We start from the raw sequence: 57,671 nt of genomic DNA, 5'->3' as shown, positions 1-57,671 counted from the left end.
GGCGCAACCGCTGCCGCTGGGTTATTGCAACGTGGGTGTCGTCGCCGCCGCAGGTGCGGGCGTGAGTGGCTTCAAGGCCGGTGATCGGGTGGTTTCCAATGGCCCCCATGCCGACGTCGTGGTGGTACCGAAGAACCTCTGCGCGCTGATTCCAGACTCGGTCAGCGACGAAGCGGCCTCGTTCACGGTTCTGGCCAGTATCGGCCTGCAAGGTATTCGTCTGGCCCAGCCGACTCTGGGTGAAGCCTTCGTCGTCACGGGTGTTGGCCTGATCGGCCTGGTTACCGTGCAACTGCTACGTGCACAAGGCTGCCGAGTACTGGCGATCGATTTCGACGAGCAGAAGTTGGCCCTGGCGCGCAGCTATGGTGCCGAGACCTGCAACCCAGGCCGGGGCGAGGACCCTGTGGCTGCCGGCATGGCCTTCAGCCGAGGCCGTGGTGTCGACGGCGTGATCATCACGGCCTCTACCAAATCGTCCGACCCTGTGACCCAGGCCGCGAACATGTCCCGCAAGCGCGGTCGTATCGTGCTGGTCGGGGTGACTGGACTGGAGCTGAATCGGGCAGACTTTTACGAGAAAGAGCTGACTTTCCAGGTTTCGTGCTCCTACGGCCCAGGTCGCTACGACCCCGCTTATGAAGAGCAGGGCAACGACTTCCCTATCGGCTTCGTGCGTTGGACCGAGCAGCGCAACTTCGAGGCCGTGCTGGACATGCTGGCCAGCGGGCAGTTGGATGTGGAACGCCTGATTTCGCACCGTTTCGCCTTCGAAGACGCGGCTGACGCGTACCAGACGCTGACCACCGAGCATTCGGCGTTGGGGATCGTGCTGGAGTACCATTCGGCAACGCAGGAGCGCCACGTCAAGGACGTCGCCCTGGTGCCACAGACCAGCATCGCCTTCGACCCGGTCAAGCCCGTGGTCGGCTTCATCGGCGCGGGCAACTATGCCTCGCGGATGTTGATTCCGGCATTCAAGGCAGCCGGCGCGCAATTCCACACCATCGTCACGGCCGGTGGCCTCAATGGTGTCATCCATGGCAGCAAGGCAGGGTTCTCGCAGGCGTCCACCGACATCGGCGCGATGCTGGCCAACCAGACAATCAACACGGTGGCGATCGTCACCCGCCACGACAGCCATGCCCGTTTCGTCTCCCAGGCACTGGAAGCCGGCAAGCATGTGTTCGTCGAAAAGCCGCTGGCCATCGAGGAAGAGGACCTGGCCCAGGTTCAGTCCGCCTATAACCAGGCCGTCGACAAAGGCCTCAAGCCACACCTGATGGTCGGCTTCAACCGCCGCTTCTCGCCGCAGGTGCAGAAGATGAAAGCGCTGCTGGGCGCCGTCAAAGAGCCCAAGTCGCTGATCATGACCATGAACGCGGGTGCCATTCCTGCCGATCACTGGACTCAGGACGAGGCAGTGGGCGGTGGCCGGATCATCGGCGAGGCCTGTCACTTCATCGACCTGATGCGTTTCCTGGTCGGCAGCCCGATCGTTTCCATCCAGGCCCGCCGCATGGGCGATACGCCAGCGGTCGCGGTGACCGAAGACAAGGCCTCGATCATTCTGGGCTTCGAGGATGGCTCCTTTGGCACCATCCACTACCTGGCAAACGGTGCGGCGAGCTTCCCCAAGGAGCGCGTCGAGGTGTTCGCCGCGGGTCGCGTGCTGCAGCTGGACAACTTCCGCAAGCTCAAAGGCTTTGGCTGGCCGGGCTTCAAGAAACTCAACCTGTGGAAACAGAACAAGGGTCAGTCCGAGTGCGCCGCCGCGTTCCTCGAGTCGGTAGGCCAGGGCAAGGCGACGCCGATTCCCAGCGATGAAATCTTCGAGGTCGCGCGGGTCAGCATCGAAGTTGCGCGGATGCTGCGTGCGCAATGAGCCTGTTCATCGTCAAGGCCAGAACTGCGCTGGCGCTCGGCCCAGCCAACCTGTGCCGGGCATTGGGCTACCGCCTGGGTGTGAAGACCGGGCTCAACCCCGTGCGCCGGCTCACCGCGCCAGTGCCCAGCGGGCCCTTTTTCGCCCAGCCTTCGCGCCAGGTGCAAGGCTTGCCTGCCACCGGGCAATGGGCTGGCGAGGTCCGTTACTACGGTCTGTGGCCGGTGGCAGCGGGTGAGGCACCGCCGGACTGGCACCTGAACCCGTTGAGCGGCGTGCGCGTGCCTGAGCCAGAGCGCGAATGGTGGCGCATCGCCGATTTCGACCCTGCAGTGGGCGACATCAAGAGCATCTGGGAAGCCTCCCGGTTCGACTGGACCCTGGCCTTTGCCCAGCGCGCCTGCCTGGGCGACGATGGCGCCATTGCCCAGCTGAACCTGTGGCTGGCGCACTGGTGCCAGCACAATTCGCCCTACCATGGTCCGAACTGGAAGTGCGGACAGGAGGCGTCGATTCGCCTGATGCACCTGGCCATGAGCGCCGTGCTGCTCGATCAGCAGCAGTCCTTGCCAGGGCTGGTTGCGCTGATCGAGCTGCACCTCAAGCGCATCGAGCCGACCATCCGCTACGCGATGGCCCAGGACAACAACCACGGCACGTCCGAGGCCGCGGCACTGTTCATTGGCGGCAGCTGGTTGCTGAAGAACAATCATCCCGAGGGCGAACGTTACTATCGGGCCGGACGCAAGTGGCTGGAGAACCGGGCTGCACGGCTGATCGAGCGCGACGGCAGTTTCAGCCAGTACTCGGTCAACTATCATCGGGTGATGCTCGATACCTTCTCCATGGTCGAGGTCTGGCGGCAGAAGCTCGATTTGCCAGCGTTTTCCGCAGGTTTCCAGGCCAAGGCCCGGGCTGCGTCCAACTGGCTGTACTGCTTTGTCGACGGGGTGACCGGCGATGCACCGAACATCGGCGCAAACGACGGTGCGCGCTTGCTGCCGTTGACCGATACCGACTACCGCGACTACCGCCCCTCGGCGCAACTGGCCATGGCGCTGTTCCTGGGGCAGCGCGCCTACCCCGAGGCCGGCGCCTGGGACTTGCCGTTGCAATGGCTGGGCCTGCCTGCGCCAGAGGCGCTCGCCAGCCCTCCTGGCAGCCAGCAGTTCGACCAGGGCGGCTATGCCGTGCTGCGCCAAGGCGGCAGTGTCGCGGTGTTGCGCTATCCTCGCTTCCGTTTCCGTCCAGGGCAGGCTGACGCCTTGCATGTTGATCTGTGGCGCGACGGACGCAATCTGCTGCGCGATGCCGGAAGCTACAGCTACAACGTCGAGGCCCAGTGGCTCACGTACTTCCCCGGCACAGCCAGCCATAACACCGTGCAATTCGACAGCCGGGACCAGATGCCACGGCTCAGCCGCTTCCTGTTCGGTGACTGGTTGCGCACAACCAGCCTCGACCCGTTGGCCCGGGGCGATGGCTTCATCACTTGTACCGCAGGCTATCGGGATGGGAAGGGGGCGGCGCATGCCCGCCATGTCAGCCTCGGTGACAATGGCCTGCAGGTACGTGACCAGATCAGCGGCTTTGCCGGCAAGGCTGTCTTGCGCTGGCGCCTGGAGCCGGGTGACTGGGTGCTCGAAGGCCATGGTGTCAGCAACGGCACGCAACGGCTGTCGATCACGGGCAACATGCCGATCGTACGCTGCGAGCTGGTGGAAGGCTGGGAGTCTCGTTATTACCTTGAAAAAACCCGCGTACCCGTGCTTGAAGTGGAAGTAGCGGCAGCTGGAGTCTTGATTACGGAGTATCGCTGGTAACCATGAGAATTCTCTATTTTCATCAACACTTCTCCACTCCCAAGGGCGCTACGGGTATTCGCTCGTACGAAATGGCCCGGCGTCTGGTTGCCCAGGGCCATCAAGTGACCATGGTCTGCGGCAGTTATGGTGGCGGCAATACCGGGCTGACCGGGCCTTTCCTGTCCGGCAAGCGCGAAGGCAAGGTGGAAGGCATCGATGTCATCGAGTTCGACCTTGCCTACGCCAACAGCGATGGCTTCCTCAAGCGTGCGGTGAGCTTCCTCAAGTTCGCCCTGCGCAGCATCGGGGTGGCGCTGACGGCCAGGTATGACCTGGTCTTTGCTACCACTACGCCGCTGACCGCCGGTATCCCGGGCATCTTTGCCCGTTGGCTGCGCAACAAGCCTTTCGTGTTCGAGGTTCGTGATCTGTGGCCAGAACTGCCCAAGGCGATGGGCGTCATCCGCAACCCGGTGGTGCTGTGGGGCATGTCGCTGCTGGAGTGGGCCAGCTACCGCTCGGCCCACCGGCTTATCGGCCTGTCGCCAGGCATCGTCGAAGGCATCGTTTCCCGTGGGGTCGATCCCTCGAAAGTGGCGATGATTCCCAACGGTTGCGATCTCGACATCTTCGACGCCCCCGCCCAGCCATGGCGCCCTGACGGCGTGGACGCCAGCCACCTGATGGCGGTCTTTGCCGGCACCCATGGCATGGCCAACAAGCTCGATGCGGTGCTCGATGCCGCCGCTTGCCTGAAGGCACGTGGGCGTGACGATATTCGCCTGGTGCTGATCGGCCAGGGCAAGCTCAAGCCGGCCCTGGTCAGCCGAGCCAGGGCCGAAGGGCTGGACAACGTAATCTTCCATGACCCGGTGAACAAGGAACGCCTGGCCGGGCTGATGGCCTCGGCGGATCTGGGGCTGCAGGTGCTGGCCAACGTGCGGGCCTTCTACTTCGGGACCTCGCCCAACAAGTTCTTCGACTACATTGCGTCGGGCTTGCCGGTGTTGAACAACTATCCCGGCTGGCTCGCCGAAATGATCGTGCGCGAAGACTGCGGGTTTGCCGTTGCACCGGAAAACCCCGAGGCGTTTGCCGATGCCCTCGAGCAGGCCGCTTCCAATCGGGCTGAATTGAAGGCCAAGGGCGAGCGCGGGCGCCAATTGGCTGCGCGTGAATTCGATCGCAAGCTGCTTTCGGGTCAATTCGTGCAGTGGCTGGAGGGAGTCAAGCGATGATCAAGCGTGTGTTCGACATAGTGGCCTGCGCGGCTGCGCTGCTGTTGCTCTCGCCGGTCATCGCGCTGGTGGCCTGGAAGGTACGCAAGAACCTGGGATCGCCAGTGCTGTTCCGCCAGCAGCGCCCCGGGCGCGATGGCAAGCCGTTCGAGATGGTCAAGTTCCGCACCATGCGCGATGCCGTCGATGCCCAGGGCAACGTGTTGCCGGACGCTGAACGCATGACCCCGTTCGGCAGTTTCCTGCGTGCTTCCAGCCTCGATGAACTGCCAGAGTTGTGGAACGTGCTCAAGGGGGACATGAGCCTGGTCGGGCCACGCCCGCTGCTGATGGAGTACCTGCCGCTGTACTCTGCCGAGCAGTACCGCCGTCACGATGTGCGCCCCGGTGTCACCGGCTGGGCGCAGATCAACGGCAGGAATGCGCTGAGCTGGGAAGACAAGTTCCGCCTTGACGTGTGGTATGTGGACAACCGGAGCCTCTGGCTGGACGTGAAGATCCTCTTCCTTACAGTGAAGAAAGTGGTGAAGAAAGACGGTATCAGCGCCGACGGCGAGGTAACCATGAGCAAATTCACCGGTAACCGCCCATGAATCGCCTGGCAATTCTCGGTGCCAGTGGTCACGGCAAAGTGCTTGCCGATATCGCTGAGCTCTGTGGCTGGAATGAAGTGGTGTTCTTCGACGATGCCTGGCCCGCGCGGCAGATGAACGGCCCTTGGCCCATCGTCGGCGACAGCCCTGCACTGCTCGGGCAATTGACGCACGTGGACGGTGTGATCGTCGGTATCGGCAACAACCAGGTGCGCCACGACAAGCAGCATCAACTTGCAGCAGCCGGCGCACCCCTAGTTTCGCTCGTTCACCCGCAGGCCGTCATCAGCCGTCACAGCGTGATCGGTGTCGGCAGCGTGGTCATGGCGGGGGTGGTCGTCAACATCGATTCGCGTATTGGGCTGGGGGCCATTCTCAATACGGGCTGTAGCGTTGACCATGATAATATTCTTGGCGATTTCGTTCACTTGAGCCCGGGAGCGCGCCTGGCAGGCAGCGTGACCGTTGGCGATCTCAGTTGGGTAGGCATAGGCGCCTGTATTCGCCAGATGATCCAGGTCGGATCCCGTGTGGTGATCGGCGCTGGTGCCGTTGTCGTCAAACCTGTTGCCAATGGCATTACCGCCGCTGGCGTACCCGCTCGTTCCCTGGGCAGCAAGTGATCTTGTGCTGCCGCCGCTGACCGAATAATGGACATATTGCTATGCTCAATACTGCTTTTGCTCCTTGGCCGTCCTTCACAGAAGAAGAGGCCAATGCCGTTCGTGACGTGATTCTCTCCAACAAGGTCAACTACTGGACCGGTCAGCAATGTCGGGAGTTCGAGCGGGAGTTCGCCAAGTGGGCACAGTGCGAACATGCCGTCGCCGTAGCCAATGGCACGGTCGCTCTCGACCTGGCGCTCAAGGCGTTGGGCATTGGTGCAGGTGATGAAGTCATCGTCACCTCGCGCACTTTCCTGGCCTCGGTCTCGTCCATCGTCAACGCCGGCGCCGTGCCCGTGTTCGCCGATGTCGATGCCGATTCGCAGAACATTACCGCCGAGACCATCAGCGCCGTGCTCACCGAGCGCACCCGCGCGGTGATCTGTGTGCACCTGGCCGGCTGGCCATGTGACATGGACCCGATCATGGCGCTGGCTGCAGCGCATGACCTGAAGGTCATCGAGGACTGCGCCCAGGCCCATGGCGCCCTGTACAAAGGTCGTTCGGTCGGTTCCATCGGCCATGTGGGCGCCTGGTCGTTCTGCCAGGACAAGATCATGACGACGGGGGGCGAGGGTGGCATGGTCACCACCAACGACAAGTCGCTGTGGTCGGACATGTGGTCGTTCAAGGATCACGGCAAGAGCTGGGAGGCCGTCTACGAACGCCAGCATCCGCCAGGGTTCCGTTGGCTGCACGAGAGCTTCGGCACCAACTGGCGCATGCTCGAGGTCCAGGCGGTGATTGGCCGGCTGCAATTGCAATGGATGCCACAATGGCAGTCCAAGCGCCTCGAATACGCCGGACGCATCTGGACGACTGCAGCGCAACTGCCTGGCCTGCGAGTACCGAACGTGCCGGCTGACATCCGCCACGCCGCCTACAAGTGCTATGTGTTCGTCGAGCCGCAGGCGCTGGCCGAAGGCTGGGACCGTGATCGCATTGCTCGGGAAATCAACGAGGCTGGCGTACCCTGCTTTTCGGGATCCTGCTCCGAGGTCTATCTGGAGAAGGCTTTCGACGGAACTGGCTGGCGTCCCGAGGCGCCGCTGCCGGTTGCCCGGGAGTTGGGAGAGACCAGCTTGATGTTCCTGGTTCATCCGACCCTGACCGACAGCCAGGTCGATCAGACCTGTGAGGTCCTGGCTTCGGTGATGGCGCGCGCAACGGCTCGCTGAGCCCCGTGATGCCTGGGTGCGAAATGGTATTGAGGGATATATGGACAAGATTCGCTCAAGGTTGCTGAACCTTACGCGCGGCCAGAAACGCCTGATCCAGGTGGCCGCGGACGTGGTGCTGGTGTGGATAGCCCTTTGGCTGGCATTCGCCGTGCGCCTCGGGGTGAGTGAAATGGACAACCCGATCACGGAACATCCGTGGTTGTTTTTCAGTGCGCCATTGACCGCGATTCCCTTGTTCATCCGCTTCGGCATGTACCGGGCCGTGATGCGTTACCTGGGCAACGATGCGCTGATCGCCATCGTCAAGGCGGTGACGCTGTCGTCATTGATCCTCGGGCTGGTGATTTTCTGGTACAGCAATCACCGCCCCCTGGTGCCACGTTCGATCGTCTTCAATTACTGGTGGCTCAGCCTGATCATGGTCGGCGGCCTGCGCCTGGCCATGCGTCAGTACTTCCTCGGTGACTGGTTCGGGATGCCGCCGAACGTACCGTTCGGCAGCCGTGACAACGGCCTGCCCAAGGTAGCGATCTATGGCGCGGGGGCGGCGGGCAACCAGTTGGTTGCCGCGCTGCGCATGGGTAAGGTCATGCGTCCGGTGGCCTTCATCGATGATGACGCCAGCATTACTGATCGGGTGATATCCGGCTTGCATGTGTATAGCCGTTCGCAGATCCAGCGGATGATCGACGTGACCGGTGCCGAGGAGCTGTTGCTGGCGTTGCCCTCGATCAGCCGCGCCCGCCGGCGCGAGATCCTCGGCTACCTGGAAGGCTTCCCGCTGCACGTGCGCAGTGTGCCCGGGTTCATGGACCTGGCTAGCGGCCGGGTGAAGGTCGACGATATCCAGGAAGTGGACATTGCCGACCTGCTCGGTCGCGATGCGGTGCCGGCACAGAAAGACCTCATGTCGCGCTGCGTGCACAACCAGGTGGTACTGGTCACAGGGGCGGGTGGCTCGATCGGGTCTGAACTGTGCCGCCAGATCCTCACCCTCAGGCCGCGCGTGCTGCTGCTGCTCGAACACAGTGAGTTCAACCTCTACAGCATCCTTTCCGAGTTGGATCAGCGTGTGGCACGTGAGTCGTTGTCGACCAAGGTGCTGCCGATCCTGGGCTCGGTACGCAATCCGCACCAGTTGCTCGATGTCATGCGTACCTGGCATGTGGAGACGGTCTATCACGCTGCCGCCTACAAGCATGTGCCGATGGTGGAGCACAACATTGCCGAGGGCATTCATAACAATGTGATCGGCACGCTCAATACTGCCCAGGCAGCGGTGCAGGCCGGTGTGCCCAACTTCGTGCTGATTTCCACCGACAAGGCGGTACGGCCGACCAACGTGATGGGCAGCACCAAGCGCTTGTCGGAAATGGTACTGCAGGCACTGAGCAAGGAGCTGGCGCCGGTGTTGTACGGTGATAAAGGCAACGTCGCCCAGGTCAACAAGACACGCTTCACCATGGTTCGCTTTGGCAACGTGCTGGGTTCGTCGGGCTCGGTCATTCCGTTGTTCCACCGGCAAATCAAAGAGGGGGGGCCGGTCACCGTCACTCACCCGAAGATCACCCGCTACTTCATGACCATTCCCGAGGCTGCGCAGTTGGTCATCCAGGCCGGGTCCATGGGGCAGGGCGGCGATGTCTTCGTGCTGGACATGGGCGAGCCGGTACGCATCGTCGAACTGGCCGAGAAAATGATTCACCTCTCAGGCTTCAGCGTTCGCTCCGAACGCAACCCCCAGGGCGACATTGCCATCGAGTTCACCGGCTTGCGCCCGGGCGAGAAGCTCTATGAGGAGCTACTGATCGGTGACAACGTGATACCCACGGGGCATCCGATGATCATGAGCGCTGCAGAAGATTTCCTGCCCTGGGACACGCTCAAGAGTGCGTTGAGCCAGTTGCTGGCTGCGGTGGAAGAGGACGATTTCGTGCGCGTTCGCCAGCTGCTTCGTGAAACGGTCATTGGTTATACACCCGAGGGAGAAATCGTTGATTGGATCTATCAGCAGCGCCGCCTTCAGCTGTAAGGCACCTGTTGCTGGATTCAGATCAGGGTAAGGCAAGGCTTGATTGGCCAATTCAAGCCTTGTTTTTTTGTCGCGAGCACGGCCACAGCGGGCAAGTTTTTCGGCGTTTACAAAAGGAGAGGGCGGGTGAGAGCTTATGTTGCGCCAAGATTGTTAGAGTTCATGATATTTCTTAGCGGTTACTTTTTTTATCGCTATCAATATGGCGTGGAAAACGAGTTTGTCTCCTTCAACCTTGCCGTGGTTCAGATGGGCGTGGCCCTCTATGCCTTGATCAGGTATCAAGTCAAGCTGGCTTCACTTCTGGCGGTCCTGGGCTTTTTCTGTGTTTCCTTGCTGTTGCAGTTTTTTTATTACTACGCCTACGTGATTCCAGAATCCCAGCTTCCTGGTTCGGCGTTGGAGTACCTGTTTGCCTCGTTGCGGTTGTGGGGCTACCTGCTGCTGTGCTGCATGTATGCGATTACCGTGCGTCGCGATGAGCTCCCCGCGTTTTGTGATGCGTTCATCTTGCTGTCGAGGTTTTCGGTTGTCGTGGCGGTTGCATCAATGCTCGTCTACTACGCGACCGGGCAAGCGTTCCTGATCAACGTCTACATCGGCGAGCACCTCGTCAGGCCCCAGGCGTTTCTGTCCGAGCCCTCGTCATTCGCCCCGATCACGGCCGTGCTGTTCATCGTGGGTTGGCTGCGGCATTCGAAGCTCGATATATTTCTGGCACTGCTGGCGCTGGCGATCACCTTCTCGCCCATCTCCATCCTGGTGACGGTGATCACGGTGTTCTTGTACGCGTTTTTCTATCTGGTCCGCAGTGTCCTTGCGAGGGCCGTCGTGATCGGCGCTGCTGCGGCTGTAGTGGCGGTAGTGCTGTCGCTTGACTGTGCGTCGCTTGTGACCAGCCTGAATGGCTTTGAGCGCACACTGGGGCGTGCCTCCTGCGGTGTGCAAGTGATGTTTTACGACGACTTGAGAAATAGCCTGGCGACAACCTTCACCAACCAAAGGCTGACCTCGACCCTGTTGTCGATGGGGCTGGTCAAGGACCATGGGGGCCTGTTGTTCGGCTTCGGCTTGAACTCGTCGTCGATTTTCATGCCTTCGTTGTTCGGCGTGGTGCGTGAAAACTCACTGTGGGTTTCGATACTGCTCTTCTATGGGGTGGTAGGGGTTGTAGGGTTCCTGATCACGGTGCTGCTCGGCGTGTTCTTTAGCTTCCAGGTCAACAAGGAATTTGCCGTTTTCTATCTGGCCGTGCTGGTGTCGTCCACGATCAACTCCGCGGGTGGCTTCTACTTGTATTCGCTTCTGTTCTTCGCGCTGACGGTCTTGATATTTGGGCGGGGCGAAAAACAGCGGCCGATGCTTGGCCAAGGCGTGCTCTCGACCTAGTTTTGGTGGCGCAGGGCAATAAAAAACACCGGTGCTTGGGCCGGTGTTTTTTATAAGAGCATTCGCAGTGGCGCTGGCTGTCAACTCCGAGCGAGAACGACGGTCAAGTTGGGGGCGAACGTGATATCGCCGCGTTGCAAGTACAAGACGCCGAAAAATTTGTCAAAGAACCAGCGCAGTGGGCTGGCGAAGATATTGTAGGCCGCGTACTTCATGGGTGACCCCACGATGGGCATGGACGGGGCGCCGCAATATTTGACATCAAGGCCAATGGACTCCGCGAAATACCTGATCTTTCCGCTGCCAATGGTTGTCTTGTGAGTGACGTCGCCGTGCTGGTGCGTTCGGCCAAATGGGCTGTCGCCATTGGGGAACCTCGCCAATATGGCGCCGCCAGGGCTGAGGAAATGCTTGAGGCTGGTCAGGAAGCTGGGAATTTCGTGCTGGTCGATATGCTCCAGAACATCGAAAATCACAATAAGATCAAAAAGCCTGCCGCTCGGAATGCTGGAGAGGTCAGCGTAGGACTCATATCCGTTCTGACCCGCCATCTTGACCAGCTCATCGCTTATTTCAACGCCAACGGTCTTGAATCCGGACTGCACAGAAAATGAGATGAACTCGCCGTTGCCAAAGCCGACTTCTAGAACGTTTTCGATCTTGGTTACGCCGGTTTTTCTTATTTCGGACTTGAAAAAAGCCTGGTGCCACTTGCTGTGCTTGCCAAACGAGCTGTCGTCCCATCTTTTCCAAGAGAGATATTGCTCTTTGTTATCTTCGCTCATACCGTCCTCGTATTTTGGATATATCCTAAAACTACAACGCGCAAAGAAGCCAAGTGCGAAAAACGTCAGGCGACCGATACTATCTGCTAATTCCTGCAAATGGAATCGTGGCAATCGCGGCATCGGGTGGCATTGCTTTGATGGCCATTCACTGTGGGCAGCTACCTGCCACTGTCTTCACCTGTGGGTGGGAAAACTCGCGTGCAGTCCAGGCGCGAGCGTGGGCTTTTTCCCCAGGCCTGGCTTGGTGCGCTTTTCACAGGTCGATCCACAGGGTTTAACCACCTCCCGAACCCGCGTATCATCCCCGCACACCTATCTGACCCTCCCCACGCAAGCTCCCGACCAAAGGTCCAGCTCCCCCAGCGTGCGAAGCAGCGTCAGATAACCGCACGACCACCACAGACACACAACGACCAGCCAGTTTCATGGCAAGGCGCCAGGCATGCCGGCTGTCCGCAGGATGGGACGGTGCCGATGAGTTTTAAAGGAATGGGTTTTGACTAAGCGTAGAAAGGTTGCAATCGTTGGCTGTTCGTACCGTTTCCCCGGCTCTACCGCCGCAAGCTTCTGGCAAAACCTGATGGCAGGGCGTGACCTGGTCACCCAGGTTGACGCCTCGCGTTGGGAAAAGGCCGAGTTCCTGCACCCGGACAAGGCCAACCCTGCCACCAGCTACACCTTCGCTTCGGGCTCCCTGGGCGATGTCAGTGCGTTCGATGCGGGCTTCTTCAATATCTCCCCGCGCGAGGCGGGGATGATGGACCCGCAACAGCGCATCCTTCTGGAAATGTGCTGGGAAACCTTCGAGAACGCCGGGGTCAAGCCGTCCAGCCTGCGTGGCAGCAACTGTGGTGTGTACCTGGGCATCGCCAGTGTCGAGCAGGCCTACCGCCTGGTCGATGACATGGCGGCCATCGACGGCGCCACGGCCACCGGCAACACCATGAGCATCGCCGCCAACCGGCTGTCGTTCTTCTACGACTTGCGTGGCCCGAGCATGGCCATCGACACCGCCTGCTCGTCCTCGCTGGTGGCCTTCCACCAAGCCTGCCAGGCGATCCTCTGCGGTGATGTGGACCAGGCCGTGACCGGTGGCATCAGCCTGCACATGCACCCGTTCGGCTTCATGATCTTCTCCAAGGCAACCATGCTCTCGCGCACTGGCCGGTGCCAGTCGTTCGACGAGAACGGCGATGGCTATGCACGCTCCGAGGGCGGTGGTCTGTTCCTGCTCAAGGATTACGACCAGGCCTTGGCCGATGGCAACACCATTCTCGCCGTGGTCGCGGCCAGTGCGGTGAACACCGACGGGCGCAAGTCCAGCCTGACCCTGCCCAATGCCGACGCCCAGGCGGCGCTGCTCAAGCAGGCCTACGCCAAGGCCGGTATTGCACCTGAACAACTGGATTACCTGGAAGCCCACGGTACCGGTACGTCGGTGGGTGACCCGATCGAGACGCGTGCCATCGGCGAAGCGCTGGGCCAGGCGCGTGGCGCCGGCAACCCGCTGCCGATCGGCTCGGTCAAGAGCAACCTTGGCCACCTGGAGGCAGCCTCGGGTGTGGCCGGCCTGATGAAGGCACTCAACTGCCTGGCCGAGCGCACCGTGCCGGCGACCATCGGGGTCAAGGCGCTCAACCCGAATATCCCGTTCGGCGACCTCAACCTGCAAGTGGTCACCGAGCCGCTGGCGCTCAAGCGCGAAGGGCAGTTGACCGTCGGCGTCAACTCGTTCGGCTTTGGCGGCGCCAACGCCCACGTGATCCTGCAAAGCCCGGAGCCTGCCCAGGCTGCCGCGGCCAATTCGCATGCCGCGCGCGTGCCGCTGCTGCTCAGCGCCAAGACCGAGCAGGGCCTGCGCGCCACGGCCGAGCGGTTTGCCGCCTATCTGGCCGAGCATCCTGAGGTCGACTACTACGATGTCGCCTACCAGTCCATGTTCCGCCGCGACGCCCATGTCCACCGCCTGATGCTGGTCTGCGACACGCCTGCCGAAGCGGCCCAGGCGCTGGACGACTACGCTCAGGATCCGACGCTCAGCGAGCTGAGCGCGGTGCTAGAAGCCGGCCAGGCACTGGAGGCGGCCAGCGGGCCGGTGTTCGTCTATTCCGGCAACGGTTCGCAGTGGCAAGGCATGGGCCGGGCGATGCTCGGCCAGCCCGTGTTCGCCGCTGCCGTCGAAGAAGTGGATGCACTGTTCCAGCCGCTGGCGGGTTATTCGCTGCGCGCCGAGTTGCTGGGCGAGAACGGCGAAGGCCGCTACGCCCGTACTGAAATCGCCCAGCCGGCGTTGTTCGCCCTGCAAGTGGCGGTCACCCGTGTGCTGGCGGCCGAAGGCATTCGCCCGGTCGCGGTGGTCGGCCACAGCGTGGGTGAAGTGGCCGCCGCCTGGGCCAGCGGTGCCCTGAGCCTGGAAGACGCGACCCAGGTCATCTACCACCGCAGCCGCCTGCAAGGCATGACCCGTGGCACCGGCCAGATGACGGCAGTCGGCTTGTCCGGCGAGGCCACTGCGGCGCTGATCGAGACGCTGCAGCTGGCGGGCCGTGTGGTCGTGGCCGGTGAAAACAGCGCCCGTGGTGCAACCGTGGCCGGCGAGGTCGAGGCCCTGGCCGTGCTGGAAGAAGCCCTGGCCGAGCGCCAGGTCTTTGCTCGCCGCCTGGACCTGGACTACGCCTTCCATTCGCCGGCGATGAACGCTATCGAGCAGGCAGTGATCGCCGACCTGGCGCACATCCGCCCAGGTGCCGCGCAGATTCCGTTCTATTCCACCGTGGTCGGTGGCGAGCTGGCCGGCGAGCGCCTGGACAGCCACTACTGGTGGCAGAACATCCGTTACCCGGTGCTGTTCCAGGGCGCCCTGGATACCCTGGTACGCAACGGCCTGAACCTGTTCGTCGAAGTCGGCCCGCACCCGATCCTGCGCAGCTACGTGAACGACGTGCTGGCCCAGTGCGAGCAGCCTGGCCAGGTAATCGGCACCCTCAAGCGCCACGACCACAGTCTGCAGTTGCTCGAACGCAGTGTGGCGCGCCTGCTGCTTGCCGGCACCGAACCGCAGTGGCCGCAACGCTTCCCGGTCACCGGGCGTCCGCTCAGCCTGCCGCACTACGCCTGGCAGCGTGACCACTTCCAGTTGCCGGTCAGTGCCGAATCCCTCGGTACCCTCAGCCGTGAGCGCGTGCATCCGCTGCTGGGCTACCCGCTGCTGGGCCATGCGCTGACCTGGGAAAACCGCCTGGACACGCAACTGTTCCCGACCCTGGCCGACCACAAGGTCGGCGAGTCGGTGCTGTTCCCGGGCGCTGGCTTTACCGAGCTGGCCTTGGCGGTGGCGCAGCTGCATCAGCCCGGCGAATTCGTCGACATCGAGGAGCTGGAAATCCACAACCCGCTGCTGCTGGGCAGCGAGGGCAGCAAGAAGGTGCGCGTGCAGGTCGAAGAGGCCGACGGCACCCTGCGCATCACCTCGCGTTCCCTGGCTCAGCGCGAAGACTGGGTGCAACACGTGGTCGCGCGCCTGCCTGGCGAAGCCTGCGGCGTACTGCTGGGCGGCCGTGCGCCAGCCTTGCCGCAGCGCGCGGCGGACTTCAGCGCCGAGCAGCACCTGGCACTGACCCGCGCGGTCGGCCTCAACTACGGCCCGGCGTACCAGACGGTGGCAGCGGCCTGGGTGGAGACCGATCGGGTACTGGCTCAACTGGCGGTGCCGGCTGCCATCGAAGGTGAGCTTGCCGAACTGCACCTGCACCCGGCCTTGCTCGACGGCGCCTTCCAGCTGATCACCGAACTGTTGGCCAGCCGCCCGGGGCGCAACCCAGGGCTTGCGTTCATCCCGGTCAAGCTGGGCCGGATCGCTTTCACCAAGGCCGGTGGTGTGCCGGCGTTGGCCGAGGTGCGCCAACTCAAGCGCACCGAGCATTCGCTGTTGGTGGACGTGACCTTGTTCGATGGCAACGGCGATGCCGTGCTGGCGATCAAGGAGGCGCGCCTGCGCGCCGTGCGCCTGCAGTACGACCGTAGCGGCGAAATCAAACGCCTGGGCCACGTCGGCCTGGCCGCGCCGGGCGCGGTCGTGCCGATCGAGCGCCATGCCGTGGCCTCCACGGCGCTGGCCACCGCCCTGCAGTGCCTGGCTGACGAGCCGGCGCAAGTGCGCTACCTCAACGAGGTCGAGCCGCTGCTCGACGTGCTGTGCGCAAGCTTCGTGCTCGACCTGGTCGAGCAGGCTGGCGGGCGTCTGAGTGCCGAGCAGGTCGCGCTGTGGTCGCAAGGCCAGGGCGACTACCTGGCGGCGTTGCTGCGCCAGGTCGAACAGGATGGCAGCCTGCTGCGCGGCGCCGATGGCAGCTGGCAACTGGCCGACAGTGGCGAGCGGCCGGCGTCGGAGGCGATCTGGCAGGAGCTGTTCCAGAGCTACCCCGAGTACTTCCAGATCATCCACTCGGTGGGCCGCATCGGTCGCCACCTGCCGGCGCTGCTCGACGGCAGCCAGGCGCTCGACAGCCTGCTGCCACGCGAATCCAGTGGCGCCAGCCTGGCCCGCCTGGTCCTCGGCGCGGCGGGCCAGCAGCGCCTGCTCGCCGGTATCGGCAATTCCCTGGCCGAGCGTCTGGCGCGGCTGCCGGCCGGACAGCGCCTGCGGGTGCTGGAGTTCGGCTTTGGCGGGGCGTCGTTTGCCGAATTGCTGTATGCCGGGCTGGACTTCGACCGTATCGACTACCTGTACTGCGTGGCCGAGCCAGACCTCGAACAACGCCTGCGCGACGATTGCCCGGCGCTGACGGTGCTGGCCCCCGCGCAACTGGCCGAGGCCGGCCACTTCGACTGGGTGCTGCTGCCGAGTGACCTGGGCGCCCTGGCCGCAGTCGGCGATGCCTTGCGCCAGGCGGCGGCGCAGCTCAACCCCCATGGCCAACTGGCGCTGCTGGGACAGTACCCGGCGCGCTGGGCCGACTTTGTCTTCGGTGCCCAGGCCGATTGGTGGTTGGCCGGCCCCGAGCAGGCGCTGTCGCGTCAGCAAGGCCCGGCGTTCTGGAGCCATGAACTGCAACGTCACGGCCTGAGCGCATTGCGCACAGTCGATGCATTGCCGGGCAACGCTTGCGGCAGCTACCTGCTGCTGGCCGACAAGCCGGCAACGACGGCGAGTGCCTCCCCTGAGCCTGCCGTGCAGCATTGGGCCGTGCTGGCCGAAACCGGGCACGGCGCCGCCCAGCGCGTTGCCGAGCAACTGCGCGAAGCGGGCCAACATGTCAGCCTGCTGCTGCCCGGTGATGCCCAGGCGCTGGCCAGCCAGCTGGCTGCACTGGGCCAGGCGCCGGAGCATGTGCTGCACCTGGCTGGTTTCGACAGCGCTGCCGGCCTCGATGGCCAGGCCGAGCGCTGCCTGCAGGCAGCAGCGCTGGTGCAGGCTTGCGAGTCGCTGAACATGGCCCCGCAGTGCTGGCTGCTCTGCCGCGGTGCCGCCGAGCACCTGTACGGCGGCGACACCGCTGCCGCCATCGACGCGATTGCCGATGCCGCTTTCTGGGGCTTCGGTCGCACCTTGGCCAACGAGTCGCCGAACTGCCGCATTCGCCTGCTCGACCTGGCCTTTGACGCGCCCGTCGAGCTGGCGTTGCCGGCCTTGCTCAATGCCGATGCTGAAACCGAGCTGGCGCTCGATGGCGCAGGCCGCCGCTACGTGCCGCGTCTGCGCGTGCTGGCCAGCGGAGCCCTGCGCGGCGTTTCGGCCGAGCACTGGGTGTGCCTGGGCTTCGACCTGCCAGGCCAGCTGCGCAACCTGCGTTGGGAAGTCCGCGAGCCTCGCGTGCCTGCGGCCGACGAGCTGGACATCGCCGTGCGCGCCACCGGGCTGAACTTCCGCGACGTGATGTTCGCCCTCGGCTTGCTGTCCGACGAGGCCATCGAGAATGGTTTCTCCGGCCCGACCCTGGGCTTCGAATTCGCAGGCGTGGTGCAAGGCAAAGGCGCCGAGGTGCTGGGCGACTTCGCCCCGGGTGATCGCGTGGTGGGCTTTGGCCCCTGCAGCTTCGCCAACCGCCTGGTGACCAACGCCAACGCCGTGGCCCGAATCCCCGACGGTATGTCGTTCGAAGCGGCGGCGACCATCCCGAGTACGTTCTTCACCGTCTACTACGCGCTGCACCACCTGGCGCGCCTGGAACCGGGCGAGAAGGTGCTGATCCACGGCGCCGCCGGTGGCGTCGGCATCGCCGCGATCCAGATCGCCAAGTGGCTGGGTGCCGAGATCCATGCCACCGCAGGCAGCGACGAAAAGCGCGACTTCCTGCGCCTGCTGGGCGTGACCCATGTCTACGATTCGCGTTCGCTGGCCTATGCCGACCAGGTGCTGGCGGCAACCGGCGGGCGTGGTGTGGATGTGGTGCTCAACTCCCTGGCCGGCGAGGCGATCAACCGCAACTTCCGCGTGCTCAAGCCGTTCGGCCGTTTCCTCGAACTGGGCAAGCGCGATTTCTACCAGAACACCCGCATCGGCCTGCGCCCGTTCCGCAACAACATCAGCTACTTCGGCATCGACGCCGACCAGCTGATGAGCGAACGCCCGCAGCTCACCCGCCGGCTGTTCGGCGAAATGATGGCGCTGTTCGAGCAGGGCATCCTGCACCCGCTGCCGTTCCGCGAGTTCGACGCCAACCAGGTGGTCGAAGCCTACCGCTACATGCAGCAGGCGCGGCAGATCGGCAAGGTCGTGGTCACCTACGGCAACCCCATCGAACAGACGGTCGACACCCGCGAGCAGCCCCAGCGTGCGCTGCAGCTGGCGGCCGACGCCACCTACCTGGTCACCGGCGGTCTTGGCGGTTTCGGCCTGCGCACGGCGCAGTGGCTGATCGACAAGGGTGCCCGTCACCTGGTACTGCTGGGCCGCCGTGGCCCGGCCAGCACCGAAGCGCAGCCGCAGCTGGCGCTGTGGCACGCCCAAGGCCTCGATGTGCAGGCCGTGGCCTGTGACATCACCGACGAAAGTCAGCTGCACGGTGTGTTCCAGCGCATCGCCGCCAGCCCGTGGCCACTGCGTGGCCTGGTGCATGCCGCGACGGTGATCGACGACAGCCTGATCCGCAACCTCGACAGCGAGCAACTGCGCCGCGTGCTGGAGCCCAAGGCCAAGGGTGCGCAGTACCTGCACCAGTTGACCCAGGGCTTGGCGCTGGACTTCTTCGTCATGTTCTCTTCGGCCACCACCCTGTTCGGCAACCCTGGCCAGGCCAACTACGTGGCGGCCAACCACTGGCTCGAAGCCCTGGCGCGGCACCGCCATGCCCAGGGCCTGGCGGCAACCGCGGTGCTCTGGGGGGCGATCGACGACGTTGGTTTCCTGGCCCGCAACAGCCAGATCAAGGATGCCCTGCAAAGCCGCATGGGCGGCGCCGCCCTGCGTGCCGAGGCGGCGCTGGCACAGCTCGAAGCCATGCTGCTCGACGGGGACAACGGCCACGGCGTGCTCGAACTGGACTTCAAGGCCTTGTCACGCTTCCTGCCAAGTGCCAACACGCCGCGCTTCGCCGAACTGGCCCGCGCCCACGGTGGCGACCAGGACGATGACAATGACGGTGAAGACATCCAGCGCATGCTCGCCGAGCTGGACGACGCTGCGTTGCTCGAGCGCTTCGCCGAGATGCTCAAGCACGAGGTCTGCGAGATTCTGCGCTTGCCGCCTGCACGCCTGGACACCCAGCGCCCCTTGCAGGAACTGGGCCTCGACTCGCTGATGAGCGTGGAACTGGTGGTCGCCCTGGAAGAGCGTTTCGGCGTTCGTTTGCCGGTCATGGAGCTCAGTGAAAGCTCCAGCATCGACAAGCTCAGTGTGCGCCTGCTGGAACTGCTGCGCGGCGACGAAGGCAGCGGCGAACAGCAGCTGGCGCAGAACGTGCTGGCCCGGCATGGCAGCGAACTCAGTGCCGAGCAGGTGGCTGAGCTGAACGCCGAGCTGGCCGATGCCAGTGTGGCGCCTAACCGTCTGATTGATTAAGAGCCTTCGATGACTGCAAGAACTCCAACCGGCCTGGCGGGCGATACCAAGCAACGCCTGATCCAGCAAGCGCTGGCGCGGCGCAGCCAAGGCGCTGCGCAAGTGGCCCAGGGCGCGACCCTGGAACAGGCGCAGCAGGCTGCATTGCAGGTGCCGGAAGCGTTCTATCGCTTCGACCAGCACCCCGGCTACCAGCAACTGCGGGTCATGCAGCAAGGCGCTGCGCGGCTTGGGTTGAGCAACCCGTTCTTTCGCATGCACGAAGGCACTGCCGGTGCCTCGACCCGTATTGGCGAGCGCGAGTACCTGAACTTCGCCAGCTACAACTACCTGGGCTATTCCGGCCACCCGCAAGTGGCCGAGGCGGCCAAGGCCGCCATCGACCGCTACGGCACCTCGGTGTCGGCCAGCCGCCCGGTATCGGGCGACCGCCCGCTGCACCGCGAGCTCGAGCGTGAGCTGGCCCGGTTGTACGGGGTGGATGACGCGGTGGTGATGGTCAGCGGCCATGCCACCAACGTCACCACCATCGGCTACCTGTTCGGCCCGCGTGATCTGGTGGTGCACGACGAGCTGATCCATAACAGCGTGTTGCAAGGTATCCAACTGTCCGGTGCCCGTCGGCTGAGCTTTCCACACAACGACTGGCAGGCGCTCGACCGCTTGCTGGGCGATCAGCGCCAGCATTTCGAGCGGGTGCTGGTGGTGGTCGAAGGCATCTACAGCATGGACGGCGACTACCCGGAGCTGCCACGGTTCGTCGAACTCAAGCGCAAGCACAAAGTGTTCTTGATGGTCGACGAAGCACACTCGCTGGGTGTGATGGGCGCGACCGGCAAGGGCATTGGCGAGCATTTCGGCCTGGCCGGGGATGATGTGGACATCTGGATGGGGACGTTGAGCAAGACCCTGTCCAGTTGCGGCGGCTACATCGCGGGCAGCACGGCGCTGATCGAACACCTCAAGTTCCTGGCGCCCGGGTTCCTCTACAGCGTCGGCATGCCGCCGGCTGTAGCGGCGTCAGCGTTGGCGGCGCTGCAGTTGCTGGCCGGGGACCGCGAGCGGGTGGCCAAGGTCCAGGCGCGAGGGCAGCTGTTCCTGCGCCTGGCGCGTGAAGCGGGGTTGGATACTGCAACCAGTACAGGGTTGGCGGTGATTCCGGTGATTACCGGCAGTTCGTTCAAGGCCGGACGGTTGTCCAGCGCGCTGTTCGAGCGCGGCATCAATGCCCAGCCGATTCTGTACCCGGCGGTGCCGGAGCAGTCGGCGCGGGTGCGGTTCTTTGTGTCGTGTGAGCACAGCGAGGAGCAGATACGGCATACGGTGGCCGTGGTGGCCGAGGAGATGGCGCGGCTCGGCTGAGGCAGGGCCGACCCTATCGCCGGCAAGCCGGCTCCCACACGCGACCTCAAAACGGCGCGGTCCCTGTGGGAGCCGGCTTGCCGGTGATGAGGCCGGAACAGGCTCAGATGTAGGGCGCCTCATAGGCATTCAACTGCTCGATGAAGCGCCAATGGCTCTTCTTGTCGAACCCCATCAAGCGCTTGAGCCGCACATCCCAGCGCATGTGATGATTGGCGATCCACGGCAACGCAAACAGGTGTGCCCCACGCCACGGCAGGAACGGGTTACGCCGCAAGCTGGCATAGATCTCCACCCGGTGGCTGGCCTTGTGGCTCGCGCAGCGGGCATGGAAACCCGAGGTATCGGCGACCACCAACGTATTGGCCGGCACGGCAAAGCGCCGGGGCGCGGGCAATCCGAGGGCGGCGAGTTGAGGCTCGTCGATGCGCAACGAACCTTCCCGGTGCATCTGCTCGGGCGAACGGGCGGCATCCAGGCTTTGCCGGTACTCCCAGGCCAGGCGCTCCGGGGTCAGGCGATGCGAGCCGGGCACATAGCTGAATGGCCCCTGGTCTTCCTCCACATCATCCAGAAACAGCCACGCCTTGGCCGTCGGGTGGAAGGTGTCGGCGTGCAGCCGGGTCTGCGGATCCTGGTCGGCGCTGGCCGCATCAATCACGATCGACTGCAATTGATAGGTGATGCCACCGGTATTGGATGACGCATAGGCAATCAGGTCGCGTACGCCGCGGTCCGCCACGAATGCCGCACTCGCAGGATTTCGCGCCAGCACGTCCTGATCGAGGCTGACGCGTCGGGTCACCGCGCGGCCCTGGCGCATTTCCCAGCCGGTGCTGCGCAACTCGCCCAGCTCTGCGCGCAGGGCGGCGAACTGCTCGACGGGAAGGGCGTTCTCACGGATGAAAAATCCGTTCTGCTCGAAGTGCTCGCGTTCGCCGGCATCCAGCCGCTTGGCCAGCGCCTGGCGGCGCCAGGCCGCCATGGCCATGGCCAGTTGACGGCGCTGCACGTGCAGACCCAGGGCATTGAGCCGGGCGCTGCCCAGTACGGGGTTGTTCTCGAACGATTTCGCGTGGGTGGCCAGTTGCAAGCAATGCCAAGGGAGTGCCGCGTAGCGGCCGATGTCCTGGATCGAAACAGGCATGGTTCAGTCCTTTGCTGGGAGCAACACTCGGCCGCAGCCGAGCATGGTCCGGGTGTAGTTGAGCAACGGTGCCACTCGCGGGTATTCGGCCAGCCGCGCAGGGCGCGGCATGGCCAGGCAGGCGAGGGCGTGCCAGGCATCGCAGGGCAGGGCTTGCTGGACGTCGGCATAGCGCGCATAGCGCAGCAGGGCGCCGGCTACCAACTGGTCCAGGGTCAGGCGCCGGGTTCGGCGCGGCAATGGCTGGTGGTCGCGGGTCAAACCCCAGCCGGCATAGAACGGTGTGCCATAGGTCACCACAGGCAGGCCGCGCAGCAGTGCCTCGAAACCGGCCGTGGAACTCAAGGTGTGCAGCTCATCGACCTGGCCGTACAGCTCGGCGATGTCCGCCCCGGCCACTACCTGGTCGGCCAGGCCGACCAGGTGCTCGCTGGCTACCTGTCCCTGGCGTTTGCCCGCTTCCACGTCCGGGTGCGGTTTGTACAGTACCCACGCCTGGGGCAGCGCCGCGCGCACCTGTTGCAGCAGGCGCAGGTTGCAGCCGGCACCGCCACCGCTGCACAGCGCCGAGGCATCGTCCTCGACTTGCCCGACCACCAGTATCCGGCGCTGGCCCGGTTGGCCGAGCAAGGCCGGCAAGGGCCCTTGGCGCAGGTTGAATTTGCTGGTGCCGCTGGCAACGATGCGCTCACGCAGTCGCGCCGCATCGGCCAGGCAGGCCGGGTCGAACTCGCCGTGCTGCAGCAGCTGTTCCAGGTCGCTGGCGGAAGCTGCGTCGTAATGGATGCCGCCACGGTCGAGCACCAATGACAACGCCGGGCTGTTGTTCACCCCCAGGCCGGTGGAGCGCAGGAAGCCATCTTCCACACGCCATACCGGCACCCCGGCGGCCTTGGCGCGTGCGGCCATGTCTGCCGGCTCACGCGCGGCCCACAGCAGCAGCCGGCCTTGTTCGGCAGCCACTTGCGTTACCAGTTCAGGGCTGTCCACGGCAAAGCGCAGCTGCCCCCAACGGCTGGCGAAGAAACGCCGAATGTTGTGCTGCTTGTGGCGCTTCACGCCCAACACCGTGGTATGCCCGGCAAACTCCGCATCGCGGGCCTTTTTGCGCGCCAGTTGCCGGGCTACGGTGAGGGCATCGGTGAGTGCGCCGGTCAGCGGGTCGACATATCGGCAGTAACGGATGTACGCCGCGGCCACCAGCTGCACCAGGTCAGGCCGGGCCTGGCGCCGGGGGATGGCCATGCGGTCATCGGTCAGGCCCCAGCCGGCATAGAACGGCAGGCCGAAACAGGTCACCGGTACGCCCTGGATCAAGGCTTCGAGCCCAGCCTGGCTGGTGCCGATGTACACCCGCCGTGCGCGCCTGGCCAATGAGGCCCAGGCCACGGGCCGTGCTTCGAGCGTCACACCACGGGCCTTCGCCGCTGCCAGCAGGCAGCTGGGCTTTTGCCCGCCCAGGCAGTCGGGGTGGATGCGCACACGCACATCGGCATCGGGGTTTTCCGCCAGGGCGATGTCGAGCATGCGCACGTAGTCCGCTTCGCACAGGCCGCCGCCGGGGATCGAATAGTCACCGGCCGTCTGGTCCACCACCAGCACCAGTGGGCGTTCACGGCCCAGCGGGTCGTCGGCGGGCAGGTCAGGGGCATTGTTGTACTTGCCGATGCCGCTGCTGCGCATCAGCGCGATCAGCTCGCGGGCACAGGCCAGTTCAGGGGCGGTCAGCGCTTCGGGTTGCTGAAGGATGTTCTCCAGCAACGACGGCCGGTCGGCCAGGTAGTGGATGCCAATGGGATCGACCACCATCGACATGGGCGTATCACCCTCGATGCCCAACGATGAAGAACGCAGGAATCCATCTTCCAGCGCGATATAGGGCAGGCCCCAGCGCTGGCACAAAACGCGGGCATGGGCCGACGACTGCTTGTAGCCGATACCGGCGATGGCCTTGAGCCCCTTGGGCTTGCCCGAACCTCGGCGCCACAGCCAGAACGGCGGGCCTTCCGGGCCAAGGAACTGCGGCAGGTGCAGCACCTTCCAGGCCACCCACTGGGACATGACGCCGACCCAGCCCGGGCCCTCTACCAGCGCTTGCGGGGAACTCATGGCAACGACCTCCACATGCCGCGCACGGGTGGGAAAGGCACCCAGCGCTTGCGCCGCAGGGTGAATCCGTTGTGCAGGTAAAGGCGTCGGGCGCGGGGGTTATTCAGCGGCACCTCCAGCTCGATACGGGCAAAGCCCTGGCCAGCGGCATGCGCGCAACAGGCTTGCACCAGCGCTGAGCCGATGCCCTGGTTGCGCGCGCTGCGGTCTACGCGCAAGCCGTACAACAAAAAAACGTAGCGCCACTCGCGCAGCTCGCTCAGGCAAAAGCCAACGAACCGCACGGCGCCATTGAAAAACCCGAACTCACGCACGAATGGCCGCCAGTGCAACCCGAACGGCCCACGTCGGTGATGCTTGAACGCGGCAAAGCCCACCGCCCGCTCGCCGTCGAATGCCAGCAGCACGCGGTCCCAGTGGATGCCTGCGCCCAGCAGGCGCAAGCGGCAGGTGCTGTCGCCCAGCAGAAATGCCAGCGAGCCGCGCCCCTGGCTCAGCAGGTGCGCCAGTGCAGGGTCTGCGGCACGCTCGGGGGCCAGCGCCGATCCCAGGACGATATGCACCACGTTGTCAGACGACCCCAGCAGCCGCCGTGCGTGCCCGCGCGGCGGCAACTGGCGCATGGGCCTGTGCCAGCAGCGCGCTGGACAATGCCTCGACACGGATCGGACACGCGTTGCTGCCCGGCTGGCGGCGGTTGGACCACAGCAGGTAATCGGTATCTCCGGCGGGCGCCCCGATAGCCTGGTACACCTCGGGCAGAATCGGCACATGGTCGCCGAAGAAGCACAGCAGGGCCTCGTTGGGGTTCGCCAGCAGCGTTTCGCGCAGCATGCCGAGCATGCGGTCGGCATTGCCGATGTGCCGCAGGTAAGGTGCCAGGTCCTGCATGCCCGGTTCCAGCGGGCGGTCGAACCACGTGGGCAGTTCGTCTGCATCGACGGTTTCAAGGTGCAGCGGGCCGTGGTTTTCCATGGTCACCGCGTGGATGAACAGCGGCTGTTTGCGCCCGGGTGCCTGCAACAGTGCGCGGATTTTTTCCGCGACGGCGCAGTCGCCAATGAACGGGCCGGCTTTTTCCGAGGCGTTGAAGGCGCGCACATCGATGAACTCGTCGAAGCCCAGCGCTGGCAGCACCTTGTCACGGCCGTAGAAGCTGCCGTCGTAGGGGTGGATGCAGACGGTGCGATAGCCCATGGCCTTGAGGCGCGAAGCGATGCTGGGCAGGCCCTGGCGGGCGAGCACGCGGTAAGGGTTGAAGCGGTGCACGCCCAGGCGTTCGGCCGGGATGCCGGTGAGGTAGGCGAATTCGGTGCGCACGGTGTTGGCGCCCCAGGCGGCGACCTGCAGTTTGCCGTGGGCCAGGGATTCGCGGGCCAGCAAGTCGAACTGGCCGAGCACCTCGGGGCGCACGCCTGGCCACAGGTCGCGGACGTCGAAGAAGGATTCGCTCTGGATAGAGATCAGGTCGGGTAGTGGGGTTGCCTGTGCCGGCCCTTTCGCGGGGCAAGCCCGCGAAGAGGGCGGCACAGGCATTGCGGCAAACGGCGACCCCAACCCGGCCCGATCCACCTTGGCCCGTGCCGCCCAAAAGTACCGCCACAGGCTGGCCGCCAAGCCCCAGCTCAGCAAGTCCTTCTCGGCATCGAAGCTTGGCTTCACCGGCCGATGCCCCAGGCGCAGCAACCCCAGCCCCAACAGCAACGGCAGCAATGCCTCGCCCCGTGCCTTGGGCACTTCAAAGCTCAACCCGGCCCACAGGTAAACGACAAAACCTACCGCCAGCACCGCCGCCTTGGCAAACCCGAAAAACGGCAGGTACAAGCGCGGAAACTTCACCGCATCGCTGAAGTACTCGAAGTCTGCACACACGAACGGTTCGCGCAGCGAGTGGTACTTCGAATTGCTCACCAGCACGATCAGCAGCCACAGCAGCAACACATTCACGCCACTGAACAACGGCCGCGCCGTCAGCCCGTACAGCAGGCCGAAACCCACGCACCACAAACCCATGTGCAGCAGCCAGCTACTGGCCGGCCGCTGCAGGGGCGGGCGGGGCACCAGCAGGCGCTCGACCAGCACGGTCAGGCCCAGGCCGGCCAGGGCAACCGGTAGCCAGGAAACATCAATCACTGTATTTCAACCCACGCAGAATCATCGAGGAAAGCCACTGCGGGATCAGCCCCAGCAGCCAGGTGCCCAGGTTGAGCGGGAAGGGGAAGCTGATACGCGCCTGGTTCGCCGCCAGCCCGCGCTTGATACGTTTGGCTGCCTTTTCCGCCGTCCACAGGAACGGCTTCGGCCCGGGCATCTCGAAGCACATCTTCGACTCCACATAGCCCGGCACGATCACGTTGACCTTGACCCCTTCCGGCGCCAGCCAGTCGCGGATCGCCTCGCCATACACGCGGATCGCCGCCTTGCTGGCGCTGTAGGTCGGGGTCACCGGCAGGCCTCGCCAACCGGCCAGCGAACTGAACAGCGCGATCTGCCCATGGCCGCGGGCGCGCATCACCGGCAAGGCCGCTTCCACGGTGGCCAGTGCCGCCATCACGTTCACCTCCAGCAAGGCGCGGCTCTCGTCCCAGCACTCCGCCTCGCCGTTGGCACCCACCGCCGTGTTCAGGCCGGCGCCGACCAGCACCAGGTCGGGCTGATGCGTTTCGCTGACGCGCCGCACCATCGCCCGCAGGGCATCCAGGTCACGCACGTCGAGGGCTTCCAGCAGCACCGTGGCGCCCAGCGCTCGGCATTGCGCGGCCATTTCGTCCAGGCGGTCCTGGCGTCGGCCCTGCAGGATCAACGTCACGCCCGGCGCGGCATAGGCGGGCGCCAGCGCGCCACCGATACCGCCGGTGGCGCCGGTAATAAGGATGCAGCGGGGTGAAGCTGTGTGGCTCATAGGTAGTTTTCGATTCTTGAAGTTCTGGCCATCAACACTTCCAGGCAATTGGCCACGGCCATGTTGATGCCGCAGCCGGTGTAGAACCCGCCGTTGATCTGGGTGGTGTGGATGACCGTGTTGCGAAAGCGTTGGAACAATGTGTTATCGGGTGCCTCGGGCTGCTGCCAGAAGCTGTCCAGGCCATCCTGGTGGGTCAGGCCGGGCATGGCGTAGATCGGCTCGGCCAGGGTGCAGGTCGGGCGATGGTGAAGAATCGCCGACGCCCCGGCGGTGCTGTTGACGGTGATCATCCCGGTGATGTGCGAGAGCAGCGTGGGCATATGCCCGCTTTCCAGGAAATCGACACGGTCGGCCACGTCGTACTTGGCCGCGAGCCGGGCGGTGACCTTGCGGTAGTTGATCAGCCCGGGTGTCAGCGGGTGGTTCTTGACCAGCAGGCGGGCATCGAACGGCGCGTTGAGCGAGAACGAGTCGATGACGTGCTCGATCACCTGCTCCATGTTCTGAAAGGGCGAGTGATCGCGGATCTGCGCGTCGCTGTCCAGTTGCAGTGGCAGCAGGAAGGTCGGGTGGCGCTCGCGGGCCACCTCGGCCACCAGCGCATCGTCATGCACCCGCGCCCGCAGCAGGCGCAGGCCCTGGCGGATGAAACCGGCATACTCCACGGCAGCATTGAACGGCGCATGGGTGCGATAGCGCGGGTAGCACAGCGCGTTCAGCGCGCCGCCGGCGTGGTACAGCACATCGTGGGTGGCGCGTGCGGCGAACGACAGCTTGAAGGCATTGCCGTTCTGGTAGCGCGGGATGTGCTTGCCCACCTCGCGGTACCACTGCGGGTCGCGCGGCAGGCGCGAATGGTTGTTCACCCCGTCGCGCTCCAGCGTGACCCAGTACGGGCGGAAGTAACCTTCCTCGAACACATGCACGCGCACGCCATGGCGGCGTGCCAGCGCCACTGCCCCTCGATGCACCGGGCGACAGTCGCCGAACAGCACCAGGTCAGTGATGTCCAGGCGGCGGAACACCTCGGCGAACCATGGCTCGCTGTCTTCGGCGCGGCACGGGCAGTTCAGGGACGGGCCGCTGGCGCCATACAGCGCGTCGCCGACACTGAAGCGCACGCTGTGCACGCGCTGGCCGATGCCGCGCAGGGCGTTGGCCAGGCGTGCGAAGAAGGGCGAACTGACGCCTTGCAGCAGCAAGAAGTTGTGAGTCGGGATGCGCAGCAGCGGACCACGGGCAGACGCTGACGTCAGCCGGCCGGGCGCTTCATGCCCAGCAAACTGCTCAAGCGTCGTTTCAAGTCCTGCCATCGAGAGGTAGCTCCTTGCTGCGGTAGCGCATGCCAATGCTGTAGTTCGTAAAGCGTCTGTTCTGCGGTGGTGAAGCGGTTGGTGATGCGACTGACGTAGGTGGGATAGAGCAGTAGTGTCCCGGCCACCAGCTCATCCAGGCTCAGGCGCCGGGAGCGCCGGGCCTGCACATGCAATTGCAGGTCCATGTCCCGGGTCAGCCCCCAGCCGGCGTAGAACGGCTGGCCCCAGGTGGTGACCGGCACGCCGCGCAGCAAGGCCTCGAAGCCCGACTGCGAGGTCAGCACATGCACCTCGTCGACCACTTCAAGCAGCTGCTGCAGCGGTGTGTCGCCGATCACTTCGTCGCACCAGTGCACCGTCTGCGCCTCGTCGTCACCCCGCGCGCGGGTGCCGGCGAGTACTTCGGGGTGCGGTTTGTACAGCACCCATGCGCCTGGGTTGTGCTCACGCACGGCGCGCAGCAGCTGCAGGTTGCTGCGTACTTTGTGGCTGCCGAAGCGGATCGAGGCATCGCCCTCGACCTGGCCGGTGACCAGGATCACCCGTCCGGCTGTGGCCGGGCGCTGCCAGCTGGCCCCGGGCAGGTTGTATTTGGTCAGACCGGCACGGCAGATGGCCTGGCGCAAGGCGCCGGCGCGGGCCAGCAGCTCGGCGCCGAAAGTTTCGCTGGCCAGAATGCGTTCCAGCCGTGAAGGGCGAGTGGCGTCGTAGTAGATGCCCAGGTCATCGACCACCCACGACAACGGTCGTGCCTTGCCGGCGCCCAGGCCGACCGAACGCAGGAAACCGTCTTCGACGCGGCTGACTGGGAGAGGGTGGTCATGGAGGTGGTCGTCACTCTTGCAGCCCCACGACACCACGGGCAGGTCGCGGGTCAACGGTTGCTCGGCCTTGACGAAACGGATGGCCGCGCCGTTGAAGAACAGGTCGGCCAGTGGTTCTTTCCAGCGACTGAAGCCGAGCATCTGCACCGTATCGGGCAGCAGGCTGCGGTGACGACGCTGCAGGCCCAGCCAGTTGATCAGCACTTCAGGCGTGCAGGGGGTGCCGCGCTCTGGGCACACATAACGCGGGTAGGCCACCAGGCTTGCGTGAATCAGCTGCGCCAGCGGCACCGGATGGCGCCGCGACGGGGCTGGCAGACGGTCATCGGTCAGGCCCCAGCCGGCATAGAACGGCATGCCCCAGGTGTGCACCGGCACCCCCCACAACAGGGCATCGAAGCCAAGCTGCGAAGTCATCACATACACCGCGCGCATGCGTGGCAGCAGTTCGGCGGGGTGTACGTTGCGCGCCAGCACCTGGACACGTGGGTGGTCGGCCAGCGCTGCCAGGTCGAAATGCCCGGCCTTGTGCCCGGCGACCACGTCGGGGTGCACCTTGAGCAGTACGGTGCTGTGCGGATAGCGGGCCAGCGCCGCGTCGAGCATGGCCTTGAAGTCGTTCGCCCCGGCGCCTTGCAGGGAGGCGTCGGCACAGGTCTGGTCGGCTACCAGCACGCAGTCATCCGGCAGTGCCGGGTGCTCGATGCGCGCGTCGTTGTACTTCGACACCCGCTGCTGCTGCCACAAGTTGCGCAGCGCCAGGGCACGTTCGCTTTGTTCGGCGCTGAGCGACGTGGCGATCAGTTGCTCGAGCCGCGAAGGCTGGCTGGCGTCGTAGTAAACGCCCACCTCGTCGACGATCAGCGACAGCGGCGGCTCATCGGCGCCCAGGCCCACTGAACGGACGAAGCCGTCCTCCAGCGTCAGTACCGGCTTGCTCGCCTCGCGCGCCACGGCCATGGCCTTGAGCGCACTGGGCTTGCGGCCCCAGGCCATCACCCAATCTGCAGCCGGCACGTCGCGCACGGCACCGTTATGCAGCGCGTAGTCGGGCAACAGGGCGGGCAAAGTGCTGATGCGCTGGGCTCCCTTGGAAAGGACCAGCAGGCGCGGGCGAGGTGACGCGTCATCCATAAACGAGCAGCAGGGTTCCATACCGAAGACTGAGGAAAGGCGACGGATCCCACAGACAGGATCCAAAATCAGGACAGGGAATCTTAATACAAATTCACATTTGGCGAAGGGTTTTTAGAGGTGATTCTTATAAAGAAATTAGACATTGTGCGGAAATGCCGCTGAATGGGCATCAAAATGCCATCAACTGCGATTTTGCACAATTTTGTGATCGGTCACCGATTTGCGTGCGGTTGTTGAAATCCATCCGAACTTTTGCGCTAGGACTAATCTCGTAATCAGGGTTCGTCACTCGATTCCTGTCATGGAGACTTCCCGCATGCGAACACGCAAATTGCTGCGTCACACCTGCATTCTCGCCCTGATGGGCGCTCCACTGGCGGCAAATGCCGCGCCCAATACCGATCCACTTTTCGTTATAGGCTTGATAGGTGCTTACGATGAGTTCACCTTCCACGGCGGCAGGCAATCGCAAAGCGAATACGTAGGGGAGGGCGGTGTATTCGCAAACTACGGGAACAAGATGACAGCCGAGTCCGGGCTCGTTTACCAGCTCGGTGGTGAAGGCAAATACGCCGAGCAGGACAACTACAAGTTCAAGGACGCCCGGCTGGGGCTCGACCTGGGCTGGCGTGTGGCGCTGGATGCCCGCAACTTCGCCGACGTGATCGTGGGCGCGGGGTACGCCTGGCAGCGCTTCGAGCTGGTGTCCCACAGGCGTGACACCGACCTGACTTACAAATCACCGTTCGTCAAAGCCGCACTGGGCTACAACCACCAGTTCGACACGGCGACCCTGCGGCTCGAGGGCGGTGTGCGCTACGCCGTCGGTGGCGAGGCGAAGCTCGATGTGGACGGTTTTGACGACGAAACCAGCGACACGAAGGACCGTGCCAACCCCTATGCGGAGATCACCTTGCTGATGAACCAGCAGGGCGACTTTCCCATTCAGGCGGGGCTGTACTACATCCAGACCAAGTACGAGCTCGACGATGAGTCGCTGGCCGCAGACAACACCGAACTCAAGCGTGATGAGTATGGGGTGAAGCTGGGGATGGCGTTCTAAGGCAGGCTGTAGGGTGGTTCACAGGCACACCACTGGCTTTGAAAGCAGTGGTTTCCCTGTGGGAGCCGGCTTGCCGGCGATGGGGCCAGAACAGCCCACTCAAGGCGACAGTCTTGTGCTTGGGATCATCCAGCAGCCCTGCTAAAAGACCTGGTCGGCTTTTGCCTGCCCTGGCCTCATCGCCGGCAAGCCGGCTCCCACACGAATCGCGGGCCGGCACTCAGCCCTGCATCAACCCCAGCAGATAATCATACTTCTCCCGCAACAACCCCATTCGCTCCCGCTCGCGATATTCCTCGACCGTCTCCGGCCGCAGGCAATGGAACAGGGCTGTCAGCAGAAACACATAGCGCAAATTCCCCAGCGCCTGCTGCACATCCAGGCCCGGCGCCAGCGCCGCGCGATACGCCTCGACAAACTCCTGCTGCGCCGCCAGAAACACCGCCATGTCCTTGCGCCGGAACAGACTGCCCAGATACGCCCCGCCATCGAACCCGACCCGCCCGACCTTCACCTCGCTCCAGTCGATCAGGTGCAGTTGCCCCTTGTCGACGAACAGGTTCTTGCGCAGGTAATCCATATGGCTGATACACCGCGGGCTTTTCCGTGCCGCGCTCGCCAGCTGGCGGATCAGCGGCACGAATGCCTCGAACCGCACCGCCAGCCCGGCAAAGCGCGCATCCTCACGCCCCAGTTGTGCCAGTGCGGGCAGGCAGCGGGCGAAATTGAAGCGCGGGCGTAGCAAGAACCACGGACGGAAGAAGTCCATGCTCCACAACAACGGCGCCTTGCCCAGTGGCTGCGCCTTGAGCCAGGCGTGACTGAGGCTTTCCAGCTCGGCGATGCCGAGGGCCAGTTGACGCGCGATGGCGTGAATGCGTGGTGGCTTGCCGCGCACGAACTCGGTGAAGATCAGGCTTTCCCAGGGCGTTTCGATCACCCCCAGGCAGGCGGGGTAGCGAAACTGCGTGCTGCCCGCCAGCAGGCCTTCGGCGCGGTGGAAGCGCGCCTCCTGGCTACCGAAGAAGGCCACCTTGCGAATCGACTTTTCCACCACTTCCACCGGTTGCCCGCTGCAGGGATCGGTCAGGCGATGGTGGCGCACGTAGTTGACGAACGACGCGTTCGACGCCAGGTCCTGGGAGCTGATGTTAAGCGCGTGTTGGCCCCATTGGGGCATCAGCGCGTGCAGGTGGTGTTCGAGAGGGGCCCGTTGCCAGCGGAAGAGCGTCTTGCTCGATGCAGGCGGGCGAGAAGGGTCAGTCATGACATCCGGTCAGGCAGCAGCCGTAGGTCCATTAGTAGCTGTGAAGGGCGGGTATGCTGCGGGATATGGGGCTGGGGCACAATGAAAAAATGCGTGGCTCGTCTTGGTTTTTGGTGTGACGTTGGGATCGAGCGCCGCCCACGCGGCGCTCGATCTCGAATCCGCCATAAAAATCAAGGCGCCCCCTTGAGGCCCCCACAATCTTCCAGCGCTACAGCAACCCTGGCTTGCGCTCCACCGCCAAAGCCAAGGCATCCGCCTGCCCCCAGGCAATTTGCATCGCCCGCAGCCCATGCTGCAGCTGCTGCCGCGTCTCTTCATCCTCGATACGCTCAAGGGCGCGACGGCTGTCGCTGTAGGCGAACATCAAGTAGTGGGATACATTCATCAGCACATGCTCTATCGGCACGATGCCTTCGCCAATGGCGCGACAGAGGGTTTTGCCGGGAGGTAAGTCGAAGGAGTGAGGTGGGTCGGGTACTATTTTTTTCATAGCAATTCCTTGAAGATTAAGGAGCTGCCACCTCCGTTTCCACACGAATGGAGGCAACTGTACGCGGGGTGGAAAACCGGTCTTCAAGGAACCCCGGTAGGCCAAACGGCCTCCCGCGCACAGCTGCCATAACGGCAGGCACCTTGAAGATTGCAAGGGGTTTCCACACCCCGATCGCTGAACCCTCAGCGACCCGAAAATCCTAGAGTGCTAGCTTTCCCGCAGCAATCAGACGCCCGTCGACAGACAACGTAGGATATTTCCCGAGCCCCAACACCTCCACCCCAATTTTGTAGGAAACGTCTGAATCCACAGCAGGAGTGCGCCCCTTCAATCTGTGGGAGCCACTGTCTTGCTCAATTTCAAAAAGTTGACGCGATTCCTGTGGGAGCCGGCTTGCCGGCGATGAGGCCGGAGCAGGCATACACAAGGTAGCGGGACGGTCCCTTGCAGCCAGTCAGGGCCCCATCGCCGGCAAGCCGGCTCCCACAGTGTCCATCGCAGCTATCAAAGCCGGTGGTTGCCCCGCGAAGAGGCCAGCACAGCCCCCATACCACTAACGCCGCTTTGCTAACCATGACAAAAACCTTACCATTCGCCGCTTCGCATTAACTGCAGTCGTCAGGGACGAAAATGAACCACCTCAACATCGCCAAAGAAGCCTTAATCGCCCAGGCCCAAGCCGTCACTCACCTGGCCGATCGCCTGGATGGCGAATTCCAGAGTGCAGTCGAGCTGATCCTCGGTTGCCAAGGCCGCACCGTAGTCTGCGGCATGGGCAAGTCCGGCCTGATCGGCCAGAAGATGGTCGCTACCTTCGCCTCCACCGGTACCCCAAGCTTCTTCCTGCACCCAGCCGAAGCCTTCCACGGCGACCTGGGCATGCTCAAGCCCATCGACGTGCTGATCCTCATCAGCTACAGCGGCGAGACCGAAGAGCTGATCAAGCTGATCCCAAGCCTCAAGTCGTTCGGCAACAAGATCATCGCCATGACCGGCAACGGCAAGTCCACCCTGGCCAAGCACGCCGACATCTGGCTGGACATCTCGGTCGAGCGTGAGGTCTGCCCGAACAACTTGGCCCCGACCACCTCGACCTTGGCCACCATGGCCATGGGCGATGCGTTGGCAGTGGCGTTGATCGAAGCCATCCAGTTCAAGCCGATGGACTTCGCCCGCTACCACCCCGGTGGCAGCCTGGGTCGCAAGTTGCTGACGCGTGTGCGTGACGTGATGCACTCGCCAGCGCCGGTCGTTGAGCCGACTACCAGCTTCCATGATTGTTTGTTGGTGATGACCCGCAGCCGTCTGGGGATGGCAGTGGTGATGGACGACGACAAGCTCGTTGGCATCGTGACCGACGGGGACCTGCGTCGGGCGCTGCTGGATAACGAAGGGATTGTTCATGAGAGCGTTGCACAGTTCATGACGGCCAATCCACATACCATTCTGGAAGATGCGCAGCTTTCTGAAGCCGAGGCTTATATGCTGGACAACAAGATTCGGGCACTAGCTGTGACCGATTCCGAGGGTGCAGTTGTGGGCGTGGTCGAAATTTTCGACTAACCCGCAGCAAAAGAAAAAGGGCCGATACACGCAGGTGTATCGGCCCTTTCTGTTAAGCGATACAAGCCCTGCCGGGCTTGCTGGCGGCAGTTCTTACTGTGCCATTTTCGCCATCACTTTCGCGTACCCTGCAGCGCTACCCAGCACCGCATCCTTGCCTTGAGCAAAGAGAATGGCATCGGCTACTTCACGGAACGCCCCGGTGCCACCGGCCGACGTCAGTGTCTGCGTCGCGGCAGCCTTCACGTAAACCGGTGCATCCGCTACAGCGAACGACATTGAGCAAGCCGCAAACGCTGGCAGATCGATGCAGTCATCACCGATGCAGGCGGTTTGCTCAGGCGTCACGCCAGCCTCGGCCATGAGCTGGTTGCAGGCTGCGAGTTTGTCCTTCACGCCAAACTGGCAAAGGGTCACACCCAAGTCGGCTACTCGCTTGCGCAAGGTCGCCGAATCACGCCCGGACAGCACGGCCACGCGCACCCCGTTCTCTTCCAGCAACCGCATGCCCATGCCATCGCGTACATGGAAGCGCTTGAGGCATTCGCCTGTGGCGTCGTAGTAGATGCCACCATCGGTCAGCACGCCGTCCACATCGGTAATGACCAAACGGATATCGGCCAGTGTCGGCTTCGTTGCCGGGGTCTGGCCCGTCATCAGTGCGCGCACTTGCTCCAGGCACTCGGGCGTGTCCACACCCGGCCCGGTCGGCTCGACCACGTAAGCACGAATGCAGTAACCGGCAGCCATCAAGCGCAGCTGCTCCAGCTTCTCTGCGTGCTCCATCATCGGTTGCGGCAGGCTGGCGTATTCGGCCAGTACTTCGCGACGATAAGCGTAAACGCCAACGTGCTTGAGGTAGGTCGCCACTTCGCTGTCGCGCGGGTAGGGGATTGGCGAGCGGCTGAAGTACAGCGCGTTGCCGTTGCCTGCCAACACCACCTTGACGGTGTTGGGGTTGCCCGCTTCGTGTGCGTCGATGGGATGGCACAGGGTGCCGACATTGACGCTTGCGTCTGCCAGCATGCCCGCCGCCAGGGCTTCGATGTCCGCTGGGCGCACCAACGGCTCGTCACCTTGCAGGTTGATGTAGATATCCGCATCCACCTGGGCCATGACTTCCGCGAGGCGGTCGGTGCCGGAAGGGTGGTCCGGCGACGTCATCACGCACGCGCCGCCAAAGCCGCGTACGGCTTCGGCGACACGCTCATCGTCAGTGGCAATGACCACCACCTGCGCATTGGCCACCTGCAGGGCGCGCTCGTAAACGTGCTGCACCATCGGTTTGCCAGCAATATCGGCCAGTGGCTTACCCGGCAGGCGGGTAGAGCCATAGCGGGCCGGAATGACGATCGCGACCCGTTGTTCAGAAGTTGCCATGCTCACAATCCTTGTTGCCGAGGACTTACGAAATGGTCAGCGGTGGGAACGACTTGACCAGGTCGTCCAGCGCCTTGATCTGGGCCAGGAACGGCTCCAGCTTGTCCAGCGGCAGGGCGCTCGGGCCGTCGCACTTGGCTTGGTCCGGGTTCGGGTGGGCTTCCAGGAACAGGCCGGCCAGGCCGACACCCATGCCGGCACGGGCCAGGTCGACGACCTGTTCGCGACGGCCACCGGAGGCCGCGCCGGACGGGTCGCGGTTCTGCAGGGCGTGGGTGACGTCGAAGATGATCGGCAGGTTGTCGCAGGTGCGCTTCATCACGCCGAAGCCGAGCATGTCGACCACGAGGTTGTCGTAGCCCATGCAGGTGCCGCGGTCGCAGAGGATCAGCTGGTCGTTACCGGCTTCCTTGAACTTCTGCACGATGTTCTGCATCTGCGAAGGGCTGAGGAACTGCGGCTTCTTGATGTTGACCGGCTTGCCGGTCTTGGCCAGGGCCACTACCAGGTCGGTCTGGCGGGCCAGGAAGGCCGGCAGCTGCAGTACGTCGACCACTTCGGCGACCGGGGCGCACTGGTAGATCTCGTGCACGTCGGTGATGATCGGCACGCCGAATTCGGTTTTTACCTTTTCGAAGATGCGCAGGCCTTCTTCCATGCCCGGGCCACGGTAGGAGTGGATCGAGGAGCGGTTGGCCTTGTCGAAGCTGGCTTTGAAGACATAGGGGATGCCCAGCTTCTGAGTGACGCGCACGTATTCTTCACAGGCCTTCAGGGCCAGGTCTTCGGATTCGAGGACGTTGATGCCACCGAAGAGGACGAAGGGGGCGCTGTTCGAGCATTGAATATTCTGTGTGATGTTGATCATGAAAGTCAGTCCAGGTTGGCCGAATCAGTGCTGCGCAGAGAAATAGCTGAATAGTTCGTGGTAAACGGATTTATTCGAGAACAGATTTTTGGCTTTGTTCTGATTGTGCGTCCGCGCACCGGTGTCTTTGTTGATATCGAACTCATATTTTTTCAAGAATGATTGGATATCTGACTTGTCGGAGATGATGGTGGAAGGGAAATCATCTCCCAAGCACTCTTGCCCAAGTGGATTGGTGAACAAGTGCTTGCCGGCAAACACGGCCTCAACACTTTTGAAATTCAAGCCGCCTTGAACGACCACGGGGTTAAGGGAGACATCGATTTGATCGTAGAATTCACTAATGTTGTCAACGAAGCCCAAGGCTTCGATGTTGTTATCGAAGAATGTCTTGGGCAGGATGGACGGTGCATTACATACCGAGCCTGCAATGTAAAATTTGCTGTCCGGGGAATATTTTTTAATGGTTGGCCACCACTCTTCAAGTATGTGGTTCAACGACTTGACGTTTGCCGACATCTGTCCGCCAATAAAGCCGAAGGCCAAGGGTCGTCCATGAGGGCGTCGTTTGATCGGAGAGAGCGCGTAATCAAATCCAGAGGACGCTTTGATAACCTTGACGTCCTTGGGTAGTGATTCGGCAAGAATTTTCTCATCCGATCCAGAGATGGCGAGTACAGAGTCGCAAATGCTGAGTTTCTCCAATTCGCAGCGCTTTTCGCTTGAGGCGCTATAGAACAGGCGTTCTTTGCGATCGAGGATCTGCTGGTTGCGAGTGAACTGGACGTCGTGCGTGTCGCAGATCAAGTTGAAGTTGCCGCGGTCATGCTTTATGTATTTGACTGCGTCCATCATCCAGGCATAGGAAACGATGATGGATTTATAGCTATTGGCCATGTGGAGCGAGTTGGCCCAGCGTTTGCAGGATTCAGTAGGTCTAAGCTTTGCTCGCTCTGAGAAAAGGTCAGGTAGTTCCGCTGCTTTGCCTAATGTGGTGCGCGCCTTGATTTCAATGGTGCGCTTGTATTGCTGCAGCTTGGAGAATTTCTTTTTATTATTTTTGTAGAAATAAACGCTATTGCAGAATGTTTCCAGGGAGGTTTTGAAGCGCGACTGCGGAATATTTCTTGGTGCAGTGATCAGCAAGTCAACGGCTACACCCTGTTTGCTCAAGTTGAAAAGCAAGTTGAAGGCGCGTTGGTGCGAGCCCAAGGTTAAGGGCAAAATGGGGCCCGGGAAAATCAAAAGCACGGAAGCCTTGCGCCGTGGATTCAGGCGATAGCGTTTGATTTCTCCGTCAGGGAGCATGTGCCAAACATCGCCCAGTCGGTGAGCGTAAAAGCTGTTCAGTGTTTTCTCATCGACTTTGAATTCCGCGTCTGCAAGGATCATTAGGTCATCTGCGTCGCCACAGATATCCAAGAAGCGGGCTTTCTCTGAAACGTGCTCTATTGCCGTTGATTTTAGGCTTGTGCCATGAATGAAGTACTGATTGTCCGGCTCTTGTGCTGCAAGGGTTGATAAAGTATCGAGTTGTACGGCAGTGATTGATTCTGCATAGATGGCGATTTTTTTCATGGCTCTGCTTACCGTACAAGGTTCCCGTAAATATCAATGGTTCTGTTATAGCGTGGATCCGCCTTGGTGGATCTTTCTTCGCTGACCACCTTCAGTGCCGTTGTTGTAGTGGCGTGTTTGGAGTTTGGACAATAAGGTACGATTGAATAAGTTTTGGCTGAGATATGCTGCTTGGCGATCGATAATATCCACGCGTGGTCCAGTTTGACTTTGTTCTTTCTGTAGGTTAAGTCAAGCGTGGTGTTCAGGGGTGCTGCTATCTCAATGATTGCTCGTTCGGTTGCAATGGGCTTGTTGCACGGGCGTTCTGGTGCTGCAATCTGCTTGGCTGTAATATTGATTTGCTTCGAGACCACAGCAGGATTGTTGTCGTCATCGGGGATTAGCAGGTTGGAGCGGGTTAGGTAAACCAGATACTTGATCAGGCGTTCCCGCAAGTCGGGGGCGCTCAATCCCAGGTCCGTGGTTAAACCTGAAGTAAGCCCGGCTGAGGAGTAGATGGAGTTGCCAAGGGAGATGACTTTTTTCCCTTTGATCAACGCCTCCAGCCCGACCGTGCTGTTAATGGTTACGACCAGCGTTGACCAGTCTAGCCAATGGTCGAGTGTTTCTGATTTTGTCACCCTGACATTGTCGTGGTTGGGTATGTTGGGCAGTGTCTCGGGTAATTCTTCTGGGTGGGGACGTACTAAAAATTGACTCGTTTTTGAGTCCAGGGCGTCATAAATATCAAAGAAAGTCTCGCGCATTGTCCTGTACGAGCTATACATGATGATATTTGTGTCGAGCTGCACCTGGAGTGGGAACAAAATGTTTTGTGTATTTTGTTCTTGTTGCGGTTGCAAGGCGGGGATATTGAAAAGCTCAATGACCTTGTTTCTTTCTTGTTCGGAGACACTAAGCGCATCGACAAGATCAGGTGTCAGGCCATTCAGCGAGGACGCGCCGTTTACGCCATCGCGGTCAATGAAGAGCGAGTTTTTCAGCAGTCCACGCTCAAGGAAAGCGCTGGGTATATTTCGGGCTTGAGCGATAAGCCGAAGAATGTTTGCCACATATCCGGTAAAGCCATTCCAGACGACAATGTGGTCTGGCTTGCACGTTTCAATAATGGACGTCAGCGCGCTATGGTGTTTGTGAATATCATTGATGGATCGCGCGCGCTGGCCTGGCCAACCTACACGAGGACGGCGGCGTTGTTCCGGCTGAAGAACATCATCATAGGTAATGCCGTCTTCCAAGCTGCTTTCGATCTTGGTTCCGGCCGCTACCGGTATTTTGGGTAGGTGGTCTTCGAGCGCAATGGTCTCAATACCAGCGTTTTCAAAATAACGTCCTTTTTTGTTTGAATACAACAAGACGACCGGCTTACACCCGAAATCCCTGAGTGTCGAGGCTAGCGTCATGATCCTGTTTTGGTTCTCTAAATGATCGCCGCACTGGATAAGAATGTTCATGAGTACTCTAATGGCCAATATTCACCGCATGGAGAGGCATGCGAGTGCAGATGCCATCTTCTGATGGCATCTGACAAGAAGGTTATGATTCGACAGTCTGTGGCGTCGCGCGCCCATATATGTCTGAGAAGCGCACGATATCGTCTTCTCCCAGGTAGGTGCCTGATTGGACCTCAATCATTTCCAGGGGGATTTTCCCTGGGTTCTCGAGGGCGTGAACGACACCAATTGGGATATACGTCGATTGGTTTTCGGTTAACAGGATCTGCTTGTCGCCGATCGTCACCTTGGCAGTGCCCGTGACAACAATCCAGTGCTCAGCACGGTGGTGATGCATCTGAACCGACAGCTTCTGTCCTGGAGCAACCGTAATCCGCTTTACCTGATAGCGAGGGCCATTATCAATAGAGTCGTAGTCCCCCCATGGTCGATAGACTTTACGGTGACTGGTCGCCTCGGTCCGCTTGGCCTGCTTGATGCGGTCAACCAGCAACTTGACGTCTTGCGCCTTGTCTTTCGCCGCGACCATGACGGCATCCGCTGTTTCGACGACCACAACGTCATCGAGCCCCAGCACCGATACCATGCGGTGTTCAGCATGCACGTATGCATTTTGGGTGGCTTCGAGGATCACATCGCCATGTGTGGCATTGCCTTGCGAGTCCTTGTCTGCGATCTCCCAGACCGCTGACCAGGAACCCACATCATTCCAACCTGCATTCAGTGGAACTACAGCCACTTGGTCAGACCGCTCCATGACCGCGTAGTCGATCGAGATGTTCTCGACGGCGCTGAATGCTTGAACATCAAGACGGGTAAAGTCGAGGTCTCTTTTGGCCGATTCGAGTGCCGCTTCCACAACTTGCAGTACTTGAGGAGAATGGAGGCGCAGCTGCTCAAGCATCGCTGAGGCCTTGAACAGGAACATGCCGCTGTTCCAGTAGTACCGACCATCGTCCAGATACTGTTGGGCAGTCGCCAGGTCAGGCTTCTCGTAGAAGGCTTCGGCGGGTTGTACGGATTCGCCTTTTTGCGCGACGCGAATATAGCCGTATCCAGTTTCGGCTTTATTGGGCACGATCCCGAAGGTCACGATGGCGCCATCGCGCGCAGCAACGGCCCCTGTTTCGAAAGCCTTCTGCAGCGCATCAAGGTTTTCGATCGCATGATCAGCCGGAAGCACCAGAAGCAAGTCATCCTTGCCCGTGCTCAATGCCTGCAGTACTGCAGCTGCGATGGCTGGCGCGGTATTACGGCCCACCGGCTCAAGCAGAATGGCGCTCGGAGTTACACCCAGTGCCCGGCACTGCTCGGCAACGTGAAAGCGATGATCCTCGCTACTGACTACGATTGGCATCAGGTCTTCGCCCTGAATTTTCGCCAAGCGCATCAGCGTAGATTGGAACAGCGAGTGATCAGCACCGATATTGAGGAACTGCTTCGGATGCATCGCTCGGGATAGCGGCCAAAGGCGCGAGCCCGAGCCTCCGGAAAGTATTACGGGGATCATCTAATTTCCCTATTGTTGATGATTGCAATCAATTTTTACTTGTAAGCGCCAGTGGCGTTACCCAACAGCATCGTCTGCACGATCGGCGAAATAACCTTTTGCCATTCGTACACAGCTGCGTTGGTTACATAAATGGTGTCGTCAGGTTTGACGGCGATCTGGCGAGCGTAGAAAACAGCTGCCGGGTCGCGCATGTTCAAGCGCAATACAGTGGGCTTGCTATTGGCGCCATTGGCCATACGGAACACAAACACACCTTCCGGGTTGGCATTCTGCTCGCGCAGCCCACCGACACTACCCAGGGCATCCAGCAAGCTAGTATTCTGGCTGGGCAAGTCTTTCAACCCAGGCTCACCCACAGCCCCCATCGCTACAAACCGCTGACGCGCGCGGTCCAGCACCACTTCCGAGTTCGGTCGCAACACCATGTTGTTGCCGGCCAGCACGTCCTCGTAGTTGAACTGCTGCACTTGGCTACCAGTGCGCACGGTCACGTTGACCAGGTGCGGCTCCAATACCGGCCCGCCAGCCTGGTTGACCGCATCCAGCAGCGTCAGGGGCCCTTGCAGGGTGCTGAAACGACCCGGGGTCTTCACCGCGCCGGCAACCAGTACCGAGCCCGAGAGGTCGCCTACCAGCTCAACGTGGGTCTGCACGTCGGTAGTAATGCCCTTAAGCTTGCGGCGGATCATCTGCTCGACCTGGTTCAAGGTCATGCCGGCCACGAACTCGCGACCTACGTAAGGCAGCGAAATCATGCCCTGGGAGTCGACGCGGGACTTCAGCTGAGTACCGCCAGTGGCCAGCGGTGCAAACAGGGAAGACCCTTCCGGCGCGGTATCGGCGATCAGTACGTTGAGCACGTCACCTGATGCCAGGCGCACTTCCGCCGACACTGGTTTGGTCACGGTGGACAGGGCAGGGCGGGGGGCACCAAACATGTACGGGGCAATAGTGCTGGCATTGATATCGACGAGGTTGTAAGCCTCATTCTTGGATTCGATCTCGCCCTTGTACGGACCGGCGCCGGACAGGGTGCCGCCGCAGCCCCCCAGGCCCAGGGTCGCCAGGGCCAGTGCTGCCAGTTTCAAGTTGACGCGTTTGGAGACAGCCAGGGATTTAATCACGGTGATCCTCGATCGAAGCCAGGATGAAGCGGGTAATGCCGTACAGCATCAGCAGGCCCAGCAAAATGGTCGCCAGGTTGTACCAACGCTCTGGGTACAGGGCGAGTTGTGGGGTGTTCGGGCTGACCACGGTGACCAGGGTGCGGATCTTTTTGCTCGCTTCGATGCGGGCATTGTCAAGCGCGGCTACGGCAGTCTTGTAGGTTTCTTCGGCAATGCCGGCGTCCAGGGTCAGCTGCTGGAAGCGCGAGGCGACCACGTTCAGCTGCGAGCCTTGTGGCGACGACACCAGCAGGCGCTTTTCCTTGGCCAGCTGTTGGGTGATGGCTTGTACCTTCTGCTTTTGCTGGCGCACTTGCGGGGCGTCGGCGCGCAGCTTGAAGGTCATCTCGGTGAGGGCAGCCTGCTCTTTGGTGTACTGGCCTTCGAGGTCGGCGATGATGGTCGCGCGGCTCTGCGCGGTGTTGCCACCGTCCAGTACCTTGTTGTCATTCTGGAAGGTGAGCAGCTGGGTCTTGCGCTTGGCGTAGTTCTGCCGCGCGTTTTCCAATTCGCCCTGGGCGAACTTCATCTGCTCGCGGGCGATGTTGTGGCTCACTTCGTTGACGAAGTGTTCGCTGGCCTGAAGGATCACGCGCAGCATCTGCTCGGACAGTTCCGGGGAGAACGCCTGAACTTCTACACGCAGCAGGCCGGTGGTGTCGTCGTAGCGGGCCGAGACCATGCGTTGGTAGTACTCCAGCAGGTCTTCGCGCGGGGCGTCCTTGTCGAGCCAGAAGAACACGTCGCTGCGCTGGGCGGCGTACTGTTCGATCCAGTGCAGCTTGTTTTCCAGCAGCAGCATCATGTCCATCGACGTGATGAATTCGCGCAGATACAGGGTTTCTTCTCGCGAAGCCGGGTTGGTACCGGTCAGCAGGGTGGCCAGGCCTGGCACCTGGGCGCCCGGGTTGTTGCCGTCCTGGCGCACCACCACCTGGGCGGAGCTGACGAAACGGTCGACGGCGAACACACCGTAGTACACGGCCGCCAGGATCATTGGCAGAACCACCATGGCCAACGCCAGGCGCCAGCCTTTCTTGTTACCCGTACTGCTCATAGTTGGATGCATCCTTGATGTGGAACGGTGCTGCGTAATTGGAAGAAGGGTTGATCAGATGTTGTAGGCCCTGATGCCTTCGGCGACGTCTTCGTACACCTGGATGCCGCCATCACGTACCAGCAGCACGATGTCGCAGAGCTTTTCGACTTCCTGCATGGCATGGGTAACCAGCACCACGTTGGATTTCTGCAGCTTTTCCCGGAATACGTCAGCGCACTTGCGCTTGAACTGGGCGTCGCCCACCGACATCACTTCGTCGATCAGGTAGTAGTCGAAGTCGAAGGCCATGCTCAGGCCGAACGCCACGCGTGAGCGCATGCCCGAGGAGTAGGTCTTAATTGGCTCGTCGATCCAGTCGCCGATCTCGGCGAATTCCTGCACGTAGCGAATCTTTTCCCGCATCGCCTCACCGGTTGCGCCGTAGATCCGACAGACGAACTTGATGTTGTCGCGGCCGCTCATGCTGCCCTGAAAGCCGCCCGTCAAACCGATCGGCCAAGAGATGCTGCGGTCGGTGACGATGGTGCCGGAGTCGGGCACGTCGGCACCGCCGAGCAGGCGCATCAAGGTCGACTTGCCGGCGCCGTTGCGGCCAATCAGGCCGATGTTCTTGCCGGGCGGGATGGCCAGCGACAGGTTGCGAAAGACGTACCGGCGGCCGTTGGGCGTGAGGTACGACTTGGTAACGTTTCTGAGCTCGAACACGGGTGGCCTGTAGTTAACCGTTCTTGGTGGAAATCAGGTGCATCCTGCGGGCACGGTAGGCACCCAGCGACAGGAACAGCAGTACCGTGGTGAAGGCGATCACGTAGGTTTCGGATACGCCATCGACCGGGGTGTAGTGCGGCAGCACCTCGGCGCGGATCAGTTCGAGGATGTGCAGGAAGGGGTTGAGCAACAGCACCGGCATCATGGCCGTGGGCAGGTAGGATGCAGGAATCAGTACGCCGGAAATGAAGTACAGGGGGAAGAAGGCCATGCGAATGACGATCTTCAGGCTGGGCAGGGCGTGGGTGACCAGGGCCAGGAGCATCCCCAGGCCGAAGGCGAACAGCAGACCGAGCAGGAGGGTGGCGACCCATTGCAGCGGGCTGTGGATCGACATGTCGAAGCCGGACCAGGCGAAGCCGAATACCAGGATGGCGTAGACGGTCGCGGCAATGCAGGTTTCGACGATGACCCGGGCGACGTAGGTGTCGAGGGGTTTGATCTGCTTGTAGCCGAACAGCGAGCGGTTTTCGCGCAGGCTGTCCATCAGGCGCAGGGCAGTGTTGCGGTAGAGCAGGAAAGGGGCCATGCCGACAAGGACGAACACGGGATATTCCACGCCGGAGAGTGAACGGCCGCGGAGCATGCCGAACAGTAGGGAGAAGATCAGAAGGTGAATGATCGGTTCGAGCAGTAGCCACACGGCACCCATGCGGCGGTCGCCAAGACGGGAACGTGCTTCGCGCAGGACGAGGGCGAAAATGACCGACTTCTGGATCTGGAGCGAGGAACGAGGCTTCAAGATGTTTACCGCAAAGCAAAGCAGCGCGCCAAGGCACGCCGGAATTCATCTTCAGGAAAGGCCCGACCCCATGGCGCTTTGACCAGGGTGTGTTCCGGAACTTCCGTGTTCTAAGGGGCGCGAGGTTAAGCGCGGGATGGCATAAGCGTCAAGCGATTACCACGTATTGGTACGAAAGTTCAGACCGCCTGTTGGGTGAATATCGCCGTTGATCGTGTTTCATGTTGGATCCAAAGCGCGCATTTCGTGGCAAGTTGCCGTATGTCGGGTTAGTTGTGGCGAGATGTTGCAATGGGTACTTGTGCACTGCGGTGGTGCTGATCGACTCAAAATCTTCCCCTGTGGGAGCCGGCTTGCCGGCGATGAGGCCAGCGCAGGCAGAATTTCTCTTAGGCCCTATCGCCGGCAAGCCGGCTCCCACAGGGTAAGCAGTGAGTTCAAAGCTGTGGAAGCGGCGCTAGCCCCGTGCGGGCGGCGCTCTATCGCGAGGGTACAGAACATCTAACGACAATCCCCTCCCAGTCGATAACGCTTTCAGCGATCCCGTTTACACTTACGGCATCTTCCTACCGACCCGCATGAGATCGACCTGAACCCATGACTATCCTGGTTACCGGCGGCGCCGGCTTCATCGGTGCGAACTTCGTACTGGATTGGGTAAGCCAATCGGGCGAAACCCTGATCAACCTCGACAAGCTGACCTACGCCGGCAACCTGCAAAGCCTGGCCAGCCTGCAAGGCAACCCGCAGCATGTGTTCGTGCACGGCGATATCGGCGATGGGCCGCTGCTGCAGCGGCTGTTGGCCGAACATCAGCCCCGCGCGGTGCTCAACTTTGCCGCCGAGTCGCATGTCGACCGCTCCATCCACGGCCCGCAGGCGTTCGTCGAAACCAATGTGGTCGGCACCTTCCAGTTGCTCGAAGCGGTGCGTGGTTACTGGCAAGGCCTCGACCCAGCGGCGCGCGAGGCGTTCCGCTTCCTGCATGTGTCCACCGATGAGGTCTACGGCTCGCTCAAGGCCGGTGAGCCGGCGTTCACCGAAACCCATCAGTACCAGCCCAACAGCCCCTACTCGGCCAGCAAGGCCGCCAGCGACCACCTGGTGCGCGCTTATCACCACACCTACGGCCTGCCCGTGCTGACCACCAACTGCTCGAACAACTACGGGCCGCTGCACTTTCCGGAAAAACTGATTCCGCTGGTGATCGTCAACGCCTTGGGCGGCAAGGCGCTCCCGGTGTATGGCGACGGTCAGCAGATTCGCGACTGGCTGTACGTCAAGGACCACTGCAGTGCCATCCGCCGCGTGCTGGAAGCCGGCACGGTGGGCGAGGTGTACAACGTCGGTGGCTGGAACGAGAAGCCGAACCTGGAGATCGTCACGCGCGTCTGTGCCCTGCTCGACGAGCTGCGCCCACGGGCTGACGGCAAACCCTATGCGGCTCAGATCACCTACGTCGCCGACCGCCCCGGCCACGACCGCCGCTATGCCATCGATGCGCGCAAGCTCGAGCGCGAGCTGGGCTGGAAGCCGGCCGAAACGTTCGAAACCGGTATCCGCAAGACGGTGCAGTGGTATCTGGACAACGCGGCGTGGGTCGAGGGCGTGCAGTCGGGCAGTTATCGCGAATGGGTAGAAAAGAACTACAGCGCACGTTCAGGGAAGCACGACATATGAGCACACTCAAACAGCGTAAAGGCATCATTCTGGCCGGGGGCTCGGGCACGCGCCTGCACCCGGCGACACTGGCGATTTCCAAGCAGTTGCTGCCGGTCTACGACAAGCCGATGATCTACTATCCGCTGACCACGCTGATGCTGGCGGGTATCCGCGATATTCTGATCATCTCCACCCCCCTGGACACGCCGCGCTTCGAGCAATTGCTGGGCGATGGCCACCAGTGGGGTATCAACATCACCTACGCGGTACAGCCATCGCCGGATGGCCTGGCCCAGGCGTTCATCATTGGCGAGAGCTTCATCGGCAACGACCTGTCGGCGCTGGTGCTGGGTGACAACATCTACTACGGCCACGATTTCCACAAGTTGCTCGACGGTGCCATGGCGCGCGACGCAGGGGCGAGCGTGTTTGCCTACCATGTGACCGACCCCGAGCGCTATGGCGTGGTCGAGTTCGACGCCCATGGCCGCGCCATCAGCCTGGAGGAGAAGCCGCAGCAGCCGAAGTCCAACTATGCGGTGACCGGGCTGTACTTCTACGACCAGGACGTGATCGAGATGGCCAAGGGGCTGGAACCGTCGCCGCGCGGTGAGCTGGAAATCACCGACATCAACCGGCTCTATCTGGAACGGGGGCACTTGTCGGTGGAGGTGATGGGCCGTGGCTACGCCTGGCTCGATACCGGCACCCATGATTCACTCCTCGAAGCCAGCGGTTACATCGCCACCCTTGAGCGTCGGCAGGGCCTCAAGGTCGCTTGCCCTGAGGAAATGGCCTTCCGCCAGGGTTGGATCGATGCGGACCAGCTGCAAGCCCTGGCCGAGCCGATGCGCAAGAATGGCTATGGGCAGTACCTGCTGCGGTTGCTGCGCGACCCTGTCCTGCAGGGCTGAAGGCACTGTGCACGCCTGGCGTAGGATATTTATCCAGCAGGCGTGCAACATGTTGTGACGTCTGATTTGGTAACTATTGCCCACTGGGAACAAGTGCCTGTGAGCCGCTAGGTTGTAGGGGCAGCCAAGGAAACTGCTGCCTGCAACTTCAACTCACAGGAGTGACCCTCATGCGCAATACCGTCCTCAATTACCTGCTGTTGCCACTGTTCGCCGGATTGTCGTTTTCCATCAGCGCCGCGCCTGGTGCTGCCGTTGTCCCGCTGGAGCCGATACCGGTGGTGAGCCAAGCGCAAGCGCCGGTGGAGCGGTTGAACTTGAATACGGCCGATGCATTGACGTTGCAGAAGGAGCTGAACGGGATCGGCAAAGCCAAGGCAGAGGCGATCGTGGCGTATCGGGAGGCCAACGGGCCGTTTGCCACGGTGGATGAAATGCTTGAAATCAAAGGGATCGGCAGCGCGCTGCTGGAGCGCAATCGGGATAGGGTGATGGTGGAATAAGGCTGGTTGGTTTTTGTGGGAGCCGGCTTGCCCGCGATGAGGCAGGATCAGGCGAACACCGGCTTGGCCCTATCGCCGGCAAGCCGGCTCCCACAAGGGGGATTGTGCAGGCCTCGAGGGCAGCGCCCACTTTGTGGGAGCGGGCTTGTCCCGCGAAGAGGCCAGAGAATTCAACTTCAACTACCGGTCCTGCGCATCCTTGGCATCCGCCTCGGCATTGCGTTCATGCACTTTGCGCAGTTGTTCTTCGGTCAGCGGCAGTTTTTTCGCCGTATCTCGCAGCATCATCAACCCGCCGACGATCGAGCCGAGGGCTATGATGAGTATCAGCCAGGCATACCAGGGCATTGTCATTCTCCTGTGGGCGTCGAGGGCTTCGCTTGTATAACGGTTGAGCGATTTCCTTGACCATTGGTTCAATTATAGGGGCCATGCCCAGTCGGGCCAATTCTGATGACCCACGGCCCCCAAAGCCTGCGCCACTTCGTTTACAATGCGCGCCGATTTCGACTTGCCAAGAGACCCTGACCATGTCCGCCTGCCAGACGCCCCTGATCGTCGCCCTGGATTTCCCCACCCGTGACGCCGCCCTGAAGCTGGCCGACCAGCTCGACCCAGCCCTGTGCCGGGTAAAAGTTGGCAAGGAGCTGTTTACCAGCAGTGCTTCGGGCATTGTCGAGACCCTGTGCGAGAAAGGCTTCGAGGTGTTCCTCGACCTCAAGTTCCACGACATCCCCAACACCACGGCCATGGCGGTCAAGGCGGCGGCCGAGATGGGCGTCTGGATGGTGAACGTGCACTGTTCCGGTGGCCTGCGCATGATGTCGGCCTGCCGCGAGGTGCTGGACAAGCGCAGCGGCCCGCAGCCACTGCTGATCGGCGTGACCGTGCTGACCAGCATGGAGCGTGAGGACCTGGCCGGTATCGGCCTGGATGTTGACCCGCAGGAGCAGGTGCTGCGCCTCGCGGCACTGGCCGAGAAGGCGGGCATGGACGGGCTGGTGTGCTCGGCACTGGAAGCGCCGGCACTGAAGGCGGCGCACCCATCGCTGCAGCTGGTGACGCCAGGTATTCGCCCGGCCGGTAGCGCGCAGGATGACCAGCGACGCATCCTGACCCCTCGTCAGGCACTGGATGCCGGCTCCGATTACCTGGTAATCGGTCGCCCGATCAGCCAGGCGGCTGACCCGGCCCAGGCGCTGGCGGCGGTGGTGGCGGAAATCCGCGGCTGACAGGTCGACAAAAGAAAAGGGGCTGCATGTGCAGCCCCTTTTTTATTACGCGATGACCAGCGGTGGGAACGACTTGACCAGGTCGTCCAGCGCCTTGATCTGGGCCAGGAACGGCTCCAGCTTGTCCAGCGGCAGGGCGCTCGGGCCGTCGCACTTGGCTTGGTCCGGGTTCGGGTGCGCTTCCAGGAACAGGCCGGCCAGGCCGACACCCATGCCGGCACGGGCCAGGTCGACGACCTGTTCGCGACGGCCGCCGGAGGCAGCGCCGGACGGGTCGCGGTTCTGCAGGGCGTGGGTGACGTCGAAGATGATCGGCAGGTTGTCGCAGGTGCGCTTCATCACGCCGAAGCCGAGCATGTCGACCACGAGGTTGTCGTAGCCCATGCAGGTGCCGCGGTCGCAGAGGATCAGCTGGTCGTTACCGGCTTCCTTGAACTTCTGCACGATGTTCTGCATCTGCGAAGGGCTGAGGAACTGCGGCTTCTTGATGTTGACCGGCTTGCCGGTCTTGGCCAGGGCCACCACCAGGTCGGTCTGGCGCGCCAGGAAGGCCGGCAGCTGCAGCACGTCGACCACTTCGGCGACCGGGGCGCACTGGTAGATCTCGTGCACGTCGGTGATGATCGGCACGCCGAATTCGGCTTTTACCTTTTCGAAGATGCGCAGGCCTTCTTCCATGCCCGGGCCACGGTAGGAGTGGATCGAGGAGCGGTTGGCCTTGTCGAAGCTGGCTTTGAAGACATAGGGGATGCCCAGCTTCTGAGTGACGCGCACGTATTCTTCACAGGCCTTGAGGGCCAGGTCTTCGGATTCGAGGACGTTGATGCCGCCGAAGAGGACGAAAGGTGCGTTGTTGGAGCACTCGATGGTTGGGGTGATCTTGATCATGTTCTTTCTCTGCAAATCCCAGTCACTGGTTTCAGTGGCGATGGGTGATCTTACAAGATCTGGGTGAGCAAAGCTCCCACAGGGGAGAGGTGCTTTCGAGCTAGACCTTCAGCACCAACTTGCCGAAATTCTCCCCGCTGAACAGCTTGAGCAAGGTCTCCGGGAACGTCTCCAGCCCGTCCACCACATCCTCCTTGCTCTTGACCTTGCCGCTGGCCAGCCACCCGGCGAGCTCCTGCGCCGCCTTGCCATAGTCCTTGGCATGGTCCATCACCACGAAGCCTTCCATCCGCGCACGGTTCACCAGTAACGCCAGGTAGTTTGCCGGGCCTTTGACCGCTTCCTTGTTGTTGTACTGGCTGATTGCGCCGCAGATGACGATGCGCGCCTTGAAGTTGATGCGGGTGAGCACCGCGTCGAGGATCTCGCCGCCGACGTTATCGAAATATACATCCACGCCCTTGGGGCATTCGCGCTTGAGGCCGGCGAGCACGTCCTCGGCCTTGTAGTCGATGACGCCGTCGAACCCCAGTTCGTCCTTGAGGTACTGGCACTTTTGCGCGCCACCGGCAATGCCGACCACGTGGCAGCCCTTGAGCTTGGCGATCTGGCCAACGATGCTGCCCACCGCGCCTGCTGCACCGGAAATCACCACGGTATCGCCGGCCTTGGGTTGGCCAACTTCGAGCAGGGCGAAATAGGCCGTCATGCCGGTCATGCCCAGGGCCGACAGGTAGCGGGGCAGGGGAGCAAGCCGGGGGTCGATCTTGTGCAGGCCCTGGGGCTCGCCAGTGAAATAGTCCTGTACTCCCAGGGCGCCGCTGACGTGGTCGCCGGCTTTGTAGTCAGGGTGCTGGGAGGCCACCACTTCGCCCACGCCGAGCGCGCGCATCACCTGGCCGAGGGCCACAGGCGGGATGTACGACTTGCCTTCGTTCATCCAGCCGCGCATGGCCGGGTCCAGCGACAGGTACAGGTTGCGCACCTGGATCTGCCCCTCGGCGGGCGCTTGGGCGGGTACCGTCTCGAACGTGAAGTCGTCGCGGCGCACGGCGCCGACCGGGCGTTTGGCTAGCAGGAAGCGGCGGTTGGTCTGGGTCATGGCAGGTCCTTGGGGGCGGTAGGCGAAAGCGATGAATTTAGCCTGCTGATGCAGGGAGGTGCGCAAAATCACTGGTAAGCATGGTAGCCCAACCGTTGCCCTGATGATGCTGCCCAGCCGGGTGGTGGGCTGACTAGACTCATGGCCGATATTTCACGATCAGGAGCGAACCATGAGCATGACCTTTTCCGGCCAGGTAGCCTTGGTCACTGGCGGCGCGGCGGGTATCGGCCGCGCGACGGCGCTGGCCTTTGCCCGCGAAGGCCTGAAGGTGGTGGTGGCCGACCTCGACCCGGTCGGCGGCGAGGCCACGGTGGCGCAAATCGTCGAGGCCGGTGGCCAGGCGCTGTTCGTGGCGTGTGACGTGACCCAGGATGCCCAGGTGCGCCAGTTGCATGAGCGCGTCATCCAGGCCTACGGCCGCCTGGACTACGCCTACAACAACGCAGGCATCGAGATCGAGCAGGGGCGCTTGGCCGAAGGCAGCGAAGCGGAGTTCGACGCCATCATGGGCGTCAATGTCAAAGGCGTGTGGTTGTGCATGAAGTATCAACTGCCGTTGCTCTTGGCCCAGGGCGGCGGCGCGATCGTGAATACCGCGTCGGTGGCCGGGCTGGGCGCGGCGCCGAAGATGAGCATCTACAGCGCGTCCAAGCATGCGGTGATCGGCCTGACCAAGTCGGCGGCCATTGAGTACGCCAAGAAGGGCATCCGGGTGAATGCGGTGTGCCCTGCGGTGATCGAGACCGACATGTTCCGCCGGGCCTATGAGGCCGACCCGCGCAAGGCCGAGTTCGCCGCAGCCATGCACCCGGTCGGGCGCATCGGCAAGGTCGAGGAGATCGCCAGCGCGGTGCTGTACCTGTGCAGCGATGGCGCGGCGTTCACCACGGGGCATAGCCTGACCGTGGATGGCGGGGCGACTGCAATCTGAAGCTCGCCACAGAAGCTCCAAGCCTGTAGAGAAACCTGTGGGATTGTGCTTTTCAGCAGGACTGCGCAAGCGGGCTTGCCCGCGCAGACAGCACCAATGCCAGGGCGACCGCTGCACACCCCAGCACCAGCACGCCACCAAACGCCAGCAACGCCACGCGCGGTCCCAGCTGGTCACTCAGCACCCCGGTAAAGATCACCGGCACACTGAACCCAAGATACGCCAGCAGGAAGAACCCGGCGCTGCTCCGGGTCTTCTCGCGTCCTGCCAGCTGGTTCACCGCCGCCAGCCCGCCCAGGTAGATGAACCCATAGCACGCGCTGCTCGCCGCCACCGCTCCCAGCAGGACGGCGCCCAGCTGCCCACTGTCAGCACCCCAGGCCAGCAGCGCATAGCTGCACGGCAAAATTCCCAGGCCCAACAACGTAACCTTGGCGCAGGCCATACGCCGAGCCAGTGGTTGAAACAGCAGGCCACAGCTGATCACGCAGAAAGTCGAAAAGCCCGACCATGCACTCAGGCCGTGCTGGCGCAGAATCCCTGGCAGCAGGGCGATGACCAGCCCGACACAGGCCCAGGCCAGCAGAATGGCCAGGCCATACACCACGCTGCCGGTTGGATAGCCAGGCAAGCGCAGCATGGCGCTGCGTTGCGTCGGGCGTGGGTCGGGCAGGCGCCAGACCAGCGCCAGGGCCACGGCAGCAAGCGCCAGCTGCAGGTGGAAGCTGCCCGGCGTGAGGCTCGGGCCGCGCAGCAGGAACAAGCTGGTCAGCGCCGCACCCAGGCCAAAGCCCAGCGAGGTGCTGGCGGTCACCCAGTTGGCGGCGCGGGCACTGCTGTCGGCGCCCATCAGTTCGCCCATGTAGGCCGTGGCGGTGGCCGAGGCCAGGCCGGTGCCAAGGCCCAGGCACAGGCGGGCCAGGCCCAAGGTCTGCAGGCTGGGGGCCAGCAGCATGAGCAGGGTGGCGAGCATCGACAGCAGCAGCGCGGCGAGGATCAGTGGCCGGCGCCCGACCCGGTCGGCCAGGCCGCCGAGGGCCAGCAGCACGGGCAGTACACCCAGGACATAGCCGGAGAAGGCCACGGCGGTGGCAGTGGCGCCTTGCCCGGAGAGGTCGGCGTAGGTGATGTAAAGCGGGGCCTGCAGGTTGACCGCGAGGGTGATCAGGCACAGGGCGAAGGCCAGCAGGGCGGGGTGGGAGAGCATGGGGCTGATCCTGGTTTTGAGTTGTCTGTGCCGGCCCTATCGCCGGCAAGCCGGCTCCCACAGGTACAGCACAGGACTCACTGGCTGTGGAGTACCTGTGGGAGCCGGCTTGCCGGCGATAGGGCCGGTACTGCCAACCTTGCTTTCAAGCCAATCTCCCAACAAGGCACACGCGCAACCCATTTATGCTTAACTGTTCGCTCAAAACAGCCAAACAGCTAAGCCATGCACTTGCCTCTCGACCGTCAAAGCCAGATCCCGCTGGTCCAGCAACTCACCGACCACCTGCAAGCCTGGATCGAACAGCAGCGCCTGCGCCCTGGCGCTCGCCTGCCGTCGATCCGCACCCTGGCACGTAACCAGGCCGTCAGCGCGTCCTGCGTGATCGAAGCCTACGATCGCCTGGTCGCCAGTGGCTGGCTGGAGGCGCGCCACGGTACCGGCTTCTTCGTCGCCGAGCGCAAGCCTGGCCTGGCCCTGCAGGACCAGCCCGTGTGGGGCGAAGCCGCCGATGGCAGCTGGCGGCAGTTCCGTGAGGGTCACGACGAGCTGCTCAAGCTGGGCTGCGGCTGGCTGCCCACAGCCTGGCGGGCAGACGCCGAACTGGCCCAGGCGATCCGCCAGGTCAGCCGCGGCAACCCGCAGGACATGTTCGACTACTGCCCGCCACTGGGCCTGGCCAGCCTGCGCCTGCAACTGCACAAACGCCTGGCGCGTCTCGACATCGCCGCTGGCCCCGAGCGCATCCTCACGACCCAGGGCGCCAGCCATGGCCTCGACCTGCTGGTACGCACCCTGCTGCGTCCCGGCGACACGGTGCTGGTGGAAAACCCCGGTTACTACAACCTGTACAACCTGCTGCGTCAGCACCAGGTGCACATGCTGCCATTGCCGCGCACGCCGAGCGGCCCGGATGTCACGGCGCTCGAGCGGTTGCTGGTCGAACACCGCCCACGCTGCCTGTTCATCAACAGCCTGTACCAGAACCCGACCGGCACCAGCCTGACGCCCAAGGTGGCCTATCGGCTGCTGGAGCTGGCGCGAGAGCACGACCTGCGTATCGTCGAGGACGATATCTACGCCGATTTCCAGGAGGGGCAGGCCACTCGCCTGGCCACCCTCGACAGCGAACAGCGGGTGATCTACCTGGCCAGCTTCTCCAAGACCCTGAGCAGTTCGCTGCGGGTCGGCTACCTGGTGGCCGACCCGCAGCTGCTGGCGCGTCTGGCGGAGCTGAAGATGGTCAGCGGGATCGGCACTTCGCGCTTCATCGAGCAGGTGGTGGGGCAGATGCTGGCCAATGGCAGCTACCGCAAAAGCGTGCAGCGCCTGCGGGTACGCCTGGGCCAGCACATGGCCAAGCTGCTCGGGCAACTGGAGGGTTACGGCTGGGAGGTGTTCTGCGAGCCGTGTGGCGGCATGTTCGTCTGGGCGCGAGTGCCTGGGCGCGATTTCGCCAGCCTGGAGCGGTTGGCGGCTGAGCATGACGTGCTGCTGACGCCCGGCAGCGCCTTCGACTATCAAGGCGCCCCCAGCGACTGGCTGCGGATCAATGTCGCTTACGGGCAGGACACCCGCGCCCAGGCCTTCCTTGTGCACGCAGGGCGACCTTCAGCACGCTGAAAACGACACGCACATAGCCATTTGACACTATTGTGGCGTCGACCGCTTGTGCGTGGGTCGGCAAGGTTGCCACGCTTGGCCCTCGGGAAAACCTGACAAGGTGAAGGGGGATCGGCGATGGCGGCGAGCAGGCACGGTGTTCTGGCCAACCTGGGCATGGCCCGCAAGATGGGGCTGGGGTTTGCCCTGGTGTTGCTGCTGACCCTGGCGGTGGCGGCCATCGGCATCGGCGCTTTGCACAGTGTCGGCCAGCGTTTCGACAGCCTGCGCGAGCTGGGCCGGCTCAATACCGACCTGCTGCGGCTGCGCCAGCACGAGCAAGCCTTCGCCTTGCGCTCCGACAGCGAGCAGGCCGAGGCCTTGCGCAACGGCCTGGGCAACCTCAGCGAGCGCGCCCGAGGCCTGCCGGCACTGGCGGCAGCCGAGGCTGACCTGGCGGCCTATGGCCAGGCGTTCGACGCGTTCGTCGAGGTGGTACAGGCCAAGGAGCTGGCGCTCGACATGGCCAGTTGGTCGGTGTCCAGCGTGGCCAACAACCTCGACGTGATGCAGGCAGGGCTGGCCGATGACGGGGCCTACACCCTCAAACAGTCCCAGGGCCAGCAAGGCAGTGAGTTCCTCGAACAGTCCGCGCAGGTGGCGCAAGTGTCGCGACTGATGCTGCAGGCCATGGACCAGGCCCGGGTGCGCCTGGAACAGAGCCGCAAGGGCGAAGCGGACGCCAGCCAAGGGCGCATCGCCGAGACGGTCGAGGCCGCAGGCCTGGTCGAGCAGCTCAAGGCAGTGGTTGCCGACGCCGGTTACCAGGGCGTGCTGGGCGAGGTGGCCGGGCACATTGCCGGATTCACCGAAAAGCTCAACGAATACACCGACCTGCTGGGTAAGGAGCAAAGCTTCAAGGCGCAGTTGCAGGCGCGTGCCGAGCAGGTCACCGGGCGGGTAGAGCAAGCCTATGTCGGCCAAGAGCAGGCCATGCAGGGCGAGTTGACGCGTAACGCGCTGGCCATCGCTGCTGCGACCGTTCTGGCGCTGCTGGTGGGCGTGCTGGCCGCGTGGCTGATCACGCGCGCGGTGGTCGGCCCGCTCAAGCGTGTGATTGGCCGGGCCCAGCGCATCGCTGCCGGGGAGCTGAGCCTGGAGCCGGAAGCGGCACGTGACGATGAGGTCGGGCAATTGACGTAGGCCGTGCAGCACATGGCCATTGCCCTGTCGGGCATTGTCAGCGGCCTGCAGCAGGGGATCGAGCAATTGGCGGGCAGCGCCCAGGCGTTGTCGACGGTTACCGAGCAGACCAACCGTGAAGTGGGCAATCAGAAGGAAGAGACCGAGCAGGTGGCCACCGCGATGCAGCAGATGACCGCCACCGTGCACGATGTGGCGCGCAATGCCGAAGAGGCCGCGCTGGCCGCCCAGGCCGCCGATGCCAAGGTCGATAGCGGCCAGCAGGTCGTGCGCCAGAGCATGCAGCGTATCGAGCAACTGGCCGCGGCGGCAGAAACCGCCAGTACCGGCATCGAGAGCCTGAGTGCCGAGATCCATTCCATTGGCGACGTGCTGGCGGTGATCAAGAGCGTGGCCGAGCAGACCAACTTGCTGGCGCTCAATGCGGCCATCGAAGCGGCCCGGGCGGGCGAGCAGGGGCGTGGTTTCGCGGTGGTGGCCGATGAAGTTCGTGCCTTGGCCCGGCGTACTCGGCAGTCGACCGAGGAAATCGAACGGCTGGTGGCCAGCCTGCGCGGCAACGCCCAGCAGTCGGTGGCGCAGATTCGCGGCAGCACCGAGCTGGTGCGCCTGGCCGTGGCCGACGCGCTGCAGACCGAAAGTGCCTTGGGCAGCATTGCGGCGGCGGTGTCATTGATCCAGCAGATGAACCAGCAGATTGCAGCGGCCGCGGAACAGCAGAGCTCGGTGGCCGAGGAGATCAGCCGCAGTGTCACGCAGATCCGCGGCAGTGCGGACCAGGCGGCGTTGGCGATGCAGGGCAATGCCCGGTCGAGCATCGAGTTGGTGCAATTGGGCAGTGACTTGAAGGGGATGGTGGGGCATTTCAGGCTGTGATCGTCTGTACTGGCCCTATCGCCGGGGGGGGGGGGGGGCCCCCGGGCGCCCCCCCCCCCCCCCCCCGGGGGGGGGGGGGGGGGGGGGGGGGGGGGGGGGGCCCCACCCCCCCCACCCCCCCCCCCCCCCCCCCCCCCCCCCCACCCCCCCCCCCCCCCCCCCACCCACCCCCCCCCCCCCCCCCCCCCCCACACCCCCGCCCACAACCACCCCCAGCGGCCCGGCCAGGACGTCCACCCAGCACCAACTGGG

Annotated in this window: 43 protein-coding genes (1 of these 43 running past the window's edge); 20 read left to right on the top strand and 23 right to left on the bottom strand. The window is 62.8% G+C overall.

All coding sequences use genetic code 11. The annotated features are described in order from the left end of the window. From ACIPZB_RS19950 to ACIPZB_RS19915, 8 genes are all read left to right on the top strand, one after another. Positions 1-1,885, top strand: the 3' portion of a protein-coding gene (locus ACIPZB_RS19950) for a bi-domain-containing oxidoreductase (RefSeq protein ID WP_400642257.1). 260 nt of this gene lie to the left of the window's left edge; 1,885 of the gene's 2,145 nt are visible here — the last part of the coding sequence; its start codon lies off the left edge, out of view; it ends in the stop codon at positions 1,883-1,885. Further along, positions 1,882-3,708: a heparinase II/III-family protein gene (locus tag ACIPZB_RS19945; RefSeq protein ID WP_400642255.1), complete on the top strand. Its 1,827-nt coding sequence runs from the start codon at positions 1,882-1,884 to the stop codon at positions 3,706-3,708. The genes ACIPZB_RS19950 and ACIPZB_RS19945 overlap by 4 nt, the downstream gene beginning before the upstream one ends. A 2-nt stretch (positions 3,709-3,710) precedes the next feature. After that, entirely contained in the window at positions 3,711-4,928 is a 1,218-nt protein-coding gene (locus ACIPZB_RS19940) for a glycosyltransferase family 4 protein (RefSeq protein WP_400642253.1), read from the top strand. Then, complete coding sequence (locus ACIPZB_RS19935) at positions 4,925-5,521, top strand: sugar transferase (RefSeq protein ID WP_400642252.1); 597 nt, start codon at positions 4,925-4,927, stop codon at positions 5,519-5,521. The genes ACIPZB_RS19940 and ACIPZB_RS19935 overlap by 4 nt, the downstream gene beginning before the upstream one ends. Next, positions 5,518-6,144, top strand: coding sequence for an acetyltransferase (locus ACIPZB_RS19930; RefSeq protein WP_400642251.1), 627 nt, complete (start codon positions 5,518-5,520; stop codon positions 6,142-6,144). Before ACIPZB_RS19935 ends, ACIPZB_RS19930 begins: the two co-directional genes overlap by 4 nt. 41 nt (positions 6,145-6,185) lie before the next feature. Beyond that, on the top strand, positions 6,186-7,364 hold the full coding sequence (locus ACIPZB_RS19925) for a DegT/DnrJ/EryC1/StrS family aminotransferase (protein WP_400642250.1): 1,179 nt from the start codon (positions 6,186-6,188) through the stop codon (positions 7,362-7,364). A 40-nt stretch (positions 7,365-7,404) separates the two neighbouring features. Next, entirely contained in the window at positions 7,405-9,399 is a 1,995-nt protein-coding gene (locus ACIPZB_RS19920; protein WP_400642248.1) for a polysaccharide biosynthesis protein, read from the top strand. Between the two features lie 126 nt (positions 9,400-9,525). Beyond that, a complete protein-coding gene (locus tag ACIPZB_RS19915; protein WP_400642247.1) occupies positions 9,526-10,788 on the top strand; it encodes a hypothetical protein in 1,263 nt (420 codons plus the stop codon). 80 nt (positions 10,789-10,868) lie between these two features. Here the strand turns inward: ACIPZB_RS19915 and ACIPZB_RS19910 are convergent, their stop codons facing one another. After that, positions 10,869-11,573, bottom strand: a complete 705-nt coding sequence (locus ACIPZB_RS19910) for a class I SAM-dependent methyltransferase (protein ID WP_400642246.1) — start codon at positions 11,571-11,573, stop codon at positions 10,869-10,871. 499 nt (positions 11,574-12,072) lie between these two features. Here ACIPZB_RS19910 and ACIPZB_RS19905 point away from each other — a divergent pair, with 499 nt between their 5' ends. Next, positions 12,073-19,575, top strand: coding sequence for an SDR family NAD(P)-dependent oxidoreductase (locus ACIPZB_RS19905; RefSeq protein ID WP_400642245.1), 7,503 nt, complete (start codon positions 12,073-12,075; stop codon positions 19,573-19,575). Between the two features lie 9 nt (positions 19,576-19,584). Continuing rightward, complete coding sequence (locus ACIPZB_RS19900) at positions 19,585-20,937, top strand: aminotransferase class I/II-fold pyridoxal phosphate-dependent enzyme (RefSeq protein ID WP_400642244.1); 1,353 nt, start codon at positions 19,585-19,587, stop codon at positions 20,935-20,937. Positions 20,938-21,040: 103 nt separating this feature from the next. On the opposite strand, the gene ACIPZB_RS19895 is transcribed toward ACIPZB_RS19900, so the two are convergent. Genes ACIPZB_RS19895 through ACIPZB_RS19865 form a run of 7 tightly spaced genes read right to left on the bottom strand, consistent with a single transcriptional unit; the run spans position 21,041 to position 30,372 of the window. Beyond that, on the bottom strand, positions 21,041-22,084 hold the full coding sequence (locus ACIPZB_RS19895; protein ID WP_400642242.1) for a phytanoyl-CoA dioxygenase family protein: 1,044 nt from the start codon (positions 22,082-22,084) through the stop codon (positions 21,041-21,043). Positions 22,085-22,087: 3 nt separating this feature from the next. Then, positions 22,088-24,193: a capsular polysaccharide biosynthesis protein gene (locus tag ACIPZB_RS19890; RefSeq protein WP_400642241.1), complete on the bottom strand. Its 2,106-nt coding sequence runs from the start codon at positions 24,191-24,193 to the stop codon at positions 22,088-22,090. After that, a complete protein-coding gene (locus ACIPZB_RS19885; protein ID WP_400642348.1) occupies positions 24,190-24,759 on the bottom strand; it encodes a GNAT family N-acetyltransferase in 570 nt (189 codons plus the stop codon). The genes ACIPZB_RS19890 and ACIPZB_RS19885 overlap by 4 nt, the downstream gene beginning before the upstream one ends. A gap of 4 nt (positions 24,760-24,763) precedes the next feature. Next, the gene (locus ACIPZB_RS19880) at positions 24,764-26,326 is read right to left on the bottom strand and encodes a sulfatase-like hydrolase/transferase (RefSeq protein WP_400642240.1); all 1,563 of its coding nucleotides are present in this window, start codon (positions 26,324-26,326) and stop codon (positions 24,764-24,766) included. Next, positions 26,319-27,095: an SDR family NAD(P)-dependent oxidoreductase gene (locus ACIPZB_RS19875; protein WP_400642239.1), complete on the bottom strand. Its 777-nt coding sequence runs from the start codon at positions 27,093-27,095 to the stop codon at positions 26,319-26,321. Before ACIPZB_RS19875 ends, ACIPZB_RS19880 begins: the two co-directional genes overlap by 8 nt. Then, complete coding sequence (locus ACIPZB_RS19870) at positions 27,092-28,411, bottom strand: capsule biosynthesis protein (protein WP_400642238.1); 1,320 nt, start codon at positions 28,409-28,411, stop codon at positions 27,092-27,094. Before ACIPZB_RS19870 ends, ACIPZB_RS19875 begins: the two co-directional genes overlap by 4 nt. Continuing rightward, entirely contained in the window at positions 28,351-30,372 is a 2,022-nt protein-coding gene (locus ACIPZB_RS19865) for a capsular polysaccharide biosynthesis protein (protein WP_400642237.1), read from the bottom strand. Before ACIPZB_RS19865 ends, ACIPZB_RS19870 begins: the two co-directional genes overlap by 61 nt. A gap of 319 nt (positions 30,373-30,691) precedes the next feature. Here ACIPZB_RS19865 and ACIPZB_RS19860 point away from each other — a divergent pair, with 319 nt between their 5' ends. Continuing rightward, positions 30,692-31,438, top strand: a complete 747-nt coding sequence (locus ACIPZB_RS19860) for a hypothetical protein (RefSeq protein ID WP_400642236.1) — start codon at positions 30,692-30,694, stop codon at positions 31,436-31,438. Between the two features lie 220 nt (positions 31,439-31,658). On the opposite strand, the gene ACIPZB_RS19855 is transcribed toward ACIPZB_RS19860, so the two are convergent. Together ACIPZB_RS19855 and ACIPZB_RS19850 are read right to left on the bottom strand one after the other, a co-directional pair. After that, positions 31,659-32,705, bottom strand: a complete 1,047-nt coding sequence (locus tag ACIPZB_RS19855; RefSeq protein WP_400642235.1) for a phosphotransferase family protein — start codon at positions 32,703-32,705, stop codon at positions 31,659-31,661. 211 nt (positions 32,706-32,916) lie between these two features. Next, positions 32,917-33,198, bottom strand: a complete 282-nt coding sequence (locus ACIPZB_RS19850; protein ID WP_400642234.1) for a hypothetical protein — start codon at positions 33,196-33,198, stop codon at positions 32,917-32,919. A 633-nt stretch (positions 33,199-33,831) separates the two neighbouring features. On the opposite strand from ACIPZB_RS19850, the gene ACIPZB_RS19845 reads away from it, so the two are divergent. Next, complete coding sequence (locus ACIPZB_RS19845; protein ID WP_400642232.1) at positions 33,832-34,764, top strand: SIS domain-containing protein; 933 nt, start codon at positions 33,832-33,834, stop codon at positions 34,762-34,764. Positions 34,765-34,857: 93 nt separating this feature from the next. Here ACIPZB_RS19845 and kdsB read toward each other — a convergent pair whose 3' ends face one another. From kdsB to ACIPZB_RS19800, 9 genes are all read right to left on the bottom strand, one after another. Then, positions 34,858-36,144: a 3-deoxy-manno-octulosonate cytidylyltransferase gene (gene kdsB / locus ACIPZB_RS19840; protein ID WP_400642231.1), complete on the bottom strand. Its 1,287-nt coding sequence runs from the start codon at positions 36,142-36,144 to the stop codon at positions 34,858-34,860. Between the two features lie 25 nt (positions 36,145-36,169). Next, positions 36,170-37,012, bottom strand: a complete 843-nt coding sequence (gene kdsA, locus ACIPZB_RS19835) for a 3-deoxy-8-phosphooctulonate synthase (protein ID WP_400642229.1) — start codon at positions 37,010-37,012, stop codon at positions 36,170-36,172. Positions 37,013-37,036: 24 nt separating this feature from the next. Beyond that, positions 37,037-38,590, bottom strand: a complete 1,554-nt coding sequence (locus tag ACIPZB_RS19830; protein WP_400642228.1) for a glycosyltransferase — start codon at positions 38,588-38,590, stop codon at positions 37,037-37,039. Between the two features lie 8 nt (positions 38,591-38,598). Further along, positions 38,599-40,047, bottom strand: a complete 1,449-nt coding sequence (locus tag ACIPZB_RS19825) for a hypothetical protein (RefSeq protein ID WP_400642226.1) — start codon at positions 40,045-40,047, stop codon at positions 38,599-38,601. Positions 40,048-40,129: 82 nt separating this feature from the next. Further along, positions 40,130-41,557, bottom strand: a complete 1,428-nt coding sequence (locus ACIPZB_RS19820; protein ID WP_400642224.1) for a mannose-1-phosphate guanylyltransferase/mannose-6-phosphate isomerase — start codon at positions 41,555-41,557, stop codon at positions 40,130-40,132. 35 nt (positions 41,558-41,592) lie between these two features. Then, on the bottom strand, positions 41,593-42,684 hold the full coding sequence (locus ACIPZB_RS19815; RefSeq protein WP_400642223.1) for a polysaccharide biosynthesis/export family protein: 1,092 nt from the start codon (positions 42,682-42,684) through the stop codon (positions 41,593-41,595). Then, a complete protein-coding gene (locus ACIPZB_RS19810) occupies positions 42,677-43,783 on the bottom strand; it encodes an ABC transporter permease (RefSeq protein ID WP_400642221.1) in 1,107 nt (368 codons plus the stop codon). Before ACIPZB_RS19810 ends, ACIPZB_RS19815 begins: the two co-directional genes overlap by 8 nt. 54 nt (positions 43,784-43,837) lie before the next feature. Continuing rightward, on the bottom strand, positions 43,838-44,491 hold the full coding sequence (locus tag ACIPZB_RS19805; RefSeq protein WP_400642220.1) for an ABC transporter ATP-binding protein: 654 nt from the start codon (positions 44,489-44,491) through the stop codon (positions 43,838-43,840). Between the two features lie 13 nt (positions 44,492-44,504). Beyond that, a complete protein-coding gene (locus ACIPZB_RS19800) occupies positions 44,505-45,296 on the bottom strand; it encodes an ABC transporter permease (protein ID WP_400642219.1) in 792 nt (263 codons plus the stop codon). Between the two features lie 597 nt (positions 45,297-45,893). Here ACIPZB_RS19800 and rfbB point away from each other — a divergent pair. From rfbB to ACIPZB_RS19785, 3 genes are all read left to right on the top strand, one after another. Further along, the gene (gene rfbB / locus ACIPZB_RS19795; RefSeq protein ID WP_400642218.1) at positions 45,894-46,976 is read left to right on the top strand and encodes a dTDP-glucose 4,6-dehydratase; all 1,083 of its coding nucleotides are present in this window, start codon (positions 45,894-45,896) and stop codon (positions 46,974-46,976) included. Then, a complete protein-coding gene (rfbA, locus tag ACIPZB_RS19790) occupies positions 46,973-47,872 on the top strand; it encodes a glucose-1-phosphate thymidylyltransferase RfbA (protein ID WP_400642217.1) in 900 nt (299 codons plus the stop codon). The genes rfbB and rfbA overlap by 4 nt, the downstream gene beginning before the upstream one ends. Before the next feature lie 170 nt (positions 47,873-48,042). Continuing rightward, a complete protein-coding gene (locus ACIPZB_RS19785; protein WP_400642216.1) occupies positions 48,043-48,375 on the top strand; it encodes a ComEA family DNA-binding protein in 333 nt (110 codons plus the stop codon). A 180-nt stretch (positions 48,376-48,555) separates the two neighbouring features. On the opposite strand, the gene ACIPZB_RS19780 is transcribed toward ACIPZB_RS19785, so the two are convergent. After that, positions 48,556-48,723, bottom strand: coding sequence for a DUF2897 family protein (locus tag ACIPZB_RS19780; RefSeq protein ID WP_003252762.1), 168 nt, complete (start codon positions 48,721-48,723; stop codon positions 48,556-48,558). Between the two features lie 182 nt (positions 48,724-48,905). On the opposite strand from ACIPZB_RS19780, the gene pyrF reads away from it, so the two are divergent. Beyond that, the gene (pyrF, locus tag ACIPZB_RS19775; protein WP_400642215.1) at positions 48,906-49,607 is read left to right on the top strand and encodes an orotidine-5'-phosphate decarboxylase; all 702 of its coding nucleotides are present in this window, start codon (positions 48,906-48,908) and stop codon (positions 49,605-49,607) included. Positions 49,608-49,652: 45 nt separating this feature from the next. Here the strand turns inward: pyrF and kdsA (ACIPZB_RS19770) are convergent, their stop codons facing one another. Together kdsA (ACIPZB_RS19770) and ACIPZB_RS19765 are read right to left on the bottom strand one after the other, a co-directional pair. Then, the gene (kdsA, locus tag ACIPZB_RS19770; protein ID WP_400642214.1) at positions 49,653-50,495 is read right to left on the bottom strand and encodes a 3-deoxy-8-phosphooctulonate synthase; all 843 of its coding nucleotides are present in this window, start codon (positions 50,493-50,495) and stop codon (positions 49,653-49,655) included. Between the two features lie 100 nt (positions 50,496-50,595). Further along, positions 50,596-51,597, bottom strand: a complete 1,002-nt coding sequence (locus tag ACIPZB_RS19765) for an NADP-dependent oxidoreductase (protein ID WP_400642213.1) — start codon at positions 51,595-51,597, stop codon at positions 50,596-50,598. Between the two features lie 172 nt (positions 51,598-51,769). On the opposite strand from ACIPZB_RS19765, the gene ACIPZB_RS19760 reads away from it, so the two are divergent. Beyond that, complete coding sequence (locus ACIPZB_RS19760) at positions 51,770-52,531, top strand: SDR family oxidoreductase (protein WP_400642212.1); 762 nt, start codon at positions 51,770-51,772, stop codon at positions 52,529-52,531. A gap of 52 nt (positions 52,532-52,583) precedes the next feature. Here ACIPZB_RS19760 and ACIPZB_RS19755 read toward each other — a convergent pair whose 3' ends face one another. Then, on the bottom strand, positions 52,584-53,738 hold the full coding sequence (locus ACIPZB_RS19755) for an MFS transporter (protein WP_400642211.1): 1,155 nt from the start codon (positions 53,736-53,738) through the stop codon (positions 52,584-52,586). Between the two features lie 225 nt (positions 53,739-53,963). On the opposite strand from ACIPZB_RS19755, the gene ACIPZB_RS19750 reads away from it, so the two are divergent. The 3 genes from ACIPZB_RS19750 (at position 53,964) to ACIPZB_RS19740 (ending at position 57,419) form a co-directional block, all read left to right on the top strand. Next, entirely contained in the window at positions 53,964-55,361 is a 1,398-nt protein-coding gene (locus ACIPZB_RS19750; RefSeq protein ID WP_400642210.1) for a PLP-dependent aminotransferase family protein, read from the top strand. A 117-nt stretch (positions 55,362-55,478) separates the two neighbouring features. Beyond that, a complete protein-coding gene (locus ACIPZB_RS19745) occupies positions 55,479-56,543 on the top strand; it encodes a HAMP domain-containing protein (RefSeq protein WP_400642209.1) in 1,065 nt (354 codons plus the stop codon). 12 nt (positions 56,544-56,555) lie between these two features. After that, a complete protein-coding gene (locus tag ACIPZB_RS19740) occupies positions 56,556-57,419 on the top strand; it encodes a methyl-accepting chemotaxis protein (protein WP_400642207.1) in 864 nt (287 codons plus the stop codon). The last annotated feature ends 252 nt before the right edge of the window (positions 57,420-57,671 follow it).

The organism is Pseudomonas sp. NPDC089396, assembly GCF_044749545.1.
In the GTDB taxonomy this organism is placed as follows: Bacteria; Pseudomonadota; Gammaproteobacteria; order Pseudomonadales; family Pseudomonadaceae; genus Aquipseudomonas.
Note: the sequence above shows the minus strand (reverse complement) of the source record. Positions and strands in the feature narration are given on the sequence as shown.

Bases quoted from the DNA above. Each gene is read 5' to 3' on its own strand.
- pyrF (WP_400642215.1), top strand. From the start codon at position 48,906: ATGTCCGCCTGCCAGACGCCCCTGATCGTCGCCCTGGATTTCCCCACC.
- ACIPZB_RS19850 (WP_400642234.1), bottom strand. From the start codon at position 33,198: ATGAAAAAAATAGTACCCGACCCACCTCACTCCTTCGACTTACCTCCC.
- ACIPZB_RS19930 (WP_400642251.1), top strand. From the start codon at position 5,518: ATGAATCGCCTGGCAATTCTCGGTGCCAGTGGTCACGGCAAAGTGCTT.
- ACIPZB_RS19755 (WP_400642211.1), bottom strand. From the start codon at position 53,738: ATGCTCTCCCACCCCGCCCTGCTGGCCTTCGCCCTGTGCCTGATCACC.
- ACIPZB_RS19895 (WP_400642242.1), bottom strand. From the start codon at position 22,084: ATGCCTGTTTCGATCCAGGACATCGGCCGCTACGCGGCACTCCCTTGG.
- ACIPZB_RS19745 (WP_400642209.1), top strand. From the start codon at position 55,479: ATGGCGGCGAGCAGGCACGGTGTTCTGGCCAACCTGGGCATGGCCCGC.
- ACIPZB_RS19750 (WP_400642210.1), top strand. From the start codon at position 53,964: ATGCACTTGCCTCTCGACCGTCAAAGCCAGATCCCGCTGGTCCAGCAA.
- ACIPZB_RS19900 (WP_400642244.1), top strand. From the start codon at position 19,585: ATGACTGCAAGAACTCCAACCGGCCTGGCGGGCGATACCAAGCAACGC.
- ACIPZB_RS19845 (WP_400642232.1), top strand. From the start codon at position 33,832: ATGAACCACCTCAACATCGCCAAAGAAGCCTTAATCGCCCAGGCCCAA.
- ACIPZB_RS19780 (WP_003252762.1), bottom strand. From the start codon at position 48,723: ATGCCCTGGTATGCCTGGCTGATACTCATCATAGCCCTCGGCTCGATC.
- ACIPZB_RS19855 (WP_400642235.1), bottom strand. From the start codon at position 32,705: ATGACTGACCCTTCTCGCCCGCCTGCATCGAGCAAGACGCTCTTCCGC.
- ACIPZB_RS19890 (WP_400642241.1), bottom strand. From the start codon at position 24,193: ATGAGTTCCCCGCAAGCGCTGGTAGAGGGCCCGGGCTGGGTCGGCGTC.
- ACIPZB_RS19875 (WP_400642239.1), bottom strand. From the start codon at position 27,095: ATGAGCCACACAGCTTCACCCCGCTGCATCCTTATTACCGGCGCCACC.
- kdsA (WP_400642214.1), bottom strand. From the start codon at position 50,495: ATGATCAAGATCACCCCAACCATCGAGTGCTCCAACAACGCACCTTTC.
- ACIPZB_RS19785 (WP_400642216.1), top strand. From the start codon at position 48,043: ATGCGCAATACCGTCCTCAATTACCTGCTGTTGCCACTGTTCGCCGGA.
- kdsB (WP_400642231.1), bottom strand. From the start codon at position 36,144: ATGGCAACTTCTGAACAACGGGTCGCGATCGTCATTCCGGCCCGCTAT.
- ACIPZB_RS19740 (WP_400642207.1), top strand. From the start codon at position 56,556: ATGGCCATTGCCCTGTCGGGCATTGTCAGCGGCCTGCAGCAGGGGATC.
- rfbA (WP_400642217.1), top strand. From the start codon at position 46,973: ATGAGCACACTCAAACAGCGTAAAGGCATCATTCTGGCCGGGGGCTCG.
- ACIPZB_RS19935 (WP_400642252.1), top strand. From the start codon at position 4,925: ATGATCAAGCGTGTGTTCGACATAGTGGCCTGCGCGGCTGCGCTGCTG.
- rfbB (WP_400642218.1), top strand. From the start codon at position 45,894: ATGACTATCCTGGTTACCGGCGGCGCCGGCTTCATCGGTGCGAACTTC.
- ACIPZB_RS19760 (WP_400642212.1), top strand. From the start codon at position 51,770: ATGAGCATGACCTTTTCCGGCCAGGTAGCCTTGGTCACTGGCGGCGCG.
- ACIPZB_RS19865 (WP_400642237.1), bottom strand. From the start codon at position 30,372: ATGGATGACGCGTCACCTCGCCCGCGCCTGCTGGTCCTTTCCAAGGGA.
- ACIPZB_RS19860 (WP_400642236.1), top strand. From the start codon at position 30,692: ATGCGAACACGCAAATTGCTGCGTCACACCTGCATTCTCGCCCTGATG.
- ACIPZB_RS19945 (WP_400642255.1), top strand. From the start codon at position 1,882: ATGAGCCTGTTCATCGTCAAGGCCAGAACTGCGCTGGCGCTCGGCCCA.
- ACIPZB_RS19925 (WP_400642250.1), top strand. From the start codon at position 6,186: ATGCTCAATACTGCTTTTGCTCCTTGGCCGTCCTTCACAGAAGAAGAG.
- ACIPZB_RS19810 (WP_400642221.1), bottom strand. From the start codon at position 43,783: ATGAGCAGTACGGGTAACAAGAAAGGCTGGCGCCTGGCGTTGGCCATG.
- ACIPZB_RS19870 (WP_400642238.1), bottom strand. From the start codon at position 28,411: ATGGCAGGACTTGAAACGACGCTTGAGCAGTTTGCTGGGCATGAAGCG.
- ACIPZB_RS19910 (WP_400642246.1), bottom strand. From the start codon at position 11,573: ATGAGCGAAGATAACAAAGAGCAATATCTCTCTTGGAAAAGATGGGAC.
- ACIPZB_RS19940 (WP_400642253.1), top strand. From the start codon at position 3,711: ATGAGAATTCTCTATTTTCATCAACACTTCTCCACTCCCAAGGGCGCT.
- ACIPZB_RS19820 (WP_400642224.1), bottom strand. From the start codon at position 41,557: ATGATCCCCGTAATACTTTCCGGAGGCTCGGGCTCGCGCCTTTGGCCG.
- kdsA (WP_400642229.1), bottom strand. From the start codon at position 37,012: ATGATCAACATCACACAGAATATTCAATGCTCGAACAGCGCCCCCTTC.
- ACIPZB_RS19825 (WP_400642226.1), bottom strand. From the start codon at position 40,047: ATGAACATTCTTATCCAGTGCGGCGATCATTTAGAGAACCAAAACAGG.
- ACIPZB_RS19830 (WP_400642228.1), bottom strand. From the start codon at position 38,590: ATGAAAAAAATCGCCATCTATGCAGAATCAATCACTGCCGTACAACTC.
- ACIPZB_RS19920 (WP_400642248.1), top strand. From the start codon at position 7,405: ATGGACAAGATTCGCTCAAGGTTGCTGAACCTTACGCGCGGCCAGAAA.
- ACIPZB_RS19765 (WP_400642213.1), bottom strand. From the start codon at position 51,597: ATGACCCAGACCAACCGCCGCTTCCTGCTAGCCAAACGCCCGGTCGGC.